This is a genomic window from Geodermatophilus sp. SYSU D00697, assembly GCF_054050175.1.
On sequence record NZ_JBJGYV010000031.1, the window covers coordinates 1 to 53,072 of the forward strand.

The window sequence follows — 53,072 nt, forward strand, 5'->3', positions numbered from 1 at the left end:
GGCCCCCTCCTCCCGGGCGAGGGTGAAGACCTCGTCCACCGCCTCCCGGGACGGCGCCCGCAGGGCCAGGTGCACCGGGCGGTCGGTGCCCTCGCCGAGCTCAGAACGCGCCACGACCGCACATCACCGCAGGGAGCGGCCGGCCTCAGCGCACGCGGTCAGGCCTCCGTCGGGGCGGCGAGGACGACGTCCACGGCCAGCGGGCCGTCCCCGGCGACGATGTCCAGCGTGGCGATCCGGCCGGCCTCGGTGAGGTCGCGGCGGGCGGCCTCCACCAGCGGCACCTGCTCGGCCGGCGCGGTCACCGTCGCCGTCTCGACGTCGGCCCGCATCGACTGCTTGGCGTCGGACTTGGCCTTGCGGACCCCGGCCAGCGCGGTGGCGACCACCGACACCACCGCCGGGTCCCCACCCGTCGGCAGCTCGGCGGCGGCCGGCCACGGCGCGCGGTGCACCGAGCCGGACTGCCACCAGGACCAGACCTCCTCGGTGACGAACGGCAGCACCGGCGCGAACAGCCGCAGCTGCACCGACAGCGCGATCGCCAGGGCGGCCTGCGCCGAGCGGGCGGCGTCGTCGGAGCCGTAGGCCCGGGACTTCACCAGCTCCACGTAGTCGTCGCAGAACGTCCAGAAGAACGCCTCGGCCACCTCGAGGGCGCGGGTGTAGTTGTAGGCCTCCATCGCCTCGGTGGCCTCGTCGACGACCGCGCCGAGCCCGGCGAGCAGGCCCAGGTCGATCGGCTCGGTCACCTGGTCCACCGACGCCGCCGACGAGGCGCCCAGCCCCAGCACGAACTTGCCGACGTTGAGGATCTTGATGGCCAGCCGCCGGCCGACCTTCATCTGCGCCTCGTCGAACGGCGAGTCCGCGCCCGGCCGGGCGCCCGCGGCCCGCCACCGGACGGCGTCGGTGCCGAAGCGGTCGAGCACGTCGATGGGCGTGACCACGTTGCCCTTCGACTTGGACATCTTCTTGCGGTCGGGGTCGACGACGAAGCCCGAGATCGCCGCGTGCGACCACGGCACGCTGCCGAACTCGTAGTGCGACCGGACGAGGGTGGAGAACAGCCAGGTGCGGATGATGTCGTGCGCCTGGGGGCGCAGGTCCATCGGGAAGACGTGCGAGAACAGCTCCGGGTCGGTGTCCCAGCCCGAGGCCACCTGCGGCGACAGCGAGGAGGTCGCCCAGGTGTCCATGACGTCGGGGTCGGCCATGAACCCGCCCGGCACGCCGCGCTGGTCCTCGGCGAAGCCCTCGGGCACGTCGGACGACGGGTCGACCGGCAGGGACTCCTCGGGGGCCAGCAGGGGCTGCGAGTAGTCGGGCTCGCCCTCGCTGTCGAGCCGGTACCAGACCGGGAACGGGACGCCGAAGAACCGCTGCCGGCTGATCAGCCAGTCGCCGTTGAGGCCCTCGACCCAGTTGTCGTACCGGTGCCGCATGTGCTCGGGCACCCACTGGATCTCCCGGCCCCGTGCCAGCAGCGCCTCCCGCAGGTCGGCGTCCCGCCCGCCGTTGCGGATGTACCACTGCCGCGTGGTGACGATCTCCAGCGGCCGGTCGCCCTTCTCGAAGAACTTGACCGGGTGGGTGATCGCCGTGGGCTCCCCGTGCAGGTCGCCGGACTCGCGCAGCAGCTCCACCATCCGCTCGCGGGCCGCGTGCGCGGTCTTGCCGGCCAGCTCGCGGTAGGCGGAGGCGGCGCCGTCGGAGGAGAGCCCCGGCGGCGGGTCGGCGACCAGCCGGCCGTCCCAGCCGATGACCGCGCGGGTCGGCAGCTGCAGCTCGCGCCACCAGGTGACGTCGTTGAGGTCGCCGAAGGTGCAGATCATCGCGATGCCCGAGCCCTTGTCCGGCTCGGCGAGGCGGTGGGCCACCACCGGCACCTCGACGTCGAACACCGGCGTCCGCACGGTCTGGCCGAACAGCGGCTGGTACCGCTCGTCGTCGGGGTGGGCGACCAGCGCGACGCAGGCGGGCAGCAGCTCGGGGCGGGTGGTCTCGATGAAGACCGGCCCGGACCCGCCGTGGAAGGAGATCCGGTGGTAGGCGCCGGGCCGCTCGCGGTCCTCGAGCTCGGCCTGGGCGACCGCCGTCCGGAAGGTGACGTCCCAGAGGGTCGGCGCCTCCTGCGCGTAGGCCTCGCCGCGGGCCAGGTTGCGCAGGAACGCGCGCTGGGCGGTGGCGCGGGAGGACGCCGAGATCGTCCGGTAGACGTTGGTCCAGTCCACCGACAGGCCCACGCGGCGCCACAGCTGCTCGAAGGCCAGCTCGTCCTCGGCGGTCAGCCGCTCGCAGAGCTCGACGAAGTTGCGCCGGGAGACCGGCTGCTGGTCCTTGCCGGGCTTGGCCGGCGGCGCGAAGTCGGGGTCGTAGGGGAGGGAGGGGTCGCAGCGCACGCCGTAGTAGTTCTGCACGCGGCGCTCGGTGGGCAGGCCGTTGTCGTCCCAGCCCATCGGGTAGAAGACGTGCTTGCCACGCATCCGCTGGTAGCGGGCGACGATGTCGGTGTGGGTGTAGCTGAAGACGTGCCCCACGTGCAGCGAGCCGCTGGCGGTCGGCGGCGGGGTGTCGATCGAGTAGACCTGCTCGCGGGGCGCGGCCAGCGCGGCCGCGCGGTCGAAGGCGTAGGTGTCCCCCGCCGTCCAGCGGGCGATCCACTTCTCCTCGAGCCCGTCCAGTGACGGCTTCTCGGGTACGCCGCTCCCGGCTCCCGGGGCAGCCGTGTCCGGGGTCGCGATGCGGGTGTCCATGTGCCTCATCCTAAGAAGGCGGCGGCTGGCATCCTGGGGAGGATGAGCAGCACCGGTTCCGGAGACGACGCCGACCTCGCCCGCGTCGAGAAGGAACTGCTGGCCCGCTGGCCGGAGAGCCGGCTCGAACCGTCGCTGGGCCGCATCTCCGCCCTCGTCGACCTGCTCGGTTCCCCGCACCGCGCGATGCCGGTGGTCCAGGTGGCCGGCACCAACGGCAAGACGACGACGGCGCGGATGGTCGACGAGCTGCTGCGCGGCTTCGGCCTGCGAGTGGGCCGCTTCACCAGCCCGCACCTGCAGTCGGTGCGCGAGCGGATCGTCCTCGACGGCGAGCCGGTCAGCGTCCAGCGGTTCGTCGAGACCTACGACGACATCGCGCCCTACGTGCAGATGGTCGACTCCGCCGGCGAGCACCCGATGAGCTTCTTCGAGGTCATGGTCGGCATGACCTACGCGCTGTTCGCCGACGCGCCGGTCGACGTCGCCGTCATCGAGGTGGGCATGGGCGGCACCTGGGACGCGACCAACGTCGCCGACGCGCGGGTCGCCGTCGTCACGCCCGTGGCGCTCGACCACGCCGAGTACCTGGGGCCCGACGTCGCCACGATCGCCGGGGAGAAGGCCGGGATCATCAAGCGCGACGCGATCGCCGTCCTCGCCCACCAGCAGCCGGGGGCGCTGGACGCGCTGGTGCGGCGTGCGGTCGAGGTGGAGGCCGTGGTCGCCCGCGAGGGCACCGAGTTCGGCGTCCTCGACCGCCGGGTCGCCGTCGGCGGGCAACAGCTGCGGCTGCAGGGTCTCGGCGGCGAGTACGACGAGGTCTACCTCCCGCTGTTCGGCGCCCACCAGGCACAGAACGCCGCGACCGCGCTGGCCGCCGTCGAGGCCTTCCTCGGGGCGGGGGCGGCGACCGGGACGATCGACGTCGAGACGGTCCGCGCCGCGTTCGCCGCCGTCCGCTCGCCCGGGCGGCTGGAGCGGGTCCGCACCAGCCCCACGGTGCTGGTGGACGCCGCGCACAACCCGGCCGGGATGGCCGCGACGGTGGAGGCGATCCGCGAGTCGTTCGACTTCACCCGGCTGGTCGGCGTGGTCGGCGCGGTGCGCGGCAAGGACCTCGAGGGGATGCTCCGCGAGCTGGAGACCGTCTGTGCCGAGCTGGTGGTCACCCAGAACAGCTCGCCGCGCGCGCTGCCCGCCGACGAGCTGGGGGCGCTGGCCGTCGACGTCTTCGGCAGCGACCGGGTGAGCGTGCACCCGCTGCTGCCCGAGGCGCTGGAGTCCGCGATCGAGCTCGCCGAGGCCGGGCCGGACGACGCGCTCGGCGGCTCCGGTGTGCTGGTGACCGGCAGCGTCATCACGGCGGGGGAGGCCCGGACGCTGATGGGCGGGCAGGTCCCGTGACCGCGCCCGACCCGTCCCGGGCGGCCCGCGCGCTGCGGGGTGCGGCCGCCGCCGTGCTCGTGCTGGAGGGGATCGCGGTCCTCTTCGTGCCGCGCGGCATCGCACAGAGCGGCCCCGGGCTGACCGGCGGCCGGCTCGCCGCGCTGCTCGTGCTGGCCGTGGTGCTGGTCCTCGCCTCCGGCGTGCAGCGCCGGTCCTGGGGACTGGTGGCCGGGACCGTCCTGCAGGTGCCGCTGCTGGCGACGGGCTTCTTCAACAGCGTGATGTGGTTCGTCGCCGGTGCATTCGTGCTGATCTGGCTCTACCTGCTGCAGATCCGCAAGGAGCTGCTCGGCTCCCCGTTCGGCGAGCCCGGGCCGGCGCGCCTCCCGGAGGAGGACGACGCCGGCCCGACCGGCCGGCCGGCCCAGGGGGACGCCGGCCCGACCGACCAGGCATCCCGGGGGGACGCCGGCCCGACCGACCAGGCATCCCGGGGGGACGCCGGCCCGACCGCCGGCTGACGCGGCGGCCCGACCGCCGGTCAACGCCGCGGCGTGACCGTGGCGCTCACCGCGGACGAGGGGCCGGTGCCGGCGGTGTTGACCGCGGCCACGGTGAACCGGTGGGCGGTGCCGTTGGCCAGGCCAGCAACGGTGAGGCTCGTGCTCCCGGCGCGGGCGGTGACGGTCTTGACCAGCGTGGTGCCGCGGTAGGCGCGGACCGTGTAGCCGGTGACCGCGGCGCCGCCGGTGCTCGAGGGGGCGGCCCAGCGCACGGTCACCGCCCCGTTGCCCGCGGTGGGCCGGCCGATGCGCGGCGCCGACGGGACGGTGCGCGGGGTGACCGCGGCGCTGTACCCGGAGACCGCACCGGCGCCCACCGCGTTGACGGCGGTGACGGTGAACCGGTGGGCGCTGCCGTTGGCCAGGCCGGTCAGCGTCGTGGCCCGGGCGGTGGCCGCCACGGTCACGGTCCGCACCCACACCGACCCGCGGTAGGCGCGCACGACGTAGCCGGTGACCGCGGACCCGCCGTCGGTGGCCGGGGCGGTCCAGCGGACGACGGCCGCGCCCCGGCCGGCGGTCGGCGTCCCGACGCGCGGGGCGGACGGCACGGTCCGCGGCGTGACGGCCGCGCTGAGGGCCGACGTCGGACCCGTGCCGACCCCGTTGACGGCGGTGACGGTGAACCGGTGGGCGCTGCCGTTGGTGAGACCGGTCAGCGTCGTGGCCCGGGCGGTGGCCGCCACGGTCACGGTCCGCACCCACACCGTCCCGCGGTAGGCCCGGACGACGTAGGACGTGATCGGCGACCCGTTCGCGGCCGGCGCGGTCCACCGGACGGTCGCCGACGAGCGGCCCGCGACGGGGGCCCCGAGCACCGGCCTGCCCGGGACGGTGGCCGGCGCCTGCGGGACGACGGACGGGCTCGTGGCCGAGCCGGCCCCGACGCCCACCGCGTTCCGCGCGGCCACGCGGAAGGTGTAGGCGGTCCCGTTGCTGAGGCCGGTGACGAGGGTGCTGGTCGCCGTGGCTGGCGCCGTCGATGTGGAGAACGGCGTGCCGTTCCGGAACGTCCGGACCTCGTAGCCGGTGACCGGGCTGCCTCCGTCCGACGACGGGGCGGTCCAGTGCACCCGCACCGACCCGTTGCCGGGCTCGACCCGCCCGATCGTCGGGGCGCCCGGCGCGGTGGCCGACGCCTTCGGGGTGACGGCCTGGCTGCGGGCGGACTCCGCGCCGGTGCCGACCGCGTTGGTCGCGGCCACGGTGACCTGGTGGGTGGCGCCGTTGGTCAGCCCGGTGAGCCGGTACACGGTCGTCCCGGCCGCAACCGTCACCGTCCGCGCGGGGACGGGGCCGTCGGTGTACGCCCGGACCACGTACCCGGTGATCGGCGAGCCGCCGGTGGAGGTGGGGGCGAGCCACCCCACGGTCAGGGAGGCGTCGCCCGCGGAGACCGGGCCGAGGACCGGAGCGCCGGGCACGCTCGCCCGCGGGGTGACCGCCTGGCTGCGGGCGGACTCCGCGCCGGTACCGACCGCGTTGGTCGCGGCGACGGTGACCTGGTGGCCGGTGCCGTTGGTCAGCCCGGTCAGCGTGTGCGTCGTCGTCCCGGCCGGGACCGTCGCCGTCCGCACGGGGGTGCTGCCGCCGACGGCGTAGGCCGAGACCACGTACCCGGTCACGGGCGAGCCGCCGGTCGAGGTGGGCGCTGTCCAGCGGACCACCAGCGAGGCGTTCCCGGCGGTGACCGTGCCGAGCACCGGGGCGCCCGGCACGGTGGCCGGCGCCGCGGTCACCGGGGCGGACCGCTCGCTGGTCGCCAGCGTGGTGCCGGCGGCGTTGCGCGCGACGGCCTGCACCACCAGCTGCTTGCCCAGCTCCGAGGAGGTGATCCGGTGCGTGGTGCTGCCGTCGAGCGCCGTGCAGACGTTCCCGGCGCAGGCCTGCCACGAGTGCTCGACGGTGTCGGCGCCGGTGAAGGCGGCCGGCGTGCTCACGGTGCTGCCGACCGTCAGGGCGCCCACCACGCGGGGCGCGACGGACACGACCGGCCGCTGGGCGACGGCCGGGCCCTGCACGGTCACGCTCGCCGACGGCCCGGCCTGCTGCCACGCGTCGACGGCGGACACCGCGTAGGTCCGCGTCTCGCCCGGCGGAGGGGCGGGGAGCCGCACGCCGGCGGTGACCGGGGACGCCACGACCGACTCCTCGGCACTGACCCGGTAGGTGTAGGCGGTCCCCAGGTCGTCCCACGTCAGCAGCACGTCCGTGCCGTCCACGCCGCCCGCCAGACCGGTGACGGCGCCGGGTGGTGCGGGCCTGCCGCTGCCGGCGACCACGGCGTTCGAGTCGGCCGAGGCGCGGCCGTGGCTGTCGAGCCCGCGCAGCTGCCACCGGGTCTCCGTGGTCGGCATGCGGCCGATGCCGATCGACATGGTCCGGGGCGTGGCGCCGAAGGCGAAGCTGACCGTGCCCATGCTCACGCCGTCCCGCAGGATCGAGTACCGCGTCGGGGCGAACCCGGTGACCGTCGCGGACAGGCTCATCGTCGCGCTGGTGCTGGTGCCGCCCAGCGTGGCGCTGTGCAGCACGGGGGTGGCAGGCGGCGGGTCCCCCACGGTGGTCAGGACGGGCCGGCTGCGCTCGCCGGTGTCGGGCTGGACGTCGACGGCGACCTGGTTGCCGTTCGGCAGGCCGCTGACGGTGGCGCTGGTACCGGACACCTGGGCCCGGACCACGCCGTCCACCCGGACGCTGTAGGAGCCCGCCCCCGGGACGGCGTCCCAGCGGACGGCCACGGCGCCGGGGGAGGGGAGGACGGTGGGCGCGGCGCCCGTGCGGTCGGCCGCGGCCATCGCGGCCGGCACGTCGAGCCGGCCGGCGCCCCAGGCGCGGTCCCAGGACGTGCTGTCGGCGCCGGCCTGCAGGGCGGCCTGCACGTCCTCGGGGGCGATCCCCGGGTGGGACGCCCGCAGCAGGGCGACGGCCCCGGCCACCGCGGGGCCGGAGAAGGAGGTGCCGCTCCCGGTGCCGTAGTCGTCGCCGGGGAGGGTCAGCAGGACGCTGTCGCCCACCGTGGAGACGTCGACCTGCCAGCCGTGCTGGGCCCAGTCGGACGGGGCGCCGGTGGGCGAGGTGGAGGAGACGGCGATGACGCCGCTGTTGGCGGCCGGGTACATGACCAGGTTGCCGTTGAGCCCGTCGTTCCCGGCGGAGGCGACCACCGAGATGCCCCGGTCCAGGGCGTACCGGATGGCCATCGCGGTCACGTCCGAATACCCGTTGCCGGAGAGGGACATGTTGATGACGTCGGCGCCGTGGTCGGCGGCCCAGAGGACCCCGCGCGCCACGTTCGCCGACGCGCAGCCGCCGTCGTTGCAGACCCGCACCGGCATGACCCGCGCCTCGGGGGCCATCCCGGCGCTACCGATCCCGTTGTCGGCGCGGGCCGCGACGACGCCCGCCACGCCGACCCCGTGCCAGGGGTCACCGGCGCCACCGGCGACGTCGGTGCCGGGCACCACGGCGCCGGCCAGGTCGGGGTTGGAGATCGTCGCGGCGGTGTCGAGCACGGCCACGACCTGGCCCTCGCCGCGGGTGCGCTGCCACGCCGCGCGGACCCTGCTGGCCCCCCCGGGGTCCTCCTCGTCCCAGTACGGGTCGGGCGAGCCCTGGACCTGGTAGGTCACCGACGGGCTGGCGGCCACCACCTCGGGGGCGTCCTCCAGCCGGTCGGCGGTCGCCTCGGCCGTGGCGGCCGGGACCGCCACCGTCTCGACGACGTACTCGCCGTCCACCAGGCGCAGCACGTCCACGGTCGCCTGCTCCTCCGCGTGCGCGGGAGCGACGACGACCACGGACAGGACGGGGAGCAGCGCGGCGGCGAGGACCACGCGGGCGGGCCACGAGCGGGAGGGCATGGGACGTCATCGGCGCGGACCGCGCGGTCCCGTAACCGGTCCACCCCCTGGGGTGAGACGCGCGTGCCCGTAGGCTCCCGCCCCGTGACTGAACGCACTCTGGTCCTCGTCAAGCCCGACGGCGTCGCCCGCGGCCTGGTCGGCGAGGTCATCACCCGCCTGGAGCGCAAGGGGCTGCGCCTGGTCGCCGCCGAACTGCGCACCCTGACCGCCGAGGTCGCCGAGACCCACTACGCGGAGCACCGCGAGCGGCCGTTCTTCGCCTCGCTGGTCGAGTTCATCACCAGCGGGCCGCTGGTGGCCCTGGTGGTGGAGGGCCCCCGCGCCATCGAGGCCTTCCGCGCGCTGGCCGGCGCCACCGACCCGGTCAAGGCCGGGCCCGGCACCATCCGCGGCGACTTCGCCCTCGAGGTGCAGAGCAACATCGTGCACGGCTCCGACTCGCCCGAGTCCGCCGAGCGGGAGATCAAGCTCTTCTTCCCCGACCTGGGCTGAGCGCAAGGCCCCCTCGCCAGGGGCCCGAGGAGCCCCTCTGGTCCCTGGCGGCGCCGTCTACCCTGGACGGGTCATGAACGGTGAAACGCTCCATACCGTCGGGGAGACGCTCTACCCCCGCCTCGAACCGCTCCTCGCGCAGGTGCAGAAGCCGATCCAGTACGTCGGCGGCGAGCTCAACGCGCAGGTCAAGGCGTGGGACGACGTCGCCGTCCACTGGGCGCTCATGTACCCGGACGCCTACGAGGTCGGGCTGCCCAACCAGGGCCTGATGATCCTCTACGAGGTGCTCAACGAGCGCCCCGACGCCCTGGCCGAGCGCACCTACGCCGTCTGGCCCGACCTCGCCGCGCTGATGCGCGAGCACGGTGTCGGCCAGTTCACCGTCGACGCCCACCGCGCGGTCGGCGACTTCGACCTGCTCGGCGTCAGCTTCGCCACCGAGCTGGGCTACACCAACCTGCTCGAGGCCCTCGACCTGGCCGGCGTCCCGCTGCACGCCGTCGAGCGGGACGAGACCCACCCGGTGGTCGTCGCCGGCGGGCACGCCGCGTTCAACCCGGAGCCGATCGCCGACTTCGTCGACTGCGCCGTCCTCGGCGACGGCGAGCAGGTCGTCGGCGACATCACCGACGTCGTCAAGGCGTGGAAGGAGCAGGGCCGCCCAGGTGGGCGCGTCGAGCTGCTGGCCCGCCTCGCCCGGGTGGAGGGCGTCTACGTCCCGCGGTTCTACGCGGTCTCCTACGGTCCGGACGGCGCCATCGCGGCCGTGACCCGCACCCGAGACGACGTCCCCGCGCGGGTCGGCAAGCGCACCGTCATGGACCTCGACGAGTGGCCCTACCCCAAGACGCCGCTGGTGCCGCTGGCCGAGAGCGTGCACGAGCGGATGAGCGTGGAGATCTTCCGCGGCTGCACCCGCGGCTGCCGGTTCTGCCAGGCCGGCATGATCACCCGCCCGGTGCGGGAGCGGACCATCACCGGCATCGGCTCGATGGTCGACCAGGGCCTGCGCGCGACCGGCTACGAGGAGGTCGGCCTGCTGTCACTCTCGTCGGCCGACCACTCCGAGATCGGCCAGGTCGCCAAGGAGCTCGCCGACCGCTACGAGGGCACCAACACCGGGCTGTCGCTGCCGAGCACCCGCGTCGACGCCTTCAACGTCACCCTCGCCAACGAGCTCTCCCGCAACGGCCGCCGCTCGGGGCTGACCTTCGCCCCCGAGGGCGGCAGCGAGCGGATCCGCCGGGTCATCAACAAGACCGTCTCCAAGGACGACCTGGTCCGCACCGTCACGACCGCCTACGCCAACGGCTGGCAGCAGGTGAAGCTCTACTTCATGTGCGGTCTGCCGACCGAGACCGACGAGGACGTGCTGGAGATCGCCGACCTCGCGGTCGAGGTGATCCGCGCCGGCCGGGAGGCCAGCGGCCGCAAGGACATCCGCTGCACCGTCTCCATCGGCGGGTTCGTGCCCAAGCCGCACACGCCGTTCCAGTGGGCCGGCCAGGCCAGCGCCGAGACGATCGACGCCCGGCTGCGGCTGCTCCGGCAGGCCATCAACGCCGACCGCCGCGTCGGCCGCTCCATCGGCCTGCGCTACCACGACGGCCAGCCCGGCGTGGTCGAGGGCCTGCTCTCGCGCGGTGACCGCCGCGTGGGCCGGGTCATCGAGCGGGTGTGGCGCGAGGGCGGGCGGTTCGACGGCTGGAGCGAGCACTTCTCCTACGAGCGCTGGACGGCGGCGGCCGCCGCGGAGCTCACCCCCCTCGGTGTCGACCTCGCCTGGTTCACCACCCGCGAGCGCACGCAGGACGAGGTCCTGCCCTGGGACCACCTGGACTCCGGGCTGGACAAGGAGTGGCTCTGGGACGACTGGCAGGACGCGCTCTCCGAGGAGGAGGTCGCCGACTGCCGGTGGACCCCCTGCTACGACTGCGGCGTCTGCCCGACCAACGGCACCGAGATCCAGATCGGGCCGACGGGGCGCAGCCTGCTGCCGCTCACGGTCGTCGGCCGGTAGTGGCCCGCCAACCCGAGGGGCCGCCCCCGCCGCCGACCGTGCAGCGGCTGCGGCTGCGCTACGCCAAGCGCGGCCCGCTGCGCTTCGCCTCGCACCGCGACCTCGCCCGGGCCCTGGAGCGCGCGCTGCGCCGGGCGCGGGTGCCCATGGCGTTCTCCGCCGGGTTCACCCCGCACCCGAAGATCAGCTACGTCGGCGCGGCGCCCACCGGCGCGGCCAGCGAGGCCGAGTACGTCGAGATCGGCCTCGCCGAGCGGTGTGACCCCGAGGCGGTGCGGGCGGCGCTGGACGCGTCCCTGCCCCCGGGCATCGACGTCCTCGAGTGCGTCGAGGCGGCCGAGGGCGGGGGCTCCCTCGCCGACCGCATCGACGCCGCCGCCTGGCGCGTCGAGCTGCCGGGCGTGGCGCCCGAGGACCTCGCGGCCGCCGTCGCGGCCTTCCTGGTCCGGGACGAGGTCACGGTCGCCAAGCGCACCAAGAACGGCCTGCGGGACGTCGACGCGCGGGGGGCCGTGGCCTCCGCTGCGGCGGGGGGCACAGCAGGTTGTGCCATACTGAGCATGGTCGTCCGGCAGGTGACGCCCGCCGTTCGACCCGACGACGTGTTGGCCGCCCTGGCTGCCGTCGCCGACCTGCGCCCGCCGTCGCCCCCTCGGGCCGTGCGTGAGGCGCAGGGCCGGCTCGACGACAGCGGGACCGTGGTCGACCCGCTCGGTCCGGACCGCGCGGCGCGCACCCGCTGCCAGGGGGAGCACGCGGCGATCTGACCGGAGGGCTCGCGCCGTCGCGCGGCACGGCTGCCAGACGTGACGCACCCCCAGCACCACCGCAGACCTGCTCCACCGCACCACCCGGCACCCGGCCGCGACAGCCGTCGCCGGGCGCCGGCCCACAGACTTCGCGAGTCGAGCGCGCCGCCCTGACCGGCGCGGCCGCCCGACCCGCCCAACCCGTGCTCCTGCGCGGCCGCCAGTCCTCGTGATCGGCGCCCGGGAGCACCGCACAGGAGGCGAGCCCTCGTGGCCGACCAGAACGACGACGACACCACCACGGCGACCCCCGCCGGGACCGACGAGAGCGGCGCGGCCCCGGCCGCCCCCGAGGAGGGGGCCGACCCCTCCGCCGCCGACGACGCCCAGGAGGACCTCGAGGCCGCCACACCGGACCCCGAGGAGGCCGAGGCCGCGACCGAGGTGGGCGACCCCGAGCCGGAGGACCACCCGGTCTCCCGGTTCGGTGCGCAGTTCAGTTCCCCGGAACCGACGGCCGTCATCGCCCGCCCGCGCCGGCGGGCCACCCGTCCGGCCGGTGCCGCCGACCCCGGCGCCTACGTCGCCCCGCCGCCGGTCGCCCCGACCGCGCCCGCGTTCGTCAGCTTCGTCGCCCCGGCCGAGCCCGAGGCCCCGCCCGCGCCGCGCCGGCGCAGCCGCCGCCCCGTGGCCGAGTCCCCGGCGGTCGACGAGCCCGATCTCGAGACCGCCGACGACCTCGAGGACGAGACGCCGGCGCCGCGCAGCCGGCGCAGCCGGTCCCGGCGCCGCGCGGGCAGCGACGAGCCGGCCGACGCTGCCGACGGCGTCGACACCGACGAGGACGACGCTCCCGAGACCGACGCGGACACCGACGAGGCGACCGAGGACCGCGAGGAGGGCGGGGCCGGGAGCAGCCGGCGCCGCCGCCGTGGCCGCCGCGGCCGGGGCCGGGGCCGCAGCGGTGAGGACAGCGCCGACGCCGAGGACACCGACGAGTCCGAGGACGACGACACCGCGGACGAGCAGGGCGCCGAGGACTCCGACGAGGACGAGTCCGACACCGACACCGGCGAGGACACCGCCGAAGGTGACGAGGGCGAGGGCGGCTCCAGCACCCGCCGCCGGCGTCGGCGCCGCCGCCGGGGGAGCAGCGAGGACCGCGCGGAGAGCGCGGAGGAGGAGCGCCCCGAGCGGGCCGGCCGCGACGGCCGCACCACCAGCGACGACGACGTCAAGGGCGTCACCGGGTCCACCCGGCTGGAGGCCAAGCGCCAGCGCCGCCGCGAGGGCCGCGACAGCGGCCGCCGCCGCGCGCCGATCCTGTCCGAGGCCGAGTTCCTCGCCCGCCGCGAGGCCGTCGACCGGAAGATGGTCATCCGGCAGCGCGGCGAGCGCACCCAGATCGCCGTCCTCGAGGACGACGTCCTCGTCGAGCACTACGTGACCCAGGCGCAGGCGACGTCGTTCGCCGGCAACGTCTACCTCGGCCGGGTGCAGAACGTGCTGCCCAGCATGGAGGCGGCGTTCGTCGACATCGGCAAGGGTCGCAACGCCGTCCTCTACGCCGGCGAGGTCAACTGGGACGCCGCCGGGCTGACCGGCAAGCAGCGCTCCATCGAGCAGGCGCTGAAGTCCGGCGACAAGGTGCTGGTGCAGGTCACCAAGGACCCGATCGGCCACAAGGGCGCCCGGCTGACCCAGCAGATCAACCTGCCCGGCCGCTTCCTGGTCTACGTGCCCGGTGGCTCGATGACCGGCATCAGCCGCAAGCTGCCCGACACCGAGCGGCAGCGGCTCAAGGACATCCTGAAGAAGATCGTCCCCGAGGACGCCGGCGTCATCATCCGCACCGCCGCCGAGGGGGCGTCGGAGGAGGAGCTGACCCGGGACGTCGCCCGGCTGCAGGCGCAGTGGGACGTCATCTCGAAGAAGTCGGAGTCCTCGTCCAGCGCGCCGACGCTGCTCTACGGCGAGCCCGACCTCGCGATCCGGGTCATCCGCGACGTCTTCAACGAGGACTTCAAGGAGCTCGTCGTCCAGGGGAACGACGCCTGGGACACCGTCGAGGCCTACGTCGCGCACGTCTCCCCGGAGCTGACCGGCCGGCTGACCCGCTTCACCGGCGAGGGCGACGTCTTCCGGGACATGCGCATCGACGAGCAGCTGGCCAAGGCCCTCGACCGCAAGGTGTGGCTGCCCTCGGGTGGCTCGCTGGTCATCGACCGCACCGAGGCGATGACGGTCGTGGACGTCAACACCGGCAAGTTCACCGGCTCCGGCGGCAACCTCGAGCAGACCGTCACGCGCAACAACATGGAGGCGGCCGAGGAGATCGTCCGCCAGCTCCGGCTGCGCGACATCGGCGGCATCATCGTCATCGACTTCATCGACATGGTCCTGGAGAGCAACCGGGACCTCGTGCTGCGGCGGCTCACCGAGTGCCTGGGCCGTGACCGCACCAAGCACCAGGTCGCCGAGGTCACCTCGCTGGGCCTGGTGCAGATGACCCGCAAGCGGGTCGGCCAGGGCCTGCTGGAGGTCTTCTCCGAGCCGTGCGAGCACTGCCGTGGCCGGGGCGTGCTGGTGCACACCGACCCGGTGGACGAGCGGCGGAGGGGCGGCGGCAACGGCTCCGGTGGCGGTCCGGGCAGCGGCGGCGGCAACGGTCGGCGCGACCAGGGCCGCTCGGACCGGGGCGGCGGCAGGGACGCGGCGCAGAAGGACTCCACCGGCGGCGGCAAGGACGGCAGCGGCGGCGGCAAGGACTCCAGCGGCAAGGACGCCGGCCGCAGGGACGCCGCGGCTCCGGAGCCCGAGGTCCGCGAGACGGTGTCGGTCGGGGCGGAGGTCCCGGGAGCCGGCGAGCCCGACGGCGAGGGCCGCTCCGGCGGTCGCCGCAACCGGGGCCGCCGCAACCGCGGCCAGGCCGGCGAGGAGCGCGCCGCCGAGGACGCGGCCGTGCTCGCTGCGGTCGGGGCGGCGGACACGGACACGGACACCGCCGCGGTCGCCGCGGTCGCCGAGGACGGCACGGTCGCCGAGACCGGTGCGGCCCGTGCCGAGTCGGTGCCGGAGACCGTCGCCGCCGCCGAGCCCGACCAGCCCGACGCGGTGGTCCCGGCCGAGGCGCCGGGACCGCCGGCTCCGGAGCAGGTCACCGCGCCGGTCGCGGAGCAGCCCACCTCCCCGGCGCCCGAGGCCCCGGCGCCCGAGGCCCCGGCGCCCGAGGCCCCGGCGCCGCAGGCCCCGGCGCCGGCCGGCGCGGCCGACGAGGAGACGGTGCCCGCGGGGGCCGGACCGGACGACGCCGGGCCGATGGACGAGCAGTCCGCCGAGGAGCCTCCGGAGGCCGCACCGCCGGCGGCGGACGACGGGACCGGCACGGCGGCCGTGGTCACCCGCCCGCGCCGTCGCCGGGCCGCCAGCCGCCCGGCCGGGCCGCCGGCCTCCTGACGAAGACGGCCCTCACCCCGGGCGGTCCGTCCCCCGTTCGACCCGGTGCTCCCCGCTCGGGTACGCTGGTCGGGTTGCACCGCCCCGGGCGGGGCACCACTCGGTGCCGCCTGGGAGGCGAGCAGCCCGTCCAGCACCGGCGTCCGACGCCGGGGTGCACGCAGGACACGAAGAAGCGATCGAGGAGTCAGTGGTGTACGCAGTCGTGAAGGCCGGTGGCCGGCAGCACAAGGTGGCCGTGGGCGACCGGTTCACGGTCAACCGTCTCGTGGGTGAGGCGGGCGACACCGTCACCCTCCCGGCCCTGCTCCTGGTCGACGGTGACACCGTCACCAGCGACGCACAGGCGCTGGCGGGCGTGACCGTGACCGGCGAGATCGTCGGCCACGGCAAGGGCCCGAAGATCCGCATCCACAAGTTCAAGAACAAGACCGGCTACCACAAGCGTCAGGGCCACCGCCAGCCGCTGACCGACGTGGTCATCCGCGACATCACGAAGGGCTGACGTCGACATGGCTCACAAGAAGGGCGCCTCGTCCTCCCGCAACGGCCGCGACTCGAACGCGCAGCGCCTCGGCGTCAAGCGCTTCGGGGGCCAGGTCGTGAAGGCCGGCGAGATCATCGTGCGCCAGCGCGGTACCCACTTCCACCCGGGTCTCGGCGTCGGCCGCGGCGGCGACGACACGCTGTTCGCCCTGCAGCCGGGCGCGGTCACCTTCGGCACGCGGCGGGGTCGCAAGACCGTCTCCATCTCCGCGGTCGAGGCCTGAACCTCTTCCACTCCGCTCACGAGCGCACGGGCCGTCGGCCCGTGCGCTCGTGGCGCTTGACGACAGAGAACTGACATGGCCGCTTTCGTCGACCGCGTGGTCGTGCACGTGGCAGCCGGCAACGGCGGCCACGGTGTCGCGTCGATCCACCGGGAGAAGTTCAAGCCGCTCGGTGGTCCCGACGGCGGCAACGGCGGGGACGGCGGCAACGTCGTCCTCGAGGTCGACCCCAACGTCCACACGTTGCTGGACTTCCACCACCGGCCACACCAGAAGGCCGGCAACGGCCGCCCGGGGGAGGGCAGCAACCGCCACGGCGCCCGCGGTGAGGACCGCGTGCTGCGCGTGCCCGCCGGCACGGTGGTCAGCACGCCCGACGGCCGGGTGATCGCCGACCTGGTCGGCGCCGGGACCCGCGTCGTCCTGGCCTCCGGCGGCAAGGGCGGCCTCGGCAACGCCGCGCTGGCCAACACCCGCCGCAAGGCGCCCGGCTTCGCGCTGCTCGGTGAGCCGGGCGAGGCCTTCGACGCGGTCATCGAGCTCAAGAGCATCGCCGACGTCGGCCTGGTCGGGTTCCCCTCGGCGGGGAAGTCCTCCCTGATCGCCGCCATGTCCGCGGCCCGCCCGAAGATCGCCGAGTACCCGTTCACCACGCTGGTCCCCAACCTCGGCGTGGTCCGGGCCGGCGACGTCGCCTTCACGATGGCCGACGTCCCCGGCCTGATCCCCGGTGCCTCGGAGGGCCGCGGCCTCGGGCTGGAGTTCCTCCGGCACATCGAGCGCTGCGCCGTCCTGGTGCACGTCATCGACATGGCCACGATGGAGCCCGGTCGGGACCCGGAGAGCGACATCGACGCGCTCACCCACGAGCTCGCCCAGTACCGCGAGGACCTCGTGGGCCGGCTGCGGATCGCCGTCCTCAACAAGGTCGACGTCCCGGACGCCCGCGACCTGGTCGACCTGGTCCGCGAGCCGCTGGAGGCCCGCGGCCTGCTGGTCTTCCCGGTGAGCGCGGCGACGGGGGAGGGGCTCAAGGAGCTCGGCTTCGCGCTGGCGACGGCCGTGGAGGAGTACCGCGCCGCGCTGCCCGCCCCCGAGCCGGTGCGGATCACCCTCACCCCCCGCGCGGTGGACGACACCGGCTTCACCGTCGAGGCCGACCCGGAGGACGAGGGCGCGTTCGTCGTGCGCGGCGTCAAGCCCGAGCGCTGGGTGCGCCAGACCGACTTCACCAACGACGAGGCCGTCGGCTACCTCGCCGACCGGCTCAACCGGCTCGGCGTCGAGGACGCCCTCGCCGAGGCGGGGGCGCGGGAGGGCGACGCGGTCACCATCGGCGACGTCACCTTCGACTTCGTGCCGACCCTCCCGGCCGGCACGCTGACCGCGGAGGAGACCGCGGGCCTCGGCGGGCGGGGCACCGACGCGCGGATCGACGCGCCGCACCGGGTGCGCGCCGAGGAGCGGCTGGCGGCCAAGCGGGCCCGCCGGGTGCCCTACGAGCTCACCGAGACCTGGACCGACGACGACCTGCCCGACGAGGACGACGACGCATGACCCTCCGCCCCGAGATCGCCGGCGCCCGGCGGGTCGTGGTCAAGGTCGGCTCCTCCTCGCTGACCACGCTCCCCGGCGGCCTGGACGAGGCGCGGCTGACCGCGCTGGTCGACGTCCTCGGCGCGCTGCGCGCCCAGGGCACGGAGGTCGTGCTGGTCTCCTCCGGCGCGATCGCCGCGGGGCTGGCGCCGCTGGGCGTGACCGGCCGTCCCCGGGACCTCGCCACCGCCCAGGCCGCGGCCAGCGTGGGGCAGGTGCGGCTGGCGCAGACCTACGCCGACGCCTTCGCCAAGCACCAGGTCACCGTCGGCCAGGTGCTGCTCACCGCCGACGACCTCACCCGCCGCAGCCACTACCGCAACGCCCAGCGGACCGTGGAGCGGCTGCTCACCCTCGGGGTGCTGCCGATCGTCAACGAGAACGACACGGTGGCCACCGAGGAGATCCGGTTCGGCGACAACGACCGGCTGGCCGCGCTGGTGGCGCACGTCGCCCGGGCCGACGCGCTGCTGCTGCTCTCCGACGTCGACGGGGTCTACGACGGCGACCCGCGCAAGGGCCCGGCCCGGCTGCTGGACACCGTGCGCGACCCCGCGGACCTCGACGTCGTGGCCCTGGGCAGCGCGCGCCGCAACGGCGTGGGCACCGGCGGCATGGCGACCAAGGTGGAGGCCGCGCTCATCGCCGCGCACGCCGGCGTCCCGGTCGTCGTGACCTCCACCGCGCGGGCGGCCGCCGCGCTGGCGGGCGAGTCCGTCGGCACCTTCTTCGCGGTCATGGGCCCGCGGCCGCGGGCCCGCCAGTTCTGGCTGCGGTTCGCCACCCGGCCCCGGGGCCGGCTGCTGCTGGACGAGGGCGCGGTCCGCGCGGTCCGGGAGCGGCACGCCTCGCTGCTGGCCGCCGGCATCACCGGGGTGGTGGGGGACTTCCTCGCCGACGACCCCGTCGAGCTGGTGGGCCCGGACGGCGTCGTCGTCGCGCGGGGCCTGGTCGCCTACGACGCGCGGGAGCTGCCGCCGCTGCTGGGCCGCAAGACCAGCGAGCTGGACCCGGAGTACCAGCGGGAGATCGTGCACCGCGACGAGCTGGTGCTCGTCCGGCGTCCCTCCCTGGGCTGAGAGACTGCCGCGCGTGACGATCCGCCCCATCCGCGAGCTCGGAGACCCGGTCCTGCGCACGCCCGCCGACGAGGTGCGCTCCTTCGACAAGGAGCTGGCCGCGCTGGTCCGCGACCTGGAGGACACCGTGGACAACCCCGGGCGGGCCGGCGTGGCCGCGCCGCAGATCGGGGTGGGCCTGCGGGTCTTCTCCTACAACGTCGACGGCGTCATCGGGCACGTGGTGAACCCCCGCATCGCGGAGCTGTCCGAGGAGGTCCAGGACGGCGACGAGGGCTGCCTGTCCATCCCCGGCATCTGGGCGCCGACGGTCCGGGCGATGCACGCCGTCGTCGAGGGGTTCGACGTGCACGGCGAGCCGCTGCGCCTGGAGGGCACCGGGCTCATGGCGCGGGCGCTGCAGCACGAGGTCGACCACCTCGACGGCAAGGTCTTCCTCGACCGGCTGACCGGCGAGGCCCGCAAGAACGCCCTGCGCGCGCTGCGGGACCGCTGACGTGGCCGGCCTGGAGCCGGTGACCCTGACCGGCGACCTGGTCACCCTCGAGCCGCTGCGTCCCGAGCACCACGACGAGCTCGTCGACGCCGTCCGCGACGGCCGGTTGTGGGAGCTCTGGTACACCTCCGTGCCCTCGCCGGAGGGGATGCACGCCGAGATCGGGCGCCGCCTGGCCGAGCAGGCCGCCGGGACGATGCTGCCGTTCACCGTCCGGCGGACCGGCGGGGCCGCCGTGGGCATGACGACCTACATGAACGTCGAGGCCGACGTCCCCCGGCTGGAGATCGGCTCGACCTGGACCGCCGCCTCGGCGCAGCGCACCGGGGTCAACGCCGAGAGCAAGCTGCTGCTCCTGACCCACGCCTTCGAGGTGCTCGGCTGCCTGGCCGTCGAGTTCCGGACGCACTGGCACAACCTGCAGTCCCGGACGGCGATCGCCCGGCTCGGCGCCAAGCAGGACGGCGTGCTGCGCAACCACCGGCGGCAGCCGGACGGCTCGCTGCGCGACACCGTCGTCTTCTCCATCACCGACGCCGAGTGGCCCGCCGTCCGCGCCGGCCTGCGCCACCGGCTGGCCCGCCACGGCGGCTGAGGCCACCCTGGGCCGGAGCGCCGTTCAGACGGCCACGGCCGGCCCCGGCACCACGAGGCCGCGCACCTCGAACTCGGTGACCGTGGGCTCGCTCGAGGGAGCGGGCCCGCCGGACGCGAGCTCGACGACGACCGGCTGGACGACCTCGCGGTCGTGGCGCGCGTGCTGCTCCCGCGACTCCCACACCTCGACGACCTGGAAGCCGGTCGGCGTGGCGCGGCCGAGGTGCACCAGCAGCCCGTCGACCGCGCCACCGCTGCGGCGCATCACCTCGGCGTGGACGGCGTCGTACACCTCCACCGGTGCCGGGACGTCCATGACGACACCCCAGGGCATGGCGATCGCCTCCTCCTGCTCGAGGCGCGGGCCCCACGGGGTCCACGCGCCGGTCCCGCTGAGCCCGTCCAGTCTCCCGCCCGCCCTCGGCAGCGGGCTGCCGAGGCGGCGGGACCGGGACGTCGTCACGCGCGCCCGCACACATCGCCCGACCGGCGTGGCTCGCTGTCAGCCCGGCCGGTCAGCGGGACGTGCCCGCCGCACGGCCGGCCGCCAGGCGCTGCGCTCCCTCCCCGTCGAGCCGGGCGAGGGCCGCCTCCTCCCGCCCGGTGAGGAGCAGCAGCAGCGCCGCGATCGGGCCCGCCACGACCGGACCCGAGCCGGCGGACCACCCGACGTCGGTCGCGGCCAGGCGCAGCCCGCGCAGCCGCCGCTGTGCCCGGAACGGGAACGCCATCTCCCACACCCGCGTGGCGGCCGCGGCGCCGGCGGCAGCCGGGACGGGCCGGTCGCGCCCGAGCGGGACGGCGACGTCCTGGCCGTGCACGAGGACGTCGACGAGCGGCTCCAGCGGGGTGACCAGCGGCGCCCGCCGCCGGGAGCCGACCATCGCGCGCAACCGGCGCGGGTACTCCTCGACGGGCCGGTGCGACGCGCGCAGGGCGGTGTCGCGGATCATCCGGTCGAAGCTGCCGCGCGCGCGGACGACGGCGACCGTGGCCGCCACGGGGCCCATGTGGGCCAGCGTGAGGTGGGCGGCGACGTCGCGGACGCGCCAGGCGTCGCACAGGGACGGCGTCTCCCACTCGGCGGGCGAGAGCTCCTCCAGGAGGTCGGCCAGGCTCGACCGTTCGGAGTCGATGCTGCGCCACACGTCGTCGAGGTCCATGACCGCTCCCGAGTCAGTACGATCCTCTGACCATTCCGTCAGAGGATCTGACCATCGTCAAGGGGGCTCGTGACCGAGGACCGGCAGAACCTGGGCCTGCTGTGCTTCTACCCGCACCGGGCGATGGAAGCGCGGATCCTCGCGGCCCTCGCCGCGGCCGGCTTCGACGACCTCACCGCGGCGCAGGGCCGGATCGCCGCGCGGATCGGGGTGGGCGGCACCCGCCTCACCGACCTGGCCGAGCAGGCGCTGGTGACCAAGCAGACCGCGGGGCACCTCGTCGACCAGCTGGAACGGGCGGGGTACGTCCGGCGGGTCCCCGACCCGACCGACGCCCGCGCCCGGCTGGTGCAGATGGCCGAACGGGGCGAACGGGCCGTGGCGCTGGCCCGGCGGGTGGAGGCCGAGGTCGAGGCGGAGTGGAGCGCGCACCTCGGCGAGGAGACGACGAGGCGGCTGCGGGAGGCGCTCACCCGGCTGCGGGAGATCACCGACCCCTATCGCTGACCGGCGCCCGCGCAGCTCGAGCAGGTCCCGAAGACCTCCAGCTGGTGCTGCACGTCGGCGAACCCGTGCTCCGCGGCGACGCGTGCCGCCCACCGCTCGACCGGCGGGTCGGCGACCTCCACCGTCCGCCCGCAGGAGCGGCAGACCAGGTGGTGGTGGTGCACCGGGGAGCAGCGCCGGTAGGCGGCCTCCCCGTCGCTGCTGCGCAGCACGTCGACCAGTCCGTCGTCCACCAGGGCCTGCAGCGCCCGGTAGACCGTCGCCAGCCCCACCGGGTCGCCGCGCTCGCGCAGCAGGGCGTGCAGGTCCTGGGCGGTGCGGAACCCGTCGAGGTCCTCCAGCAGGGCGAGGACCGCGCTGCGCTGCCGGGTCTGCCGGCGGCCGGGGACCTCGGCCGGGGTCTGCGCGCTCATGCCCGCCGCACCGGGTCGGCCGGGGGCGCCGCGTGCACCCCGTGCTCGTCGTAGTGCACCCCGGTGCCGGTCCGGTGCGGCGCGTGCAGGTGCCCGTCGTGGTCGTAGTCGACGTGGTCGCCGTGCGGCACCGGCGCGTGCCCGCAGCCCTCGCCGTGCTCGTGGGGGTGGGCGGCGTGCACCTCGGCGCGGCCGCGGTGGCGCCGGCGGGCGGTCGCCTCGCGCAGCGCCACGACCGCGGTGACGACGAGGAACACGGCGATCGCCAGCAGCACGATCGTGCCGCCGGACGGCGTGCCCGTGTAGTACGAGGTGGCGGTGCCCGAGACGCTCACCACGAGGCCGATCGCGCAGGCCAGGTGGAGGGTCTGCCGGAAGCTGCGGGCGAGCAGTTGGGCCACGGCGCTGGGCACGATCATCAGCGCGCTGATGAGCAGCAGGCCCACCACCCGCATGGAGAGCACCACGGTGGAGGCGACCAGCGCGGCCAGGACGATGTTGAGCGTCAGCACCGGCAGGCCGACCGCCCGCGCGTACTCCTCGTCGTCGCTCACCGCGTAGAGCCGCTGCCCGAGCCCCCAGACGGCGGCCAGGACCACGACCGTGATGACGGCGAAGACCACCACGTCCGCGGTGCTCGTCGTCGTGATCGCGCCGAACAGGTAGGACTCCAGGTTGGTCGCCTGACCCCGGGGTGCCAGCGACAGCAGCACCACGCCGCCGGCGATGCCCCCGTAGAACAGGACGGCGAGGGCGACGTCCCCGCTGGTGCGCCCGCGGGCCCGGACCAGCTCGATGAGCACCGCGCCCAGCACCGCCGCGACCAGCGCCGTCCCGACCGGGGCGGTCGAGGTGAGCACCCCGATCGCCACGCCGGTCAGCGCCACGTGCCCCAGCCCGTCGCCGAGCAGGGAGAGGCGGCGCTGTACCAGGAAGACGCCGACCGCGGGCGCGACCAGCCCCACCATCAGCGAGGCCAGCAGGGCGCGCTGCATGAAGCCGAACTCGAGGATCTCCACGTCAGCGGCCCCCGTCCGTCGTCACCCGGGGCTGGTCGATGCGGTAACCCGTGGCCGGGGGGCCGGCCGGCTCGTCGGCGTGGTGGTGGCCGCCGGTCTGCGGCCCGGCCCCGGTCAGCGGGCCGTCGTAGCGGATCCGGCCGTGGTCCACCACGACCGCCCGGGTCAGGACGCCGCTCAGGGGCCCGGTCTCGTGGGTCACGACGACCAGTGTCGTCCCGGCGGCGGACACCCCGGCCAGGACGCCGGCCAGGGCCTCCTGGCTGGCGGCGTCCACGCCGGCGGTCGGCTCGTCCATGATCAACAGCTCCGGCTCTGCGGCCAGCGCGCGGGCGACGAGCACGCGGCGCTGCTGCCCGCCGGAGAGGGAGGCCACCGGGTCCCGGAGCCGGTCGGCGAGCCCGACGGCGGCGACGGCCTCGGCCACCGCGGCACGGTCGGCGGGGCCCAGCCGCCGGAAGGTCCCCAGTCGCGCCAGTCGCCCCACCGACACCACCTCGCGCACCGTGGCCGGGACGGCTCCGCTGATGGTGTGCCGCTGGGGCACGTAACCCACCCGGCCGCGCTCGCGCAGCCGGCCGACCGGGGCGCCGAGCACCTCCACCTCGCCGCCCAGGACGCCGGCCAGGCCGAGCACGCCGCGGGCCAGCGTCGTCTTGCCCGACCCGTTGGACCCCAGGACGGCGACCGCCTCGCCGGGCCCGACGGTCAGGTCGACGCCCTGGACGATGGCCACGTCGCCGTAGCCGATGCTGGCGCCGCGCAGCCGGATGGCCGGGGAGTCGGTCATGAGCAGGACTGGCCCTCCTGCAGCGTCGAGAGGTTGGCGCGCATCACCGAGAGGTAGTCCGCCCCGGCCGACTCGTCGCTCAGCCCCTCGAGCGGGTCGAGGACGGCCGTCCGCACCCCGGCCTCGTCGGCGACGGTGTCGGCCACCGCCGGGTCGACCAGGGTCTCGGTGTAGACGGTGGTGACGCCGCGCTCGCGCACCAGCGTGGAGATCTCCGCGAGCTGGGCCGGGCTGGGCTCCTGGGACGGGCTCAGCCCGCTGATGCCGACCACCTCCAGACCGTAGCGGTCGGCGAGGTACCCGAACGCGTCGTGGCTGGTGACCAGGGTGTCCACCTGGCAGTTCGCCAGCCCGGCGGTCATCTCGCCGTCGAGCGCCTCGAGGTCGGCGCGCAGGGCCGTGGCGTTCTGCTCGTACGTGGCCGCGCCGTCGGGGTCGACCTCGGCGAGGCGGTCGGCCAGGGCGTCGCCCACGGCGGCCAGCCGCGTGGGGTCGAGCCAGAAGTGCGGGTCGACGGCCTCCCCGCCCTCCTCGGCGTGCTCGTCCTCCTCCGCGTGCTCCTCGGCCTCGCCCTCGTGGGAGTGCTCCTCGGCGGTGCGCGACAGGTCCGCGGCCTGGCCGGCGTCCCAGGAGTGGTCGGCGGCCTCGGAGTCGGCGGCCTCGTCCAGCGCCGGCTGGAAGCCCGAGAGGTGGACGACGAGGTCGGCCTCGGCGACCGCCGCGACGTCCTGCGGCGTGAGCTCGAGGTCGTGCGGCTCGGCGCCCGGCTGGGTCAGCGAGGAGACGTCGACGCGGTCGCCGCCGACCCGCTCGGTGGCCCACTGCAGCGGGTAGAAGCCCGCCACCACGGTGAGGGCGTCCTGGCCCTCCGCCGCGCCCCCGGCCGCGTCGTCGCCGCACCCGGCCAGCAGCAGGGTGGCGGCCGCAGCCGCCGCGGTCACGACCGTGCGCGTCGTCGTCACGTTCATGAGAATCATTCTCGCATATGTCGGGGTGGGTGCGAGCGGCCGGGTGGTGGTGCTGCCCGCGTACCCTCGCGGGCGTGTCCGACGTCTCCGGCCTGCCGTTGATCGGGGCCGCGGCGCTGCGTGCCCGCGCCGCCGCCCGGGTGCTGCGCACCCTGCCCACCGACACCAAGGACGCCGCGCTGCTGGCCATGGCCGACGCGCTGGTCGAGCGCGCCGACGAGGTGCTGACCGCCAACGCCGCGGACGTCGAGGCGGCCGCGGCCGATGGCACGCCGGCGGCGATCCTCGACCGGCTCCGGCTCGACGCCGGCCGCATCGCCGGGGTCGCCGACGCGCTGCGCCACCTGGTGGCGCTGCCCGACCCGGTCGGCGACGTCGTCCGCGGCTCGACGCTGCCCAACGGGCTGCAGCTGCGCCAGGTGCGGGTGCCCCTCGGCGTGGTCGGCATCGTCTACGAGGCCCGCCCCAACGTGACCGTGGACGCCGCGGGCCTGTGCCTCAAGAGCGGCAACGCGGCGCTGCTGCGCGGCTCGGCCTCGGCGTTCCGCACCAACACCGCGCTGGTCGCCGTCCTCACCGAGGCGGGGTCGAAGGCCGGCCTGCCCGAGGGGTCGGTCGAGCTGCTGCCCGCGGACCGGGCGTCGGTGGGCGAGCTGCTGAACGCCCGCGGCCTGGTGGACGTGGTCATCCCGCGCGGTGGGGCGTCGCTGATCCAGCGGGTGGTGCGCGAGGCGCGGGTGCCGGTGATCGAGACCGGCGAGGGCAACTGCCACGTGTACGTCGACGCGTCGGCCGACCCGGCGATGGCCGAGGCGATCGTGCTCAACGCCAAGACCCACCGGGTGAGCGTCTGCAACTCCGCGGAGACCCTGCTGGTCCACCGCGACGTCCCGTTCCTGCCGCGGCTGCTGTCCGCGCTGGCCGACGCCGGGGTGACCCTGCACGGGGACGCCGCCGCGCAGGCCGCCCATGACGCCGTCCGCCCGGCGACCGACGAGGACTGGGCCACCGAGTACCTCTCGATGGACATGGCCGTCCGCGTCGTCGACGACCTGCCCGCCGCGCTGGACCACATCGAGCGGTGGGGGAGCGGGCACAGCGAGGCCATCGTGGCCGACTCCGCCCGCGCGGTCGCCGAGTTCACCGCCGGGGTGGACGCTGCCGCGGTGCTGGTCAACGCCTCCACGCGGTTCACCGACGGCGGGGAGTTCGGCTTCGGCGCGGAGATCGGCATCTCGACGCAGAAGCTGCACGCCCGCGGCCCGCTGGGCCTGCCCGAGCTGACCTCGACCACCTACGTCGTGACGGGGAACGGCCACACCCGCCGCTGACCGCCGCCCTGCCCGGCACCGGCCTGGCACGGGCCTGACATCCGCCTGACAGGAGCCGCATGGCGCGCCCGCCGTCGCAGTCCCCGCAGTTCTCCTCGGTCGCCGACGTCGGGAAGCGGCTGGCCACGGCCGGCTACCTGCCCGACGCGCAGATCGCGACGACGGTCTTCCTGGCCGACCGGCTGGGCAAGCCGCTCCTGGTCGAGGGGCCGGCCGGCACGGGCAAGACCGAGCTGGCCAAGGCGCTGGCCACGGCGACGGGCTCGGAGCTGATCCGGCTGCAGTGCTACGAGGGCCTGGACGAGGCGCGGGCCCTGTACGAGTGGAACTACAAGAAGCAGCTGCTGCGGATCCAGGCGGCGCAGGGCTCCGACGGCGCGGACTGGGGCACCGTCCACGACGACATCTTCGGCGAGGAGTTCCTGCTCTCCCGGCCGCTGCTCACCGCGATCCGCCGCACCGGGCCGACGGTGCTGCTCGTCGACGAGACCGACAAGGCCGACGTCGAGGTGGAGGGCCTGCTGCTGGAGGTGCTCAGCGACTTCCAGGTCACCATCCCCGAGCTCGGCACGGTGACCGCGGTGCGCCGGCCGATGGTGGTGCTGACCTCCAACGCCACGCGTGAGCTGTCCGAGGCGCTCAAGCGACGCTGCCTCTACCTCGCCCTGGACTACCCGTCGGCCGAGCGGGAGCGCGAGATCGTGCTCTCCCGCGTGCCCGACCTCGCGCCGGGGCTGGCCGAGCAGCTGGTGCGCACCATCCGCGCGCTGCGGGCCCTGGAGCTGAAGAAGTCCCCGTCGATCTCGGAGACCCTCGACTGGGCGCAGACCCTGCTCGAGCTGGGCCTGGACACCCTCGACGAGGCGGCGGTGCGGTCGACGCTCGGGGTCGTGCTCAAGCACGCCAGCGACCAGGAGCGGGCCGCGGCCGAGCTGCGGCTGAACTGATGGCGGCCCCGGTGGCGTCGTCCCCGGCCGAGCCCGGCGGGCTCGCCGGGCACCTGGACGGCTTCGTCCGGGCGGTCCGGGAGGCCGGCATCCCGGTCGGGATCAGCCAGGCCGTGGACGCCGCCGAGATCCTCACCGTGGTCGACCTGCTCGACCGCGAGCAGCTGCGGCACGGGCTGGCCGCGGTGCTGCTGCAGCGGGCGGCGCAGCGGCCGGCCTACGACGTCCTGTTCGACCTGTGGTGGCCGCTCGGTGACCGGCCGGTGGTCGCCGACGACGCCGAGGGGGACGGCGAGGCGGGGGAGGCCCCGGAGTCGACCCTGGACCTGCCCGACGGCGTGGACCTCGCCGGACTGCTGCGCGACCGGCTGGCCCAGCTGCTGCTCGACGGCGACGAGGAGGCGCTGCGCCGGTTCGCCCGCGAGGCCGTCGACCGGCTGGGACGGGCCACGCCCTCGCCGTCCGGGCAGTCGTTCTTCGGCTACCGGGTGATGCGCGCCCTGTCGCCGGACACGCTGGTCGCGCAGCTGCTGGCCGGCCTGCTCGGGGACGGCGACCGCGGTGGGCTGGCCGAGCAGGTGGCCCGGCAGACCGTCCGCGAGCGGCTGGCGGCGTTCCGGGCGGCGGTGGAGGCCGAGGTCCGGCGGCGGACGGCGGCCGAACGCGGCCGGGACAAGGTCGCGAAGAGCGCGGTGCGCCCGCTGGCCGACCAGGTGGAGTTCCTGCGGGCCCAGTCCGCCGACCTCGCCGAGCTGCGCCGGACCGTGGCCCCGCTGGCCCGCCGCCTCGCGGTCCGGCTGTCGGCCCGGCGGCGGCACGGGCGGGAGGGCCGGCTGGACTTCCGCAAGACGGTGCGCGCGTCGCTGGGGACCGGGGGCGTGCCGGTCGTGACCCACCACCGGCCGCGCAGGGTGCACAAGCCCGAGCTGGTGGTGCTCTGCGACGTCAGCGGCTCGGTGGCCGGGTTCAGCCACTTCACGCTGATGCTCACCCAGGCGCTGCGCGAGCACTTCACCGGGGTGCGGGCTTTCGCGTTCGTGGACTCGACCGACGAGGTCACCCGCTTCTTCCGCCCCGGCGCGGACGTCGCCGACGCGGTCGCGCGCATCGGTCGCGAGGCCGACGTCGTGGGCTTCGACGGGCACAGCGACTACGGCACCGCGTTCGAGGTGTTCGCCGACCGGTGGCCCGGCGCCGTCGGCCCGAAGACCTCGCTGCTCGTGCTGGGCGACGGTCGCACCAACTACCGACCGCCGGGACTGCCGGTGCTGGCCGACCTCGTCCGCCGGTCCCGCTCCGCGCACTGGCTCAACCCCGAGCCACGCCGGCTGTGGGGCAGCGGCGACTCGGCCGCCGATCGGTACGGCGAGGTCATCGACATGGTCGAGTGCCGCACCGCCGCCCAGCTGGCCGACTTCGTCACCACGCTGTGAGCCGGCGGGGACCGGGCCTGCCCGGGGTCGCGTCCGGTGCCGGCCGCACGCCCCGTGCTCCCGTCCGGCGCCGGTCCTCCTCCGCCGCCCCGCGCCGGCCCGGATAGGCTCGATCGGTGGCTGGTCGGCGGGTCGGGGTGATGGGTGGGACGTTCGATCCCATCCACCATGGACACCTCGTGGCGGCGAGCGAGGTCGCCGTCCTCTTCGGGCTGGACGAGGTCGTCTTCGTGCCGACCGGTCAGCCCTGGCAGAAGAGCGACCGCGACGTGGCCCCGGCCGAGGACCGCTACCTCATGACGGTCATCGCCACCGCCTCCAACCCCCGGTTCTCGGTGAGCCGCGTCGACATCGACCGCGGCGGGCCGACGTACACGATCGACACCCTCAGCGACCTGCAGCGGCAGCGCCCGGACGACGAGCTGTTCTTCATCACCGGGGCCGATGCGCTCTCCCAGATCCTGAGCTGGCGGGACAGCGACCGGTGCTTCCAGCTGGCGCACTTCATCGGCGTGACCCGGCCCGGCTTCGACCTGGGTGCGGCGCACCTGCCCGAGGGCGCGGTGAGCCTGGTCGAGGTGCCGGCACTGGCGATCAGCTCCAGCGACTGCCGCGAGCGGGTGGGCCGCGGCATGCCGGTCTGGTACCTCGTCCCCGACGGCGTGGTGCAGTACATCGAGAAGCGGCAGCTCTACCACTCCCGGGTCGCCCCCCGACCCGCGGTGCGTGAGGACGTCCCCCGCGGTGGCCGCCCGGACGCCCCGCCGGCCGACCGCCCCAGCTACGACCGGCCGCCGGCTCCCACCGGCCCCGGCGGAACGCCTCCCGAACCACCGTCCCCCCATCTCCAGGAGGTACCCCGATGACCGCCTCGCCCGAGGCGCGGGAGACCGCACTGCTGGCGGCGCAGGCCGCCGCCGACAAGCTGGCCACCGACGTCTCGATCGTGGACGTCAGCGACCGGCTGGCGATCACCGACGCCTTCGTGCTGGCATCGGCGCCCAACGAGCGCCAGGTGCAGGCGATCGTCGACGAGGTCGAGGAGCGGCTGCGGCAGCACGGCGTCAAGCCGGTGCGCCGGGAGGGCGTCGCCGAGGCCCGGTGGGTGCTGCTGGACTTCATCGACGTCGTCGTGCACGTCCAGCACGCCGAGGAGCGTGCCTACTACGCCCTCGAGCGGCTGTGGAAGGACTGCCCGACCATCCCGTTCGCCGACCGGGCCGCGCCGATCGCCGACCAGGGCGCCACCGACGCCGACACCACGCTCCCCGCGAGCCGGCAGACGCTGTCGGCCGACGACGTCGACCCGATGAGCGCCGATCCCACGCCCCTCCCACCCGAGCCCGCCGAGGACGACGCCGACCCAGGGGTGTCCTCGGAGGCGACCGGCCGGTGACCGACGCCGCCCCGCGGCTGCCCGTGCCCCGGCTGGTCGTCTGGCGGCACGGGCGCACGGAGTGGAACGTCACCGGGCGCTTCCAGGGCCAGCAGGACCCCCCGCTGGACGCGGAGGGCCGGCGGCAGGCCGCCGAGGCGGCCGCGCACCTGGCCGCGACCGCGGCGCTCCCCGAGGGGACCGTCGTCATCGCCAGTGACCTGAGCCGGGCCGCCGAGACCGCCGCGTCGCTCGCCGGCGTCCTCGGGGTGCCGCTCCGGCTGGACCCCCGGCTGCGCGAGTTCGGCATCGGGTCGTGGGAGGGGCTCACGCGCGAGGAGGTCGCCGAGCGCCACCCCGAGCAGTACGCCGACTGGCTCGCCGGCCGGCCGGTGCGGGGCCGCGGCGGCGAGGACCCGGCGGACGTGCCGCGGCGGGCGCTCGCCGCGCTCCGGGACCTGCCGGAGGCACCGGCGGCGGTGGTGGTGACCCACGGCGGCACCGCCGCGCGGCTGCTGGAGGTCCTGCTCGCGCTGGGGCCGGAACACCGCCGGGTGTTCGGCCCCCTGGGCAACTGCGCCTGGAGCGAGCTGGCGGTGCAGCGCGACCGCTGGCGGCTGCTGCGGCACAACACCTCGGCGCCACGGGTGCCCTCCGAGCCGCACCCCCCGGTCCCCGCCGGAGCCGGCCCCCTGGTGGCCGGGGCGAGCCCCGAGGAGGGGGCCGCCGCGCCGGCACAGGACGCCGACGCCGTCCTCTGACCGAGCGTCGCCGGGAGCCCGCCGTGACCGGCCCCCGCCGGTCGGCGCGCGCGGGCGGCTAGCCTCGCCGCGTGTCCGTCGCCGTGGTCACCGACTCCACGGCCTACCTGCCCCCGCGGTTGGTCGAGCAGTACTCGGTCGAGGTCGTCCCCCTCTACGTCGTCATGGCCGGCCACTCCGGCCAGGAGGGGTCGGAGATCGGTCCGGCGGACGTCGCCCGTGCCCTCGGCGTCCGCGGGCAGACCGTCTCCACCTCCCGGCCGACGCCGGGGGACTTCGTCAGCGCCTACCGTCGGCGGCTGGCCGAGGGCGCCGACCGGATCGTCTCGATCCACCTGTCGGCGGAGCTGTCGGGCACCGTCGACGCGGCGCGCCTGGCCGCCACGCAGGTCGGCGAGCACATCGTCACGGTGGTGGACTCGCGTTCGGCGGCCATGGGCAGCGGATTCGCCGTCGTCGCCGCCGCCCGGGCTGCCGCGGCCGGAGAGGACGCGGGGATCGTCGCGGCCAGGGCGCGGGAGACGGCCGCCGCGACCCGGACGCTCTTCGTCGTCGACACCCTCGAGCACCTGCGCCGCGGGGGTCGGATCGGAGCCGCGGCCTCGATGATCGGGACCGCCCTGGCGGTGAAGCCGGTGCTGCACGTCGCCGAGGGGCGGGTCGTCCCCCTGGAGAAGGTCCGGACCTCCGCCCGGGCGCTGTCGCGGCTGGTCCAGCGCGGCGTGGAGGCCGCCGACAACGGGCCCGTGTCGGTCGCCGTCCACCACCTGGCCGCACCGGAGCGCGCCGAGCGCCTCGCTGCCGAGCTCGAGGACCGGCTCCCGGGGCTGCGCGAGCTCTACGTCAGCGAGCTCGGGGCGGCGATCGGTGCGCACGTCGGGCCCGGGGCCGTGGGCCTGGTCGTGGCGCCGGCGTCGGTGCCGCTGCTCCAGCAGACCGTCGAGGACGGCGAGCAGCCGGCGGACTGAGGGACCCAGCGGAGGCACCCGGGCAGCCTGCACCCGCGCCGCCGGACCGCTGGTCCCGTCGTCCACAGGCGGGGGTCCTGTCCACAGTCGTCCCGGGACCCCGTCGACCGCGCACCGACCTGCCTAGCGTCCGGCCGGTGCGCCTCCCTCCCCGCCGCGGCGACGACGCCGACCTCATCCGCGCTCGCCTGCGTGTCCTCCTCGCCGAGGGCGGGCGCGCGCGGGGCTGGGTCCCCGACGACGACCTCGACCCGGCGGACCATCCGGAGCCGGTGGAGCCGGCCCGCGAAGCGGGAGCGGACGAGGAGGGATCGGCGCCGGAGCTGCCGGACGGCATCGGCCGGCACCGCGTGCCCGGCCCGGCGGTGCGCCTGGCCCCGGCGCGGCGTGGGGCGTGGGCGCTGTGGCTCGCCGGGCTGCTCGCCGCGCTGGTCGTGGCGGCGGGGACCTGGTTCGACCGCCCCCACGTGGAGCCGGCGCCCGGGCCGTCCTCCCCGGCGGTGTCGTCCCCGTCCTCGGCCACGGCACCGGCGACACCGTCGGTCGGGGTGGCGGCCGAGGCGTCGACGACCGTCGTGGTCTCCGTGGTCGGCCTCGTCCACCGGCCCGGCCTGGTCAGCCTGCCCACGGGAGCGCGCGTCGCCGACGCTGTCGCGGCCGCCGGCGGCCTGCTGCCGGAGGCCGACCCCGCCTCGGTCAACCTCGCCGCGGTGGTCTCCGACGGGCAGCAGATCGCGGTGGGCGTGCCGGGAGCCGCTCCGGCCGGCCCGGCTGCGGGAGTGGCCTCCGGGTCCGGCCCCGTGGACCTCAACACGGCGACCGTCGCCGACCTCGACGCGCTCCCCGGCATCGGGCCGGTCCTGGCCCAGCGGATCGTCGACCACCGGGAAGGGCAGGGCCGGTTCGCCAGCGTCGAGCAGCTCGACGACGTCCCCGGGATCGGCCCGGCCATCTACGCCGAGCTCGCCGAGCTGGTGACCGTGTGAGCGGCACTCCCCGGCGGTGGGCGTGGGTCGACCTGCGGCTGGCACCGGTCGCCGGAGCCACCTGGGCCACCACGCTGCTCGCTCCGCTGACGGGTCCCGCCGGCCTGGCCGCAGCGGCACTGGTCGCCACGGGGTGCGCGCTGCTGGCCGTGCGGCGGCGGAGCTCGGCGTGGGCGGTCGTGCTCCTCGGCGTGCTCGCGGCCGTGGCGGTCACCGCGACGACGGCGGCCGTCCGGACCGCCGCGCGGGAGGCGTCGCCGCTCGCGGCGGTCGCGGAGGGTCGGCGGACCGTGGTGCTCGACCTCGTCCTGGCCGGCGACCCCCGTCCGGTGCGCGGCGTCGGGCCGGCACGTGTGGTGGTCGAGGGCACCGTCACCCGGCTCGACGACGGCAGGTCCGCGGTCGGTCTGGACGACGCCGTCGTCCTGTTCGGGCCCGCGGAGGACTGGCTCGGGCTGCTGCCCGGACAGCCCGTGCGACTGCGGGCCACCGTGTCGCCGGCCGACCCCGTGGAGGGACTGGTGGCCCGCCTGTCAGCGCGCGGGCCACCGGCCGTCCTCGGGGAGCCCCCGTGGGCCCAGCGGGCCGCCGGGTCACTGCGCGACGGCCTGGCCGACGCCGCGGCCCGCGTCCTGGGGCCCCGGCCGGGCGGGCTGCTGCCGGGGCTGGTCGTCGGCGACACCCGCGCCATGGACCCGGTGCTCGTCGAGGACTTCCGGCGGGCCGGGCTCGCCCACCTCACCGCGGTCTCGGGCGCGAACGTGGCCATCGTGCTCACCGGGGTCCTCGCCCCGCTGCGCCGCCGGGCGGTGGACCGGCGGGTCCAGGCCCTCGTGGCCGCCGCGGCGCTGGTCGGGTTCGTGCTGCTGGCCCGTCCGAGCGCGAGTGTGCTCCGCGCCGCGGCGATGGGCGCGGTCACCCTCCTCGCGCTGGCCAGCGGCCGGTCGCGGGCGGCCCTGCCCGCACTCCTCGGCGCCGTCGTCGTTCTCCTGCTCGTGGAGCCCGCCCTCGCCCGCGATGTCGGCTTCGCGTTGTCGGTCGCGGCGACGGCGGCCATCGTGCTGCTCGCGCGGAACTGGTCGCGGCGGCTCCGCGGCCGCGGCTGGCCGCGGTCGGTGGCCGACGCGGTGGCCGTGGCGGCGGCGGCCGGACTGGCCACCGCACCGCTGGTCGCCGCGTTGTCCGGGCTGGTCAGTCCGGTCTCCCTGCCGGCCAACCTCGTCGCCGCGCCCGCGGTCCCCGCGGCCACCGTGCTGGGCCTGCTCGCGGCACTGGCGACGGTCGTGGTTGCGCCGCTGGGGGACGCGCTGGTGTGGCTGGCCGGGTGGCCGGTCCGCTGGCTGGTGCTCGTGGCCGAGCGGGCGGCAGCCCTGCCGGACGGTGCCCTCGGCTGGCCGGTCGGCACTCGGGGTGCCGTGCTCCTGACGCTGCTCCTGCTCGGCGCGGCCTGGCTGCTGTGGCGATTCCCCCGATGGCGGGCACTGGCGCTGGCGGCCCTGGTCGGTGTGGTGGTGCTGGGCTGGCCCGTCCGCCAGCTGACCCGGGGATGGCCGCCGGACAGCACGGTCGTGGTCGCCTGCGACGTCGGGCAGGGCGACGCCCTGGTGGTGCCCACCGGACCGGGGGAGGGGGTGCTGGTCGACGCGGGTCCGGACGTGGGGCCGGTCGACCGCTGCCTCGACCGGCTGGGCATCGACCGCCTGCCGTTGGTCCTGGTCACCCACCTGGACGCCGACCACGTCGGCGGCCTCTCCGGCGCGCTGTCGGGCCGGTCGGTCGGCGTCGTCGCCACCGGGCCGCTGTCCCCGGCCGACGACCGCGCCGGCCGGCTCGCCGAGGCGGTCGGGAACGCGAGGGCGCAGCAGGCCGTGCTCGTCCCGGGGGAGCGCCGCACCGTGGGGGAGGCAGTCGTCGAGGTGCTCGCCCCGCCGCCGGAGCTGGCCACGCCGGCGGCCGAGCCCAACGACCTCTCCCTCGTCGTGCGGGTCACCCGCCACGGCGTGCGCGTCCTGCTCACCGGCGACCTCGGCGGCGAGGCGCAGGCGCGCATCGTCGCCCGCGGTGTGGACCTGCGCGCGGACGTGCTCAAGGTGCCCCACCACGGCAGTGCCGACGCCGACCGCGGCTTCCTCGCCGCGACCGGCGCCCGGGTGGCCCTGGTGTCGGCGGGGCCCGACAACCCCTACGGGCACCCGACCGCGCGGATGCTGTCGTGGCTGGCCCAGGACGGGATGCGGGTGCACCGCACCGACCGGGAGGGGGACCTGGCCGTCGCGGGGGACGCCGACGCGTGGGGGGTGGCGGCCCGTGGACGGGAGGCCGCAGGTTCCGCGGCCGGCCCCGCCGACGGCGCCGGCGCCGCCCGCACGGCAGCCGACCCGGCCGCCGGCCCCGACGTCACCGGCGCGGCCGGCGTGAGCGGCACGGTCGACGGGGCCCACGCGCTGGACACGGTGGGCACGGCCCACCCCGTGGCCCGGGCGGCACCGGCCACGGCTCAGCGGGAGCGTCACCCGCGCGTGACACCATGCCGGCGTGGCTGCCGCACCTCCCGCGCCGACCTCCCGCCTGCGTGCCGTGGTGGGGGAGGAGGAGCTGCTCCGCTCCCGCGCGATCTCCGCTGTCCGGGCCGCGGTGCTCGAGCGCCACCCCGAGGCCGAGACGCACGAGCTCCCCGCCGCGGGTCTGCCGGTGGGGCAGCTGGCCGACGTCCTCGCGCCCTCGCTGTTCGGCGAGCACCGCCTCGTGGTGGTGACCGGGGTCCACGAGGCGGCCGGAGCGCTCGTCGACGCCCTGGTCGGCTACGCCAAGGAACCCGACCCCGACCTGACCCTCGTGGTCGTGCACCACGGCGGCAAGCGCAACGAGGCGCTGCTCAAGGCCTTCACCGCTGCCGGTGCCGCGGTCGACGACTGCCCGAAGGTCAGCTCGGTCGGGGACCGCATCGCGTTCGTGCGCAACGAGGTCCGGTCCGCCGGCGGGCGGATCACGCCTGACGCGGCCAGTGCCCTGGTCGAGGCGATCGGCGCCGACCTCCGCCAGCTGTCCTCGGCCGCCGGCCAGCTCGTCTCCGACTTCGGCGGCACCGTCGACGCCGACGCCGTCGCCCGGTTCCACCGCGGGCAGGCCGAGGTCACCGGCTTCACCGTCGCGGAGCGCGTGCTCGTCGGCGACCGGCAGGGATCGCTGGAGATGCTGCGCTGGGCGCTGCAGCGCGGGGTCGCCCACGTCCTCATCGCCGACGCCATCGCCGACGGCGTCCGCACCGCGGCGCGGGTCACCTCACTGCGCAGCACCAACCCCGGCGAGCTGGCCCGCACGCTGAAGATGCCGCCGTGGAAGGTGAAGAAGGCCCAGGCGCAGGCGCGCGGCTGGAGCATCGAGGGCCTGCAGCAGGCGGTCGGCGTCGCGGCGGAGCTGAACGCCGACGTCAAGGGCGCGGCCGCCAGCGCGGACTACGCGCTGGAGCGGGCCGTGCGGCGGATCGTCACCATCCGCCGGGAGACCGGCCGGGGTCGCGTCTGACGCCGCACCCCGGCGACGGCAGGCGACGGACGCCGGCTCGGTTCCGGGGCGGTCTACCCCGGGACGGGGCCGGAGAGGGGGCCCGGAGAGGAGACCCCGAGACGGGGCCCGAAGACGCGAAGAGCCCCCGTCCCCGAGCGGGGGAGGGGGCTCGTGCACGTCCGCACCGGGGGCGCGGCGCGCCGGCTCAGAGGCCGGCGACCTGCTTGGCCAGACCCGACTTGCGGTTGGCGGCCTGGTTCTTGTGGATGATGCCCTTGCTGGCGGCCTTGTCGAGCGCCTTGCTGGCGGTCTTGAGGGCGTCCTGCGCGGCCGCGGCGTCCCCGGACGCAGCGGCGGTCCGGACGCGCCGGACGGCCGTCTTCAGGGCGGACTTGACGGCAACGTTGCGCTGACGCGCCTTCTCGTTGGTCTTGATCCGCTTCATCTGGGACTTGATGTTCGCCACGCGTGAGCCTCGGGTGTCTCTCGGGAGGGAGTACTTCTGACAGTGCGTCCGGACGGCAGGCGTCGGCGGACCGGTCTGCCAAGATACCAGCGACGGGCGTACGACCCCAACCCGCGGGTAGACCGGCACGGACCGGCCGTTCGCTGGACGACGCACCGAGCCGTGGGACGATGGGGGCACTGTGACGACTCCCGCCTACACCGACCCGGCCCGCATCCGGAACTTCTGCATCATCGCCCACATCGACCACGGCAAGTCGACGCTGGCCGACCGGATGCTCGAGGTGACCGGGATCATCGAAGCGCGGCAGATGCGTGCGCAGTACCTCGACCGGATGGACATCGAGCGCGAGCGCGGCATCACCATCAAGGCGCAGAACGTGCGCCTGCCGTGGACGCCGACGACCGGCGAGCACGCGGGCGACGAGTTCGTGCTCGACATGATCGACACCCCCGGCCACGTCGACTTCACCTACGAGGTGTCCCGGTCGCTGGCCGCCTGCGAGGGTGCGGTCCTCCTGGTCGACGCCGCACAGGGCATCGAGGCCCAGACCCTGGCCAACCTCTACCTGGCCATGGAGAACGACCTCACGATCATCCCGGTCCTCAACAAGATCGACCTGCCGGCCGCCCAGCCGGAGAAGTACGCCGCGGAGCTGGCCCACATCATCGGCTGCGACCCCGACGAGGTGCTGCGCGTCAGCGGCAAGACCGGCGAGGGCGTGCCCGAGCTGCTCGACGCGATCGTGGCGCAGATCCCCGCGCCGACCGGCGACGCCGACGGCCCCGCCCGCGCCATGATCTTCGACTCGGTCTACGACATCTACCGCGGCGTCATCACCTACGTCCGCGTGGTCGACGGCCGGATCGCCGCCCGCGACCGGATCAAGATGATGTCGACCGGCGCGACGCACGAGCTGCTCGAGATCGGCGTGATCTCCCCGGAGCCCAAGCCGGTCGAGAGCCTCGGCGTCGGCGAGGTGGGCTACTTCATCACCGGGGTGAAGGACGTCCGCCAGTCCCGCGTGGGCGACACCGTCACCCTCCAGCACAAGCCGGCCACCGAGTCGATCGGCGGCTACCGCGACCCCAAGCCGATGGTCTACTCCGGCCTCTACCCGATCGACGGCAGCGAGTACCCGCTGCTGCGCGAGGCGCTGGACAAGCTGCTGCTCAACGACGCCGCGCTCACCTACGAGCCGGAGACCTCCGCGGCCCTGGGCTTCGGCTTCCGCGTCGGCTTCCTCGGCCTGCTGCACCTGGAGATCGTCCGGGAGCGGCTGGAGCGCGAGGCCGGGATCAGCCTCATCTCCACCGCCCCCAACGTCGTCTACCGGGTGGTGATGGAGGACGGCTCGGAGATCACCGTCACCAACCCCAGCGACTGGCCCGAGGGCAAGATCGACAAGGTGTTCGAGCCGGTCGTGAGCGCCACGGTCATCGCGCCCAGCGACTACACCGGCGCCATCATGGAGCTCTGCCAGGGCCGCCGCGGGCAGCTCGGCGGCATGGACTACCTGTCCGAGTCGCGGGTCGAGCTGCGCTACACGCTGCCGCTCGGCGAGATCATCTTCGACTTCTTCGACGCGCTGAAGTCGCGCACCCGCGGGTACGCGAGCCTGGACTACGCCGAGGCCGGTGAGCAGGAGTCCGCGCTGGTGAAGGTCGACATCCTGCTGCAGGGCGAGGCCGTCGACGCGTTCAGCGCGATCGTGCACAAGGACAAGGCCTACAGCTACGGCGTGATGATGGCCGGCAAGCTGCGCGAGCTCATCCCGCGCCAGCAGTTCGAGGTGCCGATCCAGGCCGCCGTCGGCTCTCGGGTGATCGCCCGGGAGACCGTCCGCGCGATCCGCAAGGACGTCCTCGCCAAGTGCTACGGCGGTGACATCACCCGCAAGCGCAAGCTGCTGGAGAAGCAGAAGGAGGGCAAGAAGCGGATGAAGATGGTGGGCCGCGTCGAGGTCCCCCAGGAGGCGTTCGTCGCCGCGCTGTCCACCAACGAGTCCACCGCCAGCAAGAAGTGACGCCCCGCGTCGAAGCGGTCTGCGTCTCCGGTCCCGACCTGCTGTCGCTGCCCGATCGGCGGCCCAACCGCAGCGGGATCGACAAGCGGCCGGTGCCCGGCCGGGTCGCCGTCGGACGGCTCGGCCTGGACGGCGACGTCCAGGTCAACCGGCGCTACCACGGCGGTGAGGGGCAGGCGGTCTACGCCTACGCCCAGGAGGACGCCGACTGGTGGTCCGCCGAGCTCGGGCGCGACCTGCCCCCCGGCCGCTTCGGCGAGAACCTCCGGACGACGGGGTTGGACCTCACCGGTGCGCTGCTGGGGGAGCGCTGGCGGGTCGGGACGGCGCTGCTGGAGGTGACCGACTGCCGGATCCCCTGCGTCAACTTCGAGCGGTTCTGGGGCGTGCCGCAGCTGGTCAAGCGGTTCACCGCGCACGGCGCGAGCGGGGCCTACCTGCGCGTGCTGGAGACCGGGGAGCTCGGCGCCGGCGATCCCGTCGACGTCGTCCACCGCCCCGACCACGGGATCACCGTGGGGCTGGCCTTCCGGGCCTACACGACGCAGAAGCGCCGGCTCCCCGACCTGCTCCCCGCGGTGCGGTACCTGCCCGAGCGCACCCGCGACAGGATCGCGGCGAAGATCGCCGCACGGACCGGCGCCGGGGTCTGACCGCGCCGGGCCTCAGTGCATCCACGGCGCGAAGGACAGCCCGACGACCAGCCCCTCCGGGGACTGCAGCCGGGCGACCGTCTGCCCCCACGGCTCCGTTCGCGCCCCGTGCAGGAGCCGGTGGCCGGCGGCCTCCAGCTCCGCCGCGCCACGGGCCACCGCGGCCTCGTCCGGGAGCTCGAACTCGATGCTCGCCTGCGGGACCGGGTGGTCGGCCGGCCAGTCGGGTGCGCCGAAGCAGGCCACTGCGGCCGCGGCGAGCGGCCAGACGCCGAAGTGCCTGCTGCCGTCGATCCGCTCGCTGGCGTAGTACTCGCCGTCGAGTCGCTCGAGGGGCAACCCGAGCGCGTCCACGTACAGCCGACGGCTCTCCACCGGGTCGGGCGCGATGACGCTCGTGCTGGCGACGAAGAGGATCTCCACGGCGGCACCCTCCCACCCGCGGGTGACACGGAGGGCCGGTCAGGCGGCGAGGATGGTCGCCTCGAGGTCCCGCCGCAGCGCGGCCAGGTCGACCCCGCGGTCGTGCAGCACCGTGACGGCCAGTCCCTGCCCCTCCCGGAGCATGCCGAGGGCGATGTGCCCCTCCCGGATGCTCTTCGACCGCTGGGCGATCGCCTCGCGCAGCGACAGTTCCAGCACCTTCTTCGCGCGGGGTGAGAAGGGGATGTGCCCGCCCCGGCCGGGGGACCGGTCGCCGGCCCGCCTGTCGAGCGCCCCGGGGCCGAAGGTCGCCTCGACCCGGTCGCGGACGGCGTCCAGGTCGATCCCGACCGCGCGCAGCGCCTCGGCGTCCAGGTCGTCCCCACCGACGAGCGCGGTGACCGCCTCCACCACGAGGGGCCGGGTGAGCCCGTGCCGGCCGAGCACCTGCGCCGTCGCCGTCCACGGCTGGTCGAGGAGGGCGAGCAGCAGGTGCTCGGTGCCGATCGTGCCGTGCCGGAGTTCGCGGGCCTCGCGCTGGGCGAGGACGACGGTCTCGCGGGCGTCGGAGGTGAAGCGTTCGAACACGGTCAGTCCTTCCGCCGGAGCGGCCCGCGGCCGCCTGCGTACTTCTTGTGCACCGCCTGGCGCGTGACGCCGAGCAGCTGGGCGATCTGCTCCCACGTCCAGCCCTGGTCGCGGGCGTTGTCCACCTGGAGGGCCTCCAGTCGCTCCACGAGGACCCGGAGCGCGCGGACCGCCTTCAACCCGACGGAGGGGTCCCGGCTGCTGGCGGCGGAGGCCATCTGTGCTGTGTCGGCCATGTCGTCAACATAGGTTGACGCAGCGCGTGCCGTCAACTCACTTTGACAGAGGAGTGGCGGTCAGCCGGCCTCGTGGACCTCGTAGTGGCGCACGGTGACCTCTCGGTCGACCAGGTAGCGGTCGTCCTCGGGGTAGAAGACGGCGGCGCTCACGTCGTCCCCGGCGAACTCCCGGATCGCGTCGTAGGACGTCCAGAAGCTGAGCGTGACGATCTCGGTCCGGCCGTCGTCGAGGTCGCGCAGCAGCATGTGCGCGCCCTGGTTGCCCGGCGTCCGCCGGTAGTGGGCGATGCCGGTCTCGTCGATGTAGGCGGCGTAGGCCTCACGGTCCTCGGTGCGGACCCAGCCCCGCCAGATGCGGGCGATCACCGCGGTTCCTCCCTCCGCTGCGGCTCAGGCGACGGCGGCCTCCTCGCCGCCGGTCAGCCGCAGCAGGTCGGCGTAGGTCAGCGCGACCATGGTGTGGTGGTCGCCGCCGCCGGCCCAGAGCAGCGGGTGCGCGGCGAGGTCGACGTCCACGACCGCGCGCAGCGGCGCGGGGTGGCCGGTGGGGGCGACCCCACCCACCTCCTGGCCGGTCGCGGCGGTGACGAACTCCGGGGTCGCCCGGCGCACCCGCGAGGCGCCCACCAGGGCCGCGACCTTCGCGGTGTCCACGCGGTGCGCGCCGCTGGCGAGCACGAGCAGCGGCGCACCGTCGGCGTCGAAGACCAGGCTGTTGGCGATCGCGCCCACCGAGCAACCGAGCGCCTCGGCCGCGGCCGCCGCGGTCGGGACCGGGACGTCGAGGCGGCGGACCTCCGCCTCGACGTCCGCCGCCGCGAGCGCGGCCACGACCCGGTCGACGGGGGAGCTCACCGTGCCCCCTGGTGCGCTGGCGCGGGACGCTCCGCTCCTCGCCCGTGCCTCGCCGCGATGCCCACGTCCCTGTCCGCTCACACGGTGAAGACGATCTTGCCCGCCGTCTGCCCCTGCTCCATCCGGGCGAAGCCGTCGCGGGCCTGGCTGAGGGGCAGTTCGACGTCGATCACCGGCCGGACGCCGGTCACCGCGCACATCCGCACCAGGGACTCCAGCTCCTCGCGGGTGCCCATCGTCGAGCCGATCACCGACAGCTGGGTGAAGAAGACGCGGTTGAGCTCGGCACCCGGGTTGAAGCCCGTGGTCGCGCCGCAGGTGACGATGACGCCGCCGGGCCGCAGCGACTTGACGCTGTGGCTCCAGGTCGCCTCGCCGACGCTCTCCATCACGCCGTCCACCCGCTCCGGCAGCCGCGCGCCGGTCTCGAAGGCCTGGTCCGCGCCGAGGGCGAGCGCCGCCTGCCGCTTCTCCTCGCTGCGGGCGGTGACCCACATCCGGAAGCCGGCGGCGCGGCCGAGCGCGACCAGCGCGGTGGCGACGCCGCCGCTGGCCCCCTGCACCAGCACCGTCGCGCCCGGCCGCAGGCCCGACTTCACGAACAACATCCGGTAGGCGGTCAGCCAGGCGGTGGGCAGGCAGGCGGCCTCGGCGAAGGAGAGCTCGGCGGGCTTGGGGACCAGGTTGCGCCGGGGGACGGCGACCCGCTCGGCCATCGTGCCCTGGTGCAGCTCGGAGAAGAGCGTCCGCTTCGGGTCGAGGGTCTCGTCCCCGGTCCAGCCGGGGGTGCCGACGACCACGCCGTGGACGATCACCTCGTTGCCGTCCTCGTCGAGCCCGGCGGCGTCCGTGCCGAGGATCATCGGCATCCGCTCCTGCGGGAGGCCGATGCCGCGCAGGCTGAACAGGTCGTGGTGGTTGAGCGACGCGGCCTTCACCTGCACCGTCGTCCAGCCGTCGCGCACCTCCGGGTCGGGGCGCTCGCCGATCTCCAGCACGGAGAGCGGGTCCTTCGGGGCGGGCGTGGAGACGAAGGCAGCCAGCATGACCGGACCGTAACGGAGGTCACCGACCCGCTGCGACGCGGACCCGGTGTCGTGACGAGTGGGGCCCGGAGGGTCCCGCGAGGAGCGACGGTGGGGCTCAGCGCAGCTGGGGGACGGCACGTGGCCGCGGTGTCGTCCGGGAGGACGACGATGTCATCGCACGACCGCCCTGGTTCGCTTCCGCGCCCCGCTGGAGGACCCCGCTGCCCCCCAACCCTCACAGGCTCGCGCCGGGCCCCTGCAGCGCGGCCATCTGATCGCTCGCCGGCGCTCGCTGCGATGCTCCCGTGGCTGTCAGCGGACGACGACGACGTGCTCCGTGCGCGGCACGAACTCGCCGATCACCGGGGCGCCGGGCACCTCGCCGGCCAGCAGCAGCCCGCCGGAGGTCTGCGCGTCGGCCAGGAGCAGCGCCTCGTCCTCGGAGACCGCCGACAGGTCGGCGTGCGGGCGCACCCAGTCGAGGTTGCGGCGGGTACCGCCCGACACGTGGCCGTCGGCCAGCGCCTCGCGCGCGCCCAGCAGGTACGGGACCGCGGCGGCCTCGACCACGGCGGTCACGCCGCTGGCCCGGGCCATCTTGTACAGGTGGCCGAGCAGGCCGAACCCGGTGACGTCGGTGCCCGCGCGGATGCCCGCCGCCACCGCGGCCCGGCCGGCGTCGCGGTTGAGGGTCGTCATCGAGGCGACCGCCTCCTCCGACACCTCCCCGGTGGCCTTCATCCGGCTGTTGAGCACCCCGACGCCGAGCGGCTTGGTCAGCGACAGCGGCGTGCCGGCGACCGCCGCGGCGTTGGTGATGACCCGGTCGACGTCGACCACGCCGGTGACCGCCATGCCGTACTTGGGCTCCGGGTCGTCGATGGAGTGCCCGCCGCCGACGTGGCAGCCGGCCTCCTGGGCGATCTCCAGCCCGCCGCGCAGCACCTCCGCGGCGAGCTCGGCGGGCAGCACGTCCCGCGGCCAGCCGAGCAGGTTGACCGCGACGACGGGGGTGCCGCCCATCGCGTAGACGTCGGAGAGCGCGTTGGCCGCGGCGATCCGGCCGAAGGTGTGCGCGTCGTCCACGACGGGGGTGAAGAAGTCGGTGGTGAGGACCAGCCCCTGACCTCCGGCGATGCGGACCACGGCCGCGTCGTCCCCGTCGTCGAGACCGACGACCAGTTCCGCGGGCGGGTCGGTCGGGCCGGCCGCGGTGAGGCCCGCGACGACGGCCTCGAGCTCGCCGGGCGGGATCTTGCAGGCGCAGCCTCCGCCGTGGGCGTACTGGGTGAGCCGGATCCGGGCGGGAGCGGTGGTCACGCCCCGAATCTAGGCCCGCCCCCCGGGCAGGACGACCAGCCGGGGCGGTGCGCCCGTCGGGGCCGTGCCCAGCGCTCGGCCCGCCGGGTGCGTGCTGGAGGGGGCGCCGAAGAGGGCCGGGTCGCGGCGCTGCGCGATCTCGGTCGTCAGCTCGGCCGCCTCGATGCGGTCCTCCCGGAACCAGCGGGGCGCCTGCCGATCCCGGCACCAGGCCACCAGGAACCAGTGGTCGCTGGTCCGGGCCAGCAGCTGAGGCTCCACCGTGCGGCGGGATGCCGCCCCCTTCCCGTCCCGGTAGCGCAGCACCAGGACGCGGCGCTGCGCCACGGCTTGCTCGACGACCGACCGGAGCTCGGCGGAGCGGCCGGCCTCCGCGCTGACCCAGAGGCTGGTGGCCAGCAGCTGGGCGCGGCGACGGGCGTCGGGCTCGAGGGCACCGAGGACCTTCTCCAGCGCGCCGCGCCCGGCATCGGCGTACGGGCCGTCGGGCTGGGCGGCGAGGGCGACCGCGACGGCGGCGGCCTCCTCGGGCGTGAGGGTGACCGGCGGCAGCGTGGCGGCGGGGCGGACCTCGGTGCGCTTCACGCCACAGATGCTGGCAGCAGGTACCGACAGTTCCCGGCGGTGGTCCGGGCGGCGGGCACGTAGGGTGTCCGGTGGAGGCGTCAGGGCGCCTGGTGGCCCCCGCGGCCTCTAAAGCCGACGTGGCCGAGCAGCTCGGTCAGGCGGGTTCGATTCCCGTCCGCCTCCGCCATCCGTCCGCACCGTCCCGTCGACCGGCCCGCCCGACGCCTACGCTCCGCAGTCGATGAACGCCGACCCCCGGCGGCAGGTGCCGCGCACCGACACCCTGCTCGCCGACCCCCAGCTGGCCGCCGCCGCCGAGCGGCTGGGCCGGGAGCTGGTCAAGGCCGCCGTCCAGCAGGTGCAGCAGCGCGTCCGCGAGGGTGTGGTGGCCCCCGACGACGCCGTCCCCGCCGTCCTGGCCGGGCTGCCGACGACGGCCAGCAGCCTGCGGCCGGTGCTCAACGCGACCGGCGTGCTGGTGCACACCAACCTCGGCCGCTCGCCCCTGTCGACCGCCGCGGTCGAGGCGATCGCCGCCGCCAGCGGTACCACCGACGTCGAGCTGGACCTGACCACCGGCCGGCGCGGGCCGCGCGGGGAGGCGGCGCTCGCCGCGCTCCTGGCCGCGGTGCCGGCCGCCGAGGCGGCGCTGGTGGTCAACAACTGCGCCGCGGCGCTGGCCCTCGTCGCCACCGCCCTCGGCGGTGACCTCGTCATCGCCCGCGGGGAGCTGGTCGAGATCGGGGACGGGTTCCGCATCCCCGAGCTGCTGGCCGCGACCGGCGCACGGCTGCGCGAGGTCGGGACGACGAACCGGGTGACCCTCGACGACTACCGCGACGCCCTCCACGAGGAGACCGGCGCGGTGCTCAAGGTGCACCCGTCCAACTTCGTCGTCCGCGGTTTCACCCGGTCGGTGTCGGTGGCCGAGCTCGCCGCCGGGCTCGGCTCCAGCGGGGTGCCGCTGGTGGCCGACGTCGGCTCGGGCCTGCTCCGGCCGCACCCCACCCTGCCCGACGAGCCGGACCTGCAGACCACCCTCGCCGACGGCGCCGACCTGGTGCTGGCCAGCGGGGACAAGCTGCTGGGCGGTCCGCAGGCCGGGCTGGTGCTGGGTCGCGCCGACCTGGTGAAGCGGCTGCGCCGGCACCCGCTCTACCGGGCGCTGCGGGTGGACAAGACGACGCTGGCCGCCCTGGAGGCCACGCTGCGCGGCCCGCTCCCGCCGGTGCAGCAGATGCTGGCCGCCGACGTCGCCGGCCTGCGCCGCCGGGCCGAGGCCCTGGTCGCCCGGTTCGCCGCCGCCGGCCTCGACGCGGTGGCGGTCGACTCCGAGGCGCGGGTCGGCGGGGGCGGGGCGCCGGAGCACCCGCTGCCCAGCGTCGCGGTGGCGCTGCCCGCGGCGTTCGCCGACCCGCTGCGCGCGGCCACGCCGCCGGTCGTCGGCCATGTCGCCGAGGACCGCATGCTGCTCGACCTGCGCAGCCTGCCGCCGTCGGCCGACGAGGCCCTGGCCGGCGCGGTGCTGGAGGTGGCGGCGCGGTGTCGGTGACCGGCATGGACGTGATCGCCACCGCGGGGCACGTCGACCACGGCAAGTCGACGCTGGTCCGCGCGCTCACCGGGATGGAGCCCGACCGCTGGGAGGAGGAGCGCCGCCGCGGCCTGACCATCGACCTCGGGTTCGCCTGGACGACGTTGCCGTCGGGGCGCCGGCTCGCGGTCGTCGACGTCCCGGGGCACGAGCGGTTCGTCGGCAACATGCTGGCCGGCGTCGGCTCGGTGCCCGCGGCGCTCGTGGTGGTCGCCGCCGACGACGGCTGGTCGGCCCAGACCGCCGAGCACGTCGCCGTCCTCGACGCGCTCGGGGTGCGGCACGCGCTGCTGGCGGTCACCAAGGCCGACCTCGCCGACCCCGTCCCGGTGCTGGCCGACGCGCGCGAACGGCTGGCCCGGACGTCGATGGGGGAGGTGCCCGGCGTCGCGGTGAGCGCGGTCACCGGCGCCGGCGTCCCCGACGTCGCCGCCGCGCTGGAGACCCTGCTCGCCGCGCTGCCCACCCCCGACCGGACGGCGCCGGTGCGGCTGTGGATCGACCGGGCCTTCCCGATCCGGGGTGCGGGCACGGTGGTCACCGGCACCCTCGCGGCCGGGAGCGTGGCCGCAGGCGACCGCCTGCAGCTCGGCGACCGGGAGGTCGGCGTGCGCGGGGTGCAGTCGCTCGGCGAGCCGGTGGAGCGGGCCACGGCGACGGCCCGGGTGGCGCTCAACCTGCGCGGCATCGCGGTCGAGGAGCTGGCCCGCGGGGACGCGCTGCTCACCCGGGGCGCGTTCCGCTCCACCCGGGACGTCGACGTGACCCTCGCCGTCGCTCCGGAACGGCTGCCGGCCGAGGCGGTCGTGCACGTCGGGTCGGCCGCGGTGGGCGCCCGGCTGCGGCCCCTGGACGGCACCGCGGTCCGGCTGCGGCTGGCCACCCCGCTGCCGCTGCGGGTCGGCGACCGGCTGTTGCTCCGGGACCCGGGCGCCCGGTGGGTCCTCGGCGCCGATGTCCGGGACGTCGACCCGCCCGAGCTGCGCCGCCGAGGAGCCGCCCGCGCACGCGCCGCCGAGCTGGCCGGGCAGCCGTCGGGCGCCGCCGGTGCCGCGGCCGACCTGAGCCGCCGCCGCGTCGTCCGGACGGCGGACTTCACCGCGATGGGGTGGCCGGTGCCCGAGGGTGCCACGCAGGTGGGGCCGTGGCTGCTGGCACCCGGGCTGCGTGACGACCTGGCGGCGGCGCTGCCGGCGCTGGTGGGGCGGTATCGGCAGCAGCACCCGCTGGAGGCCGGGCCCCCGGTGGGTGTCGTCCGCCGCGACCTCGGCCTGCCCGACGACGACCTGGTCCGCGCGGTGGTGCGCCCGCCGCTGGCGCTGCGGGAGGGACGGGTGGCGGTCGCGGCCGCCGGGCTGCCGCCGCAGGTGCAGCAGGCCGTGGACGCCGTCCGGGCGCGGCTGGCCGCCGACCCGTTCGCCGCGCCCGAGGCCGGGGACCTCGCCACGGCGGGTCTGGGGCCGCGGGAGCTGGCGGCAGCGGTGCGCGACGGGCAGCTGGTCAAGATCGCCGACGGGGTCCACCTCGCCCCCGGCGTCGAGCAGGCGGCGCGCGACCGGCTCGCCGGGGTCCCGGCGCCGTTCACCCTGAGCCAGGCGCGGTCGGCGTGGGGGACCACTCGCCGGGTCGCCGTCCCGCTCATGGAGTGGCTGGACGCGCGGGGGGTGACCGAGCGGCTGCCCGACAACACCCGCCGGCTGCGCTAGGCGAGGGGGTTCAGCCACCGGCCTCGCGCAGGAACACCTCCCGCTCGTCACTGGCGTCCGGGGCGGGGACGGGGGAGGTGTCGACGCTCTCCACCAGGTCCTCCAGCCGCACCGGCTCCGGCAGCCGGCGGTACTCCTCGCGGTCGTCCGGGACGGTCATGGCCGCAGCCTGCAGGGCCGGCGGGTCCTCGGCAAGGGCGCCGCGGACCGTCCCGGCGGCGCGGCCGTCGGGGTGCCGGCAAGCAGGTCCCGGAGTGCTCGTGCTCTGCATGCCGCACGCACGCAGAGCACGACGGCGCGGCCGCCGGGGTGTCGGCAGGGAGTCCCGGAGTGCTCGTGCTCTGCATGCCGCACGCACGCAGAGCACGACGTCGCGCGGCCCCTGGTGCCGGCAGGCAGGTCCCGGAGTGCTCGTGCTCGGCATGCCGTGCGCACGCAGAGCACGACGTTGGGCCAGACAGGTGGTGGCCCCCCGTGTGGCGACGGACCGCGATGAAGTCGGGACGTAGGGTGACGCGGTGATCGACTTCCAGAACGGTTCCGTCTTCAAGCTCAGCCCCGCAAACCCCCAGGACCTCGGCCCGGAAGTCGCACCCCTGCTGATCCGGGGTGAGCAGGTCGTCGCGTGCTTCAAGGCCGTGCGCGACTTCGTCGTCTTCACCGACAAGCGACTGATCGCGGTGAACGTCCAGGGGATGACCGGGAGGAAGCGCGACTTCACCTCACTGCCCTACAACAAGGTCCAGGCCTTCTCCATCGAGACCGCCGGCACCTTCGACCTCGACGCCGAACTGGACCTGTGGTTCAGCGGCCTGGGCAAGGTCCGCCTGGAGTTCAAGGGCAACGCCGACATCCGCACGCTCGGCCAGATGATCGCGACCTACGTCCTCTGAGGACAGGTCGGCCGCGGTCACCGGGGACCACGGGTCGGAGGTCACGCCGCGCACCCCACCGCCCCCGGCCGCCGGCGCGGCACACTGGGGACAGATGAACGCCGCCCTGCCCCTGCTGCCGACCCCGCCGGCCCCGTGGCGGCTGCCCGACAGCGCCCGCGAGGGGCTGGCCCGCACGCCGTTCGGGCTGTACGTCCACGTACCGTTCTGCGCGACCCGCTGCGGCTACTGCGACTTCAACACCTACACCGCCGAGGAGCTCGGCCCCGGCGCGAGCCGCGCCGAGTACGCCGGCACCGCGATCGCCGAGCTGCGCCAGGCGGCCGAGGTCCTCGGACCTGACCTCCCGACGGTCTCCACCGTGTTCGTCGGCGGCGGCACGCCCACGCTGCTGCCCGCCGACGACCTGGCCGCGGTGATGGCCGCCGTCCGGGAGCTGTTCCCGGTTGCCGAGGACGTGGAGGTCACCACCGAGGCCAACCCGGAGACGGTGACGCCCGCGAGCCTGGCGCGGCTGCGCGAGGCGGGCTTCACCAGGGTCAGCCTGGGCATGCAGTCCGCGGCCGAGCACGTGCTGGCGGTGCTCGACCGCCGGCACACGCCCGGCCGCGCGGTCGAGGCGGCCCGGGAGGCGCGGGCGGCCGGCTTCGAGCACGTCAACCTCGACCTGATCTACGGCACGCCGGGGGAGACCGACGCCGACTGGGCCGCGTCCCTGGACGCCGTCCTCGCCGCGCCGGTCGACCACGTCAGCGCCTACGCGCTGATCGTCGAGGAGGGCACCCGGCTGGCCCGCCGGATCCGCCGCGGCGAGCTGCCCCTGCCCGACGACGACGTCCTCGCCGACCGCTACGAGCAGGCCGACGCGACGCTGCGGGCCGCGGGCTTCGACTGGTACGAGGTCTCCAACTGGGCCCGTGGCGACGCCGCCCGGTGCCGGCACAACGAGCTGTACTGGGCGAACGCGAACTGGTGGGGCGTCGGGCCGGGCGCGCACAGCCACGTGGGCGGGCTGCGCTGGTGGAACGTCAAGCACCCGGCGGCCCACGCCGGCCGGTTGCTGCGCGGGGAGAGCCCCGCCCAGGACTCCGAGCTGCTCGACGACGCCGACCGCGCGCTGGAGACGGTCATGCTCGGGCTGCGGTTGCGGGAGGGCCTGCCGCTGACCGCGCTGTCGCCCGTGGGCCGGGCCCGCGCCGCGGACGCGGTCGTCCGCGGCCTGCTGGAGCCCGCGGCACACGAGGCCGGCCGCGCCGTCCTGACCGACAAGGGGCGGCTGCTCGCCGACGCCGTCGTCCGGGACCTGACCGACTAGGTCCCGTCCTCGGCGCGGACGGCCGACGGACCCGTTCCGCAACCCCGCCTTGCGGGCTATCGTCCGCCTCCCAGGCACGGGGGCAGGGCAGGGAAGGGGGTCGGTCGTGGCCACCAGCAGCACCGCGAGCCGTTCCGATGCCGCAGGCGACGCCCGGTGGGACCACGTCCGGTCCCGGCTGGAGGGGCAGCGCGCCGAGTGCGTGCGGGAGCGGGAGATCGCCCTCGCCGACACCGTGCAGTCGCTGCCCGACGAGGTCGCCGTCACCCGCGCGGCCAGCCTGCAGCGCACGATCCAAGACATCGACGCCGCGCTGGCGCGCATCACCGGCGGCACGTACGGCCGGTGCGTCCACTGCGGCGCGGAGATCCCGGAGGAGCGCCTCGAGCTGCGGCCGTTCGCCACGTCCTGCGTGGCCTGCGCACAGGGGCGTTAGTCCACGGGGCGGTTCGGCCGGTCGCTCGGTCCGTCCGGTCGACGCTCCGCTGTCTCCTCGGCGTTGTACTCCAGGACGGCGTCGGTCCAGAAGTGCAGGTCTGCGTCGGCCATGAGCGCGTCCCCGTCGACGGTGATCCACCCCTCGCCCATCGACCGGCCCTTGCCCATCTCCGCCCGGCGGGCCCCCACCACCTCCAGGTACTCGGCGTCGCGACCGCGGGACACGCGCACGAGCAGGGCGCCACCGCCGCCGGAGACGCAGGCCACCATCCGTCCCCCGACCATGAACGCGAGGCCGCCGAACATCCTCACCTCACGCACGTCCTCCTGACCAGCGAGAGCACGGCGCACGCGCTCTGCGAGCCCAGCGTCGTAGGCCACTCGCTGTCTCCTTCCCGGGGGGACCAGGAAGCGTAGGACGTCCGGTCGCTGACCGTCCCGACCACGCCCATCCCCGACTCGAGAGGCGGCCCCGACGACAGCCGTTCCCGGGGGCGCCACCTGACGGATGTCAGACCGGACTCCCGACGTCCCGCACTACTGGCCTCGCGGCGGTGACCGCAGGCTGGGCGCGTGCTCCGGGAGACCGCCCTCGACGTCCAGGACCTGACCGTTCGTTACGGCGACGCCGTCGCCGTCGACGGCTTCGACCTGCAGTTGCGCGCCGGGGAGACCGTCGCGCTGCTCGGCCCGAACGGCGCGGGCAAGTCCACGATCGTCAACGCCGTCCTCGGGCTGGTGCCCTCGTCCGGGACCGTCCGGGTGCTCGGCCGCGCGCCGGCGGCGGCGGTCCGGGCCGGGTGCATCGGCGCGATGCTCCAGCACGGCGGACTGCCGGGGGAGAGCCGGGTGGGCGAGGTGGTGGACCTCGTCCGGCGCAGCTACCCGCGCTCCTGGCCGCTGGAGGACCTCGCGGCGACCGCGGGCATCGAGGGCCTGCTGACCCGCCCGGTCGACGCGCTCTCCGGCGGGCAGCGCCAGCGGGTCCTGCTCGCGCTCGCCCTGGCCGGCGAGCCACCGCTGCTGCTGCTCGACGAGCCGACCTCGGCCATGGACGTCGAGGGTCGCCGGGCCTTCTGGGCGACGATGGGCGAGCTGGCCGACCGCGGCACCACCGTCGTGTTCGCCACCCACCACCTCGACGAGGCCGACGCCGTCGCCGACCGCGTGGTCGTGGTCGCCGGCGGGCGGATCGTCGCCGACGGCACCGCGGCGCAGGTCAAGGCGGGCATCTCCGGCCGCACGGTGAGCTTCGCCGCCGGCCCGGACGCCGACCTCGACGGGCTGCCCGGCGTGACCGCCGTCGAGTGGCAGGGCGAGCGGGTCAGCCTCGCGACCGACGACGTCGAGGCCACCCTCCGCGCGCTGCTGACCGGCGGCGGGCGGCTGCCGGACCTGCAGGTGCGCGGCGCCAGCCTCGTGGAGGCCGTCCTGTCCCTCACCGCCCACCGCACCTCGACCCCGATCGGAGCCGACCGATGAGCACGCTGTTCGCCTTCCAGCTGCGCCGCGTGGGGCGCAACCGGCAGTTCCTGTTCTTCACCGTGCTGCTGCCGGCGCTGTTCACGGTCTTCTTCACGAAGGTCTTCGGGGCCCAGGCGGGCAGCGGGGCGCAGTACCAGGAGTACGCCACCGCCTCGATGGTCTCGATGATGGCCTACGGCGCCCTCGGCGCGGCCCTCGGCGCGACCATCCGGGTGTCCTTCGACCGGGCCTCGGGGTGGCTGCGGCAGCTGCGGATCACCCCCGTGCCGACCTCCTCGGTCGTCGCCGTCGACGTGCTCGTCGGCATGCTGCTGACCCTGCCGAGCCTGCTCGTCGTCGCCCTGGTCGGACGGCTGGTCAACGGCGTGCAGCTCGGGCTGGGGACCTGGGTCGCCCTCGTGGCGGTGCTCTGGCTCGGGTCCGGGGCGTTCGTCGCGCTGGGCCTGCTGGTCGGCTTCTCCCTCGACGAGAAGGCCGCGGGCGGCGCGGTGGGCATCCTGGGCGTCGTCCTGGCCGCACTGGGCGGGCTCTGGGTGCCGGTGCAGGTCTTCCCGGAGGCGCTGCGGGCGCTGGCGCACACGCTGCCCTCGTACTGGTACGCCGAGCTGGGCCGGGACGTCGTCACCGGCGGGGCACCGGCGCCGCTCACTGCCCTGGCCGTGGCCGGGTTCGCCGCGGCCTTCGCGGTCCTGGCGACGGCGGTGGCACGGCGTCGCCCGCTGCACGCCGTCGCCGGCTGAGCGGGTTAGCGTTCCGCGCCGTGGACCCGCGCACCCCCTGGCAGCGGCTCGGCTGGGCCGTGCCCTGGCTGCTGTTCCAGGTCTTCCCGCTGGCCGACCTGTTCTCCGCGCCGCGGCCGGCCCTCGTCCGGGTGGTGGCCCTGGCCGGGCTGCTGGTCTTCACCGCGGCCTACCTGGTCGTCTTCAGCCGGCTGTTCGGCCGCCGCGGGAGCGCCTGGCCCTGGCGTTCCCTGCTCGTCGTCGCCGTCCTCGGGGTGACGCTGTCGCTCTGGCTCGGGCCGTCGTGGGCGGGCCTGATGATCTACGTCGCGGCGGCGTCGTCGGGCGGCCTGCCCGAGCGCTGGGTCTGGCCGGCCGTCGGGGGAGCGGCGGCGGTCTGCGCCTCGGTGATCGCGGCGCACGGCATGTTCCCGGAGCTGTTCATCCTCCCGGTGATCTGCGTGCTCACCGGCTTCGCGCTGCGCGGCACGCGCTACCTCGTCTCGGTCAACGCCGAACTCGTGGAGGCCCGGGAGGAGCAGGCCCGCGCGGCGGTCGCCGAGGAGCGGCTGCGCTTCGCCCGCGACCTGCACGACCTGCTCGGCCACAGCCTGTCGCTCATCGCGCTCAAGAGCGAGCTCGCCGGACGGCTGGCCGAGCGCGACCCGGGGGGGGGGGGGGGGGGGGGGGGGGGGGGGGGGGGGGCGGGGGGGGGGGCGGGGGGGGGGGGGGGGGCGGCGGTGGGGGGGGCGGTGCT

At 75.6% G+C, this 53,072-nt stretch carries 51 protein-coding genes, 1 tRNA gene and 1 pseudogene; 34 read left to right on the plus strand and 19 right to left on the minus strand.

Translation table 11 applies throughout. The features are described from left to right. Positions 1 to 158: 158 nt before the first annotated feature. Positions 159 to 2,756: a valine--tRNA ligase gene (gene valS, locus ACI79C_RS20700; protein WP_456947574.1), complete on the minus strand. Its 2,598-nt coding sequence runs from the start codon at positions 2,754 to 2,756 to the stop codon at positions 159 to 161. Between the two features lie 42 nt (positions 2,757 to 2,798). On the opposite strand from valS, the gene ACI79C_RS20705 reads away from it, so the two are divergent. Further along, positions 2,799 to 4,163, plus strand: a complete 1,365-nt coding sequence (locus ACI79C_RS20705; protein WP_456947575.1) for a bifunctional folylpolyglutamate synthase/dihydrofolate synthase — start codon at positions 2,799 to 2,801, stop codon at positions 4,161 to 4,163. Next, complete coding sequence (locus ACI79C_RS20710; protein ID WP_456947576.1) at positions 4,160 to 4,666, plus strand: DUF4233 domain-containing protein; 507 nt, start codon at positions 4,160 to 4,162, stop codon at positions 4,664 to 4,666. Before ACI79C_RS20705 ends, ACI79C_RS20710 begins: the two co-directional genes overlap by 4 nt. A gap of 20 nt (positions 4,667 to 4,686) precedes the next feature. On the opposite strand, the gene ACI79C_RS20715 is transcribed toward ACI79C_RS20710, so the two are convergent. Beyond that, on the minus strand, positions 4,687 to 8,571 hold the full coding sequence (locus ACI79C_RS20715; protein WP_456947577.1) for a fibronectin type III domain-containing protein: 3,885 nt from the start codon (positions 8,569 to 8,571) through the stop codon (positions 4,687 to 4,689). An 84-nt stretch (positions 8,572 to 8,655) separates the two neighbouring features. Here ACI79C_RS20715 and ndk point away from each other — a divergent pair, with 84 nt between their 5' ends. The 10 genes from ndk (at position 8,656) to ACI79C_RS20765 (ending at position 19,830) form a co-directional block, all read left to right on the plus strand. Continuing rightward, positions 8,656 to 9,066, plus strand: a complete 411-nt coding sequence (gene ndk, locus ACI79C_RS20720; RefSeq protein ID WP_456947578.1) for a nucleoside-diphosphate kinase — start codon at positions 8,656 to 8,658, stop codon at positions 9,064 to 9,066. A 73-nt stretch (positions 9,067 to 9,139) separates the two neighbouring features. Further along, positions 9,140 to 11,089 (plus strand): TIGR03960 family B12-binding radical SAM protein, encoded by a 1,950-nt coding sequence (locus tag ACI79C_RS20725; protein WP_456947579.1) that lies wholly within the window; start codon positions 9,140 to 9,142, stop codon positions 11,087 to 11,089. Next, entirely contained in the window at positions 11,089 to 11,856 is a 768-nt protein-coding gene (locus ACI79C_RS20730; RefSeq protein WP_456947580.1) for a TIGR03936 family radical SAM-associated protein, read from the plus strand. The genes ACI79C_RS20725 and ACI79C_RS20730 overlap by 1 nt, the downstream gene beginning before the upstream one ends. A 252-nt stretch (positions 11,857 to 12,108) precedes the next feature. Further along, positions 12,109 to 15,294, plus strand: coding sequence for an Rne/Rng family ribonuclease (locus ACI79C_RS20735; RefSeq protein WP_456947581.1), 3,186 nt, complete (start codon positions 12,109 to 12,111; stop codon positions 15,292 to 15,294). A gap of 193 nt (positions 15,295 to 15,487) precedes the next feature. Beyond that, the gene (gene rplU, locus ACI79C_RS20740; protein WP_456947582.1) at positions 15,488 to 15,799 is read left to right on the plus strand and encodes a 50S ribosomal protein L21; all 312 of its coding nucleotides are present in this window, start codon (positions 15,488 to 15,490) and stop codon (positions 15,797 to 15,799) included. A gap of 7 nt (positions 15,800 to 15,806) precedes the next feature. Then, the gene (gene rpmA, locus ACI79C_RS20745) at positions 15,807 to 16,064 is read left to right on the plus strand and encodes a 50S ribosomal protein L27 (RefSeq protein ID WP_012947748.1); all 258 of its coding nucleotides are present in this window, start codon (positions 15,807 to 15,809) and stop codon (positions 16,062 to 16,064) included. Between the two features lie 75 nt (positions 16,065 to 16,139). Then, positions 16,140 to 17,621: a GTPase ObgE gene (gene obgE / locus ACI79C_RS20750; protein WP_456947583.1), complete on the plus strand. Its 1,482-nt coding sequence runs from the start codon at positions 16,140 to 16,142 to the stop codon at positions 17,619 to 17,621. Then, on the plus strand, positions 17,618 to 18,739 hold the full coding sequence (gene proB / locus ACI79C_RS20755; RefSeq protein ID WP_456947584.1) for a glutamate 5-kinase: 1,122 nt from the start codon (positions 17,618 to 17,620) through the stop codon (positions 18,737 to 18,739). The genes obgE and proB overlap by 4 nt, the downstream gene beginning before the upstream one ends. A 13-nt stretch (positions 18,740 to 18,752) precedes the next feature. Next, positions 18,753 to 19,235 (plus strand): peptide deformylase, encoded by a 483-nt coding sequence (def, locus tag ACI79C_RS20760; protein ID WP_456947585.1) that lies wholly within the window; start codon positions 18,753 to 18,755, stop codon positions 19,233 to 19,235. Between the two features lies 1 nt (position 19,236). Further along, a complete protein-coding gene (locus tag ACI79C_RS20765) occupies positions 19,237 to 19,830 on the plus strand; it encodes a GNAT family N-acetyltransferase (protein ID WP_456947586.1) in 594 nt (197 codons plus the stop codon). 24 nt (positions 19,831 to 19,854) lie between these two features. Here the strand turns inward: ACI79C_RS20765 and ACI79C_RS20770 are convergent, their stop codons facing one another. Next, positions 19,855 to 20,295: a hypothetical protein gene (locus ACI79C_RS20770; RefSeq protein ID WP_456947587.1), complete on the minus strand. Its 441-nt coding sequence runs from the start codon at positions 20,293 to 20,295 to the stop codon at positions 19,855 to 19,857. A 52-nt stretch (positions 20,296 to 20,347) separates the two neighbouring features. Further along, entirely contained in the window at positions 20,348 to 20,995 is a 648-nt protein-coding gene (locus ACI79C_RS20775) for a maleylpyruvate isomerase family mycothiol-dependent enzyme (protein ID WP_456947588.1), read from the minus strand. Between the two features lie 69 nt (positions 20,996 to 21,064). On the opposite strand from ACI79C_RS20775, the gene ACI79C_RS20780 reads away from it, so the two are divergent. After that, a complete protein-coding gene (locus ACI79C_RS20780) occupies positions 21,065 to 21,502 on the plus strand; it encodes a MarR family winged helix-turn-helix transcriptional regulator (RefSeq protein WP_456947589.1) in 438 nt (145 codons plus the stop codon). Here ACI79C_RS20780 and ACI79C_RS20785 read toward each other — a convergent pair. Genes ACI79C_RS20785 through ACI79C_RS20800 form a run of 4 tightly spaced genes read right to left on the minus strand, consistent with a single transcriptional unit; the run spans position 21,493 to position 24,692 of the window. Further along, positions 21,493 to 21,915 carry a Fur family transcriptional regulator gene (locus ACI79C_RS20785; RefSeq protein WP_456947590.1) on the minus strand — a complete coding sequence of 141 codons (423 nt, stop codon included), beginning with the start codon at positions 21,913 to 21,915 and terminating at the stop codon, positions 21,493 to 21,495. The two genes, ACI79C_RS20780 and ACI79C_RS20785, sit on opposite strands and share 10 nt — an antisense overlap. Continuing rightward, a complete protein-coding gene (locus ACI79C_RS20790; protein WP_456947591.1) occupies positions 21,912 to 22,934 on the minus strand; it encodes an iron chelate uptake ABC transporter family permease subunit in 1,023 nt (340 codons plus the stop codon). Before ACI79C_RS20790 ends, ACI79C_RS20785 begins: the two co-directional genes overlap by 4 nt. Position 22,935: 1 nt before the next feature. Continuing rightward, the gene (locus ACI79C_RS20795; RefSeq protein WP_456947592.1) at positions 22,936 to 23,724 is read right to left on the minus strand and encodes a metal ABC transporter ATP-binding protein; all 789 of its coding nucleotides are present in this window, start codon (positions 23,722 to 23,724) and stop codon (positions 22,936 to 22,938) included. Beyond that, positions 23,721 to 24,692 carry a metal ABC transporter substrate-binding protein gene (locus ACI79C_RS20800; protein WP_456947593.1) on the minus strand — a complete coding sequence of 324 codons (972 nt, stop codon included), beginning with the start codon at positions 24,690 to 24,692 and terminating at the stop codon, positions 23,721 to 23,723. Before ACI79C_RS20800 ends, ACI79C_RS20795 begins: the two co-directional genes overlap by 4 nt. Positions 24,693 to 24,766: 74 nt before the next feature. On the opposite strand from ACI79C_RS20800, the gene ACI79C_RS20805 reads away from it, so the two are divergent. The 10 genes and pseudogenes from ACI79C_RS20805 to holA all read left to right on the plus strand — a co-directional run bounded on the left by ACI79C_RS20805 (position 24,767) and on the right by holA (position 36,018). Next, the gene (locus ACI79C_RS20805; RefSeq protein WP_456947594.1) at positions 24,767 to 26,023 is read left to right on the plus strand and encodes a glutamate-5-semialdehyde dehydrogenase; all 1,257 of its coding nucleotides are present in this window, start codon (positions 24,767 to 24,769) and stop codon (positions 26,021 to 26,023) included. Positions 26,024 to 26,082: 59 nt separating this feature from the next. Continuing rightward, on the plus strand, positions 26,083 to 26,970 hold the full coding sequence (locus tag ACI79C_RS20810; RefSeq protein ID WP_456947595.1) for an AAA family ATPase: 888 nt from the start codon (positions 26,083 to 26,085) through the stop codon (positions 26,968 to 26,970). Continuing rightward, positions 26,970 to 28,403 (plus strand): vWA domain-containing protein, encoded by a 1,434-nt coding sequence (locus ACI79C_RS20815; RefSeq protein ID WP_456947596.1) that lies wholly within the window; start codon positions 26,970 to 26,972, stop codon positions 28,401 to 28,403. The genes ACI79C_RS20810 and ACI79C_RS20815 overlap by 1 nt, the downstream gene beginning before the upstream one ends. Before the next feature lie 179 nt (positions 28,404 to 28,582). Next, a complete protein-coding gene (gene nadD, locus ACI79C_RS20820) occupies positions 28,583 to 29,269 on the plus strand; it encodes a nicotinate-nucleotide adenylyltransferase (protein WP_456947597.1) in 687 nt (228 codons plus the stop codon). Next, positions 29,266 to 29,799: a ribosome silencing factor gene (gene rsfS / locus ACI79C_RS20825; protein ID WP_456947598.1), complete on the plus strand. Its 534-nt coding sequence runs from the start codon at positions 29,266 to 29,268 to the stop codon at positions 29,797 to 29,799. Before nadD ends, rsfS begins: the two co-directional genes overlap by 4 nt. Continuing rightward, a complete protein-coding gene (locus ACI79C_RS20830; RefSeq protein WP_456947599.1) occupies positions 29,796 to 30,539 on the plus strand; it encodes a histidine phosphatase family protein in 744 nt (247 codons plus the stop codon). Before rsfS ends, ACI79C_RS20830 begins: the two co-directional genes overlap by 4 nt. Positions 30,540 to 30,610: 71 nt before the next feature. After that, complete coding sequence (locus ACI79C_RS20835) at positions 30,611 to 31,507, plus strand: DegV family protein (RefSeq protein ID WP_456947600.1); 897 nt, start codon at positions 30,611 to 30,613, stop codon at positions 31,505 to 31,507. Between the two features lie 137 nt (positions 31,508 to 31,644). Then, entirely contained in the window at positions 31,645 to 32,493 is an 849-nt protein-coding gene (locus ACI79C_RS20840; RefSeq protein ID WP_456947601.1) for a ComEA family DNA-binding protein, read from the plus strand. A 521-nt stretch (positions 32,494 to 33,014) separates the two neighbouring features. Next, a pseudogene (locus tag ACI79C_RS20845) lies at positions 33,015 to 34,604 on the plus strand (ComEC/Rec2 family competence protein); the annotation flags it as partial. A 523-nt stretch (positions 34,605 to 35,127) separates the two neighbouring features. Then, entirely contained in the window at positions 35,128 to 36,018 is an 891-nt protein-coding gene (gene holA, locus ACI79C_RS20850; protein ID WP_456947602.1) for a DNA polymerase III subunit delta, read from the plus strand. Between the two features lie 187 nt (positions 36,019 to 36,205). Here the strand turns inward: holA and rpsT are convergent, their stop codons facing one another. Then, on the minus strand, positions 36,206 to 36,466 hold the full coding sequence (gene rpsT, locus ACI79C_RS20855) for a 30S ribosomal protein S20 (protein ID WP_456919071.1): 261 nt from the start codon (positions 36,464 to 36,466) through the stop codon (positions 36,206 to 36,208). Between the two features lie 181 nt (positions 36,467 to 36,647). Here rpsT and lepA point away from each other — a divergent pair, with 181 nt between their 5' ends. Both lepA and ACI79C_RS20865 read left to right on the plus strand, forming a co-directional pair. Next, entirely contained in the window at positions 36,648 to 38,492 is a 1,845-nt protein-coding gene (gene lepA / locus ACI79C_RS20860; RefSeq protein ID WP_456947603.1) for a translation elongation factor 4, read from the plus strand. Next, entirely contained in the window at positions 38,489 to 39,145 is a 657-nt protein-coding gene (locus tag ACI79C_RS20865) for an MOSC domain-containing protein (RefSeq protein ID WP_456947604.1), read from the plus strand. Before lepA ends, ACI79C_RS20865 begins: the two co-directional genes overlap by 4 nt. Positions 39,146 to 39,157: 12 nt before the next feature. Here the strand turns inward: ACI79C_RS20865 and ACI79C_RS20870 are convergent, their stop codons facing one another. The 8 genes from ACI79C_RS20870 to ACI79C_RS20905 all read right to left on the minus strand — a co-directional run bounded on the left by ACI79C_RS20870 (position 39,158) and on the right by ACI79C_RS20905 (position 44,183). After that, positions 39,158 to 39,568, minus strand: coding sequence for a VOC family protein (locus ACI79C_RS20870; RefSeq protein WP_456947605.1), 411 nt, complete (start codon positions 39,566 to 39,568; stop codon positions 39,158 to 39,160). Positions 39,569 to 39,607: 39 nt separating this feature from the next. Continuing rightward, positions 39,608 to 40,156 carry a Clp protease N-terminal domain-containing protein gene (locus tag ACI79C_RS20875; protein WP_456947606.1) on the minus strand — a complete coding sequence of 183 codons (549 nt, stop codon included), beginning with the start codon at positions 40,154 to 40,156 and terminating at the stop codon, positions 39,608 to 39,610. A 2-nt stretch (positions 40,157 to 40,158) separates the two neighbouring features. Beyond that, complete coding sequence (locus ACI79C_RS20880) at positions 40,159 to 40,392, minus strand: helix-turn-helix domain-containing protein (protein WP_456947607.1); 234 nt, start codon at positions 40,390 to 40,392, stop codon at positions 40,159 to 40,161. 60 nt (positions 40,393 to 40,452) lie between these two features. Beyond that, the gene (locus tag ACI79C_RS20885) at positions 40,453 to 40,761 is read right to left on the minus strand and encodes an antibiotic biosynthesis monooxygenase family protein (protein ID WP_456947608.1); all 309 of its coding nucleotides are present in this window, start codon (positions 40,759 to 40,761) and stop codon (positions 40,453 to 40,455) included. Positions 40,762 to 40,785: 24 nt separating this feature from the next. Beyond that, positions 40,786 to 41,250, minus strand: a complete 465-nt coding sequence (locus ACI79C_RS20890) for a YbaK/EbsC family protein (protein ID WP_456947609.1) — start codon at positions 41,248 to 41,250, stop codon at positions 40,786 to 40,788. Between the two features lie 77 nt (positions 41,251 to 41,327). Continuing rightward, positions 41,328 to 42,296 (minus strand): zinc-binding dehydrogenase, encoded by a 969-nt coding sequence (locus ACI79C_RS20895; protein WP_456947610.1) that lies wholly within the window; start codon positions 42,294 to 42,296, stop codon positions 41,328 to 41,330. Between the two features lie 294 nt (positions 42,297 to 42,590). Then, positions 42,591 to 43,598, minus strand: coding sequence for a selenide, water dikinase SelD (gene selD / locus ACI79C_RS20900; RefSeq protein WP_456947611.1), 1,008 nt, complete (start codon positions 43,596 to 43,598; stop codon positions 42,591 to 42,593). A gap of 9 nt (positions 43,599 to 43,607) precedes the next feature. Beyond that, entirely contained in the window at positions 43,608 to 44,183 is a 576-nt protein-coding gene (locus ACI79C_RS20905; RefSeq protein WP_456947612.1) for a helix-turn-helix transcriptional regulator, read from the minus strand. Positions 44,184 to 44,256: 73 nt separating this feature from the next. On the opposite strand from ACI79C_RS20905, the gene ACI79C_RS20910 reads away from it, so the two are divergent. From ACI79C_RS20910 to selB, 3 genes are all read left to right on the plus strand, one after another. Further along, positions 44,257 to 44,352: transfer RNA gene (locus ACI79C_RS20910), tRNA-OTHER, on the plus strand. Positions 44,353 to 44,406: 54 nt separating this feature from the next. Next, entirely contained in the window at positions 44,407 to 45,717 is a 1,311-nt protein-coding gene (gene selA, locus ACI79C_RS20915; protein WP_456947613.1) for an L-seryl-tRNA(Sec) selenium transferase, read from the plus strand. A 5-nt stretch (positions 45,718 to 45,722) separates the two neighbouring features. Next, the gene (gene selB, locus ACI79C_RS20920; RefSeq protein WP_456947622.1) at positions 45,723 to 47,465 is read left to right on the plus strand and encodes a selenocysteine-specific translation elongation factor; all 1,743 of its coding nucleotides are present in this window, start codon (positions 45,723 to 45,725) and stop codon (positions 47,463 to 47,465) included. A 10-nt stretch (positions 47,466 to 47,475) separates the two neighbouring features. Here selB and ACI79C_RS20925 read toward each other — a convergent pair whose 3' ends face one another. After that, positions 47,476 to 47,625, minus strand: coding sequence for a hypothetical protein (locus ACI79C_RS20925; RefSeq protein WP_456947614.1), 150 nt, complete (start codon positions 47,623 to 47,625; stop codon positions 47,476 to 47,478). A gap of 358 nt (positions 47,626 to 47,983) precedes the next feature. Here ACI79C_RS20925 and ACI79C_RS20930 point away from each other — a divergent pair, with 358 nt between their 5' ends. From ACI79C_RS20930 to ACI79C_RS20940, 3 genes are all read left to right on the plus strand, one after another. Beyond that, positions 47,984 to 48,358 carry a PH domain-containing protein gene (locus ACI79C_RS20930; protein ID WP_456947615.1) on the plus strand — a complete coding sequence of 125 codons (375 nt, stop codon included), beginning with the start codon at positions 47,984 to 47,986 and terminating at the stop codon, positions 48,356 to 48,358. A 94-nt stretch (positions 48,359 to 48,452) separates the two neighbouring features. Continuing rightward, the gene (gene hemW / locus ACI79C_RS20935) at positions 48,453 to 49,673 is read left to right on the plus strand and encodes a radical SAM family heme chaperone HemW (protein WP_456947616.1); all 1,221 of its coding nucleotides are present in this window, start codon (positions 48,453 to 48,455) and stop codon (positions 49,671 to 49,673) included. 106 nt (positions 49,674 to 49,779) lie between these two features. Further along, positions 49,780 to 50,109, plus strand: a complete 330-nt coding sequence (locus tag ACI79C_RS20940; protein ID WP_456947617.1) for a TraR/DksA family transcriptional regulator — start codon at positions 49,780 to 49,782, stop codon at positions 50,107 to 50,109. On the opposite strand, the gene ACI79C_RS20945 is transcribed toward ACI79C_RS20940, so the two are convergent. Further along, positions 50,106 to 50,612 carry a TfoX/Sxy family protein gene (locus ACI79C_RS20945; RefSeq protein WP_456947618.1) on the minus strand — a complete coding sequence of 169 codons (507 nt, stop codon included), beginning with the start codon at positions 50,610 to 50,612 and terminating at the stop codon, positions 50,106 to 50,108. The genes ACI79C_RS20940 and ACI79C_RS20945 overlap by 4 nt on opposite strands. A gap of 72 nt (positions 50,613 to 50,684) precedes the next feature. On the opposite strand from ACI79C_RS20945, the gene ACI79C_RS20950 reads away from it, so the two are divergent. From ACI79C_RS20950 to ACI79C_RS20960, 3 genes are all read left to right on the plus strand, one after another. Further along, positions 50,685 to 51,593 (plus strand): ABC transporter ATP-binding protein, encoded by a 909-nt coding sequence (locus ACI79C_RS20950; protein ID WP_456947619.1) that lies wholly within the window; start codon positions 50,685 to 50,687, stop codon positions 51,591 to 51,593. Then, positions 51,590 to 52,336 carry an ABC transporter permease gene (locus ACI79C_RS20955; RefSeq protein ID WP_456947620.1) on the plus strand — a complete coding sequence of 249 codons (747 nt, stop codon included), beginning with the start codon at positions 51,590 to 51,592 and terminating at the stop codon, positions 52,334 to 52,336. Before ACI79C_RS20950 ends, ACI79C_RS20955 begins: the two co-directional genes overlap by 4 nt. Positions 52,337 to 52,356: 20 nt before the next feature. Beyond that, a partial coding sequence (locus tag ACI79C_RS20960) for a histidine kinase (protein ID WP_456947621.1) occupies positions 52,357 to 53,072 on the plus strand: 716 nt, incomplete at its 3' end.

Excerpts from the sequence above, each read along its gene's own strand:
- ACI79C_RS20925 (WP_456947614.1), bottom strand. The coding sequence starts at position 47,625 with ATGACCGTCCCGGACGACCGCGAGGAGTACCGCCGGCTGCCGGAGCCG.
- obgE (WP_456947583.1), top strand. The coding sequence starts at position 16,140 with ATGGCCGCTTTCGTCGACCGCGTGGTCGTGCACGTGGCAGCCGGCAAC.
- ACI79C_RS20785 (WP_456947590.1), bottom strand. The coding sequence starts at position 21,915 with ATGAGCGCGCAGACCCCGGCCGAGGTCCCCGGCCGCCGGCAGACCCGG.
- hemW (WP_456947616.1), top strand. The coding sequence starts at position 48,453 with ATGAACGCCGCCCTGCCCCTGCTGCCGACCCCGCCGGCCCCGTGGCGG.
- ACI79C_RS20880 (WP_456947607.1), bottom strand. The coding sequence starts at position 40,392 with ATGGCCGACACAGCACAGATGGCCTCCGCCGCCAGCAGCCGGGACCCC.
- ACI79C_RS20715 (WP_456947577.1), bottom strand. The coding sequence starts at position 8,571 with ATGCCCTCCCGCTCGTGGCCCGCCCGCGTGGTCCTCGCCGCCGCGCTG.
- ACI79C_RS20955 (WP_456947620.1), top strand. The coding sequence starts at position 51,590 with ATGAGCACGCTGTTCGCCTTCCAGCTGCGCCGCGTGGGGCGCAACCGG.
- proB (WP_456947584.1), top strand. The coding sequence starts at position 17,618 with ATGACCCTCCGCCCCGAGATCGCCGGCGCCCGGCGGGTCGTGGTCAAG.
- ACI79C_RS20815 (WP_456947596.1), top strand. The coding sequence starts at position 26,970 with ATGGCGGCCCCGGTGGCGTCGTCCCCGGCCGAGCCCGGCGGGCTCGCC.
- ACI79C_RS20725 (WP_456947579.1), top strand. The coding sequence starts at position 9,140 with ATGAACGGTGAAACGCTCCATACCGTCGGGGAGACGCTCTACCCCCGC.
- ACI79C_RS20810 (WP_456947595.1), top strand. The coding sequence starts at position 26,083 with ATGGCGCGCCCGCCGTCGCAGTCCCCGCAGTTCTCCTCGGTCGCCGAC.
- selA (WP_456947613.1), top strand. The coding sequence starts at position 44,407 with ATGAACGCCGACCCCCGGCGGCAGGTGCCGCGCACCGACACCCTGCTC.
- ACI79C_RS20795 (WP_456947592.1), bottom strand. The coding sequence starts at position 23,724 with ATGACCGACTCCCCGGCCATCCGGCTGCGCGGCGCCAGCATCGGCTAC.
- ACI79C_RS20800 (WP_456947593.1), bottom strand. The coding sequence starts at position 24,692 with ATGAACGTGACGACGACGCGCACGGTCGTGACCGCGGCGGCTGCGGCC.
- ACI79C_RS20895 (WP_456947610.1), bottom strand. The coding sequence starts at position 42,296 with ATGCTGGCTGCCTTCGTCTCCACGCCCGCCCCGAAGGACCCGCTCTCC.
- valS (WP_456947574.1), bottom strand. The coding sequence starts at position 2,756 with ATGGACACCCGCATCGCGACCCCGGACACGGCTGCCCCGGGAGCCGGG.
- selB (WP_456947622.1), top strand. The coding sequence starts at position 45,723 with ATGGACGTGATCGCCACCGCGGGGCACGTCGACCACGGCAAGTCGACG.
- ACI79C_RS20705 (WP_456947575.1), top strand. The coding sequence starts at position 2,799 with ATGAGCAGCACCGGTTCCGGAGACGACGCCGACCTCGCCCGCGTCGAG.
- rpmA (WP_012947748.1), top strand. The coding sequence starts at position 15,807 with ATGGCTCACAAGAAGGGCGCCTCGTCCTCCCGCAACGGCCGCGACTCG.
- rsfS (WP_456947598.1), top strand. The coding sequence starts at position 29,266 with ATGACCGCCTCGCCCGAGGCGCGGGAGACCGCACTGCTGGCGGCGCAG.
- ACI79C_RS20775 (WP_456947588.1), bottom strand. The coding sequence starts at position 20,995 with ATGGACCTCGACGACGTGTGGCGCAGCATCGACTCCGAACGGTCGAGC.